Source organism: Evtepia sp. (assembly GCF_056797215.1).
Genome location: NZ_JBQILM010000018.1, coordinates 1 through 41,669, shown reverse-complemented (window position 1 = coordinate 41,669; position 41,669 = coordinate 1). Strand labels below are relative to the sequence as shown.

At 61.7% G+C, this 41,669-nt stretch carries 38 protein-coding genes and 1 tRNA gene; 14 read left to right on the top strand and 25 right to left on the bottom strand.

Going from position 1 to position 41,669, the window contains the following annotated elements:
• A partial coding sequence (locus ACTOZL_RS05585; protein WP_482477170.1) for an ECF transporter S component occupies positions 1 to 368 on the bottom strand: 368 nt, incomplete at its 3' end.
• A 225-nt stretch (positions 369 to 593) separates the two neighbouring features.
• Between ACTOZL_RS05585 and ACTOZL_RS05580 the strand changes: the two genes are divergently transcribed.
• The 3 genes from ACTOZL_RS05580 to ACTOZL_RS05570 all read left to right on the top strand — a co-directional run bounded on the left by ACTOZL_RS05580 (position 594) and on the right by ACTOZL_RS05570 (position 2,709).
• Positions 594 to 2,009, top strand: coding sequence for an aminotransferase class I/II-fold pyridoxal phosphate-dependent enzyme (locus tag ACTOZL_RS05580; RefSeq protein ID WP_482477169.1), 1,416 nt, complete (start codon positions 594 to 596; stop codon positions 2,007 to 2,009).
• 144 nt (positions 2,010 to 2,153) lie between these two features.
• Complete coding sequence (locus ACTOZL_RS05575) at positions 2,154 to 2,432, top strand: type II toxin-antitoxin system RelB/DinJ family antitoxin (RefSeq protein WP_482477168.1); 279 nt, start codon at positions 2,154 to 2,156, stop codon at positions 2,430 to 2,432.
• Between the two features lie 10 nt (positions 2,433 to 2,442).
• On the top strand, positions 2,443 to 2,709 hold the full coding sequence (locus ACTOZL_RS05570; protein WP_482477167.1) for a Txe/YoeB family addiction module toxin: 267 nt from the start codon (positions 2,443 to 2,445) through the stop codon (positions 2,707 to 2,709).
• 121 nt (positions 2,710 to 2,830) lie between these two features.
• Here the strand turns inward: ACTOZL_RS05570 and ACTOZL_RS05565 are convergent, their stop codons facing one another.
• From ACTOZL_RS05565 to ACTOZL_RS05555, 3 genes are all read right to left on the bottom strand, one after another.
• On the bottom strand, positions 2,831 to 3,235 hold the full coding sequence (locus ACTOZL_RS05565) for a type II toxin-antitoxin system VapC family toxin (RefSeq protein ID WP_482477165.1): 405 nt from the start codon (positions 3,233 to 3,235) through the stop codon (positions 2,831 to 2,833).
• Positions 3,232 to 3,474: a type II toxin-antitoxin system Phd/YefM family antitoxin gene (locus ACTOZL_RS05560; protein ID WP_482477164.1), complete on the bottom strand. Its 243-nt coding sequence runs from the start codon at positions 3,472 to 3,474 to the stop codon at positions 3,232 to 3,234. Before ACTOZL_RS05560 ends, ACTOZL_RS05565 begins: the two co-directional genes overlap by 4 nt.
• A 175-nt stretch (positions 3,475 to 3,649) precedes the next feature.
• A complete protein-coding gene (locus tag ACTOZL_RS05555; protein ID WP_482477163.1) occupies positions 3,650 to 3,901 on the bottom strand; it encodes a helix-turn-helix domain-containing protein in 252 nt (83 codons plus the stop codon).
• A gap of 75 nt (positions 3,902 to 3,976) precedes the next feature.
• Here ACTOZL_RS05555 and ACTOZL_RS05550 point away from each other — a divergent pair, with 75 nt between their 5' ends.
• The 5 genes from ACTOZL_RS05550 (at position 3,977) to hpf (ending at position 8,618) form a co-directional block, all read left to right on the top strand.
• A complete protein-coding gene (locus ACTOZL_RS05550; RefSeq protein ID WP_482477162.1) occupies positions 3,977 to 4,228 on the top strand; it encodes an S-layer homology domain-containing protein in 252 nt (83 codons plus the stop codon).
• A gap of 292 nt (positions 4,229 to 4,520) precedes the next feature.
• Positions 4,521 to 5,870 carry an NADP-specific glutamate dehydrogenase gene (gdhA, locus tag ACTOZL_RS05545; protein WP_482477160.1) on the top strand — a complete coding sequence of 450 codons (1,350 nt, stop codon included), beginning with the start codon at positions 4,521 to 4,523 and terminating at the stop codon, positions 5,868 to 5,870.
• A gap of 180 nt (positions 5,871 to 6,050) precedes the next feature.
• Complete coding sequence (srtB, locus tag ACTOZL_RS05540) at positions 6,051 to 6,878, top strand: class B sortase (RefSeq protein ID WP_482477159.1); 828 nt, start codon at positions 6,051 to 6,053, stop codon at positions 6,876 to 6,878.
• Positions 6,814 to 7,788 (top strand): transglutaminase-like domain-containing protein, encoded by a 975-nt coding sequence (locus tag ACTOZL_RS05535; protein WP_482477158.1) that lies wholly within the window; start codon positions 6,814 to 6,816, stop codon positions 7,786 to 7,788. The genes srtB and ACTOZL_RS05535 overlap by 65 nt, the downstream gene beginning before the upstream one ends.
• Positions 7,789 to 8,078: 290 nt before the next feature.
• Positions 8,079 to 8,618, top strand: coding sequence for a ribosome hibernation-promoting factor, HPF/YfiA family (gene hpf, locus ACTOZL_RS05530; protein WP_482477157.1), 540 nt, complete (start codon positions 8,079 to 8,081; stop codon positions 8,616 to 8,618).
• 63 nt (positions 8,619 to 8,681) lie between these two features.
• Here the strand turns inward: hpf and ACTOZL_RS05525 are convergent, their stop codons facing one another.
• The 4 genes from ACTOZL_RS05525 to ACTOZL_RS05510 all read right to left on the bottom strand — a co-directional run bounded on the left by ACTOZL_RS05525 (position 8,682) and on the right by ACTOZL_RS05510 (position 13,339).
• Positions 8,682 to 9,788, bottom strand: coding sequence for a PTS sugar transporter subunit IIC (locus ACTOZL_RS05525; RefSeq protein ID WP_482477156.1), 1,107 nt, complete (start codon positions 9,786 to 9,788; stop codon positions 8,682 to 8,684).
• Positions 9,789 to 9,900: 112 nt separating this feature from the next.
• Complete coding sequence (locus ACTOZL_RS05520) at positions 9,901 to 10,401, bottom strand: transcription repressor NadR (protein ID WP_482477155.1); 501 nt, start codon at positions 10,399 to 10,401, stop codon at positions 9,901 to 9,903.
• A 27-nt stretch (positions 10,402 to 10,428) separates the two neighbouring features.
• The gene (locus tag ACTOZL_RS05515) at positions 10,429 to 11,889 is read right to left on the bottom strand and encodes a nicotinate phosphoribosyltransferase (protein WP_482477154.1); all 1,461 of its coding nucleotides are present in this window, start codon (positions 11,887 to 11,889) and stop codon (positions 10,429 to 10,431) included.
• 253 nt (positions 11,890 to 12,142) lie between these two features.
• Positions 12,143 to 13,339, bottom strand: a complete 1,197-nt coding sequence (locus ACTOZL_RS05510) for an ATP-binding protein (protein WP_482477153.1) — start codon at positions 13,337 to 13,339, stop codon at positions 12,143 to 12,145.
• A 208-nt stretch (positions 13,340 to 13,547) separates the two neighbouring features.
• On the opposite strand from ACTOZL_RS05510, the gene ACTOZL_RS05505 reads away from it, so the two are divergent.
• Together ACTOZL_RS05505 and ACTOZL_RS05500 are read left to right on the top strand one after the other, a co-directional pair.
• Complete coding sequence (locus tag ACTOZL_RS05505; RefSeq protein WP_482477152.1) at positions 13,548 to 14,336, top strand: polysaccharide deacetylase family protein; 789 nt, start codon at positions 13,548 to 13,550, stop codon at positions 14,334 to 14,336.
• 113 nt (positions 14,337 to 14,449) lie between these two features.
• Positions 14,450 to 15,130, top strand: coding sequence for a response regulator (locus ACTOZL_RS05500; protein WP_482477151.1), 681 nt, complete (start codon positions 14,450 to 14,452; stop codon positions 15,128 to 15,130).
• Between the two features lie 64 nt (positions 15,131 to 15,194).
• Here ACTOZL_RS05500 and ACTOZL_RS05495 read toward each other — a convergent pair whose 3' ends face one another.
• The 5 genes from ACTOZL_RS05495 to ACTOZL_RS05475 all read right to left on the bottom strand — a co-directional run bounded on the left by ACTOZL_RS05495 (position 15,195) and on the right by ACTOZL_RS05475 (position 19,587).
• On the bottom strand, positions 15,195 to 16,232 hold the full coding sequence (locus tag ACTOZL_RS05495; protein WP_482477150.1) for an S-layer homology domain-containing protein: 1,038 nt from the start codon (positions 16,230 to 16,232) through the stop codon (positions 15,195 to 15,197).
• 22 nt (positions 16,233 to 16,254) lie between these two features.
• Positions 16,255 to 16,815 carry a manganese efflux pump MntP gene (locus ACTOZL_RS05490; protein ID WP_482477149.1) on the bottom strand — a complete coding sequence of 187 codons (561 nt, stop codon included), beginning with the start codon at positions 16,813 to 16,815 and terminating at the stop codon, positions 16,255 to 16,257.
• Positions 16,816 to 16,939: 124 nt separating this feature from the next.
• Entirely contained in the window at positions 16,940 to 17,983 is a 1,044-nt protein-coding gene (locus ACTOZL_RS05485; RefSeq protein ID WP_482477148.1) for an ABC transporter substrate-binding protein, read from the bottom strand.
• 57 nt (positions 17,984 to 18,040) lie between these two features.
• Positions 18,041 to 18,811, bottom strand: a complete 771-nt coding sequence (locus ACTOZL_RS05480; protein WP_482477147.1) for an ABC transporter permease — start codon at positions 18,809 to 18,811, stop codon at positions 18,041 to 18,043.
• Positions 18,808 to 19,587 carry an ABC transporter ATP-binding protein gene (locus ACTOZL_RS05475; protein WP_482477145.1) on the bottom strand — a complete coding sequence of 260 codons (780 nt, stop codon included), beginning with the start codon at positions 19,585 to 19,587 and terminating at the stop codon, positions 18,808 to 18,810. The genes ACTOZL_RS05480 and ACTOZL_RS05475 overlap by 4 nt, the downstream gene beginning before the upstream one ends.
• 77 nt (positions 19,588 to 19,664) lie before the next feature.
• On the opposite strand from ACTOZL_RS05475, the gene ACTOZL_RS05470 reads away from it, so the two are divergent.
• Entirely contained in the window at positions 19,665 to 19,826 is a 162-nt protein-coding gene (locus tag ACTOZL_RS05470) for a hypothetical protein (protein WP_482477144.1), read from the top strand.
• 80 nt (positions 19,827 to 19,906) lie between these two features.
• On the opposite strand, the gene ACTOZL_RS05465 is transcribed toward ACTOZL_RS05470, so the two are convergent.
• Positions 19,907 to 20,404, bottom strand: a complete 498-nt coding sequence (locus tag ACTOZL_RS05465; protein ID WP_482477142.1) for a hypothetical protein — start codon at positions 20,402 to 20,404, stop codon at positions 19,907 to 19,909.
• A 479-nt stretch (positions 20,405 to 20,883) separates the two neighbouring features.
• On the opposite strand from ACTOZL_RS05465, the gene ACTOZL_RS05460 reads away from it, so the two are divergent.
• Positions 20,884 to 22,248: a flagellar assembly protein A gene (locus tag ACTOZL_RS05460; RefSeq protein ID WP_482477140.1), complete on the top strand. Its 1,365-nt coding sequence runs from the start codon at positions 20,884 to 20,886 to the stop codon at positions 22,246 to 22,248.
• Between the two features lie 106 nt (positions 22,249 to 22,354).
• On the opposite strand, the gene ACTOZL_RS05455 is transcribed toward ACTOZL_RS05460, so the two are convergent.
• Positions 22,355 to 22,428, bottom strand: a tRNA-Gly gene (locus ACTOZL_RS05455).
• Between the two features lie 201 nt (positions 22,429 to 22,629).
• On the opposite strand from ACTOZL_RS05455, the gene ACTOZL_RS05450 reads away from it, so the two are divergent.
• Positions 22,630 to 23,637 carry a hypothetical protein gene (locus ACTOZL_RS05450; protein WP_482477139.1) on the top strand — a complete coding sequence of 336 codons (1,008 nt, stop codon included), beginning with the start codon at positions 22,630 to 22,632 and terminating at the stop codon, positions 23,635 to 23,637.
• Positions 23,638 to 23,731: 94 nt separating this feature from the next.
• On the opposite strand, the gene ACTOZL_RS05445 is transcribed toward ACTOZL_RS05450, so the two are convergent.
• Positions 23,732 to 26,386, bottom strand: a complete 2,655-nt coding sequence (locus ACTOZL_RS05445) for a cation-translocating P-type ATPase (RefSeq protein WP_482477138.1) — start codon at positions 26,384 to 26,386, stop codon at positions 23,732 to 23,734.
• A gap of 180 nt (positions 26,387 to 26,566) precedes the next feature.
• On the opposite strand from ACTOZL_RS05445, the gene ACTOZL_RS05440 reads away from it, so the two are divergent.
• Entirely contained in the window at positions 26,567 to 26,710 is a 144-nt protein-coding gene (locus ACTOZL_RS05440) for a hypothetical protein (protein ID WP_482477137.1), read from the top strand.
• Between the two features lie 104 nt (positions 26,711 to 26,814).
• Here ACTOZL_RS05440 and ACTOZL_RS05435 read toward each other — a convergent pair whose 3' ends face one another.
• The 9 genes from ACTOZL_RS05435 to ACTOZL_RS05395 form a co-directional block, all read right to left on the bottom strand.
• Entirely contained in the window at positions 26,815 to 28,062 is a 1,248-nt protein-coding gene (locus ACTOZL_RS05435) for a M16 family metallopeptidase (protein WP_482477136.1), read from the bottom strand.
• Between the two features lie 2 nt (positions 28,063 to 28,064).
• Positions 28,065 to 30,449, bottom strand: a complete 2,385-nt coding sequence (gene argB / locus ACTOZL_RS05430; RefSeq protein WP_482477173.1) for an acetylglutamate kinase — start codon at positions 30,447 to 30,449, stop codon at positions 28,065 to 28,067.
• Positions 30,450 to 30,467: 18 nt separating this feature from the next.
• Positions 30,468 to 31,175, bottom strand: coding sequence for a cysteate racemase (cuyB, locus tag ACTOZL_RS05425; protein ID WP_482477135.1), 708 nt, complete (start codon positions 31,173 to 31,175; stop codon positions 30,468 to 30,470).
• Positions 31,176 to 31,185: 10 nt separating this feature from the next.
• Complete coding sequence (locus tag ACTOZL_RS05420) at positions 31,186 to 32,391, bottom strand: carboxylate--amine ligase (protein WP_482477134.1); 1,206 nt, start codon at positions 32,389 to 32,391, stop codon at positions 31,186 to 31,188.
• Between the two features lie 144 nt (positions 32,392 to 32,535).
• Positions 32,536 to 34,740: a RelA/SpoT family protein gene (locus ACTOZL_RS05415; RefSeq protein ID WP_482477171.1), complete on the bottom strand. Its 2,205-nt coding sequence runs from the start codon at positions 34,738 to 34,740 to the stop codon at positions 32,536 to 32,538.
• Positions 34,741 to 34,866: 126 nt separating this feature from the next.
• A complete protein-coding gene (recJ, locus tag ACTOZL_RS05410) occupies positions 34,867 to 36,993 on the bottom strand; it encodes a single-stranded-DNA-specific exonuclease RecJ (protein ID WP_482477133.1) in 2,127 nt (708 codons plus the stop codon).
• A gap of 148 nt (positions 36,994 to 37,141) precedes the next feature.
• A complete protein-coding gene (locus tag ACTOZL_RS05405) occupies positions 37,142 to 39,046 on the bottom strand; it encodes an LTA synthase family protein (RefSeq protein ID WP_482477132.1) in 1,905 nt (634 codons plus the stop codon).
• Between the two features lie 33 nt (positions 39,047 to 39,079).
• Positions 39,080 to 40,516, bottom strand: a complete 1,437-nt coding sequence (locus tag ACTOZL_RS05400) for a glycine--tRNA ligase (protein ID WP_482477131.1) — start codon at positions 40,514 to 40,516, stop codon at positions 39,080 to 39,082.
• A 193-nt stretch (positions 40,517 to 40,709) separates the two neighbouring features.
• Positions 40,710 to 41,669 (bottom strand): apurinic/apyrimidinic endonuclease family protein (locus ACTOZL_RS05395; protein WP_482477130.1); only part of this gene is annotated, 960 nt, incomplete at its 5' end.

Below are 41,669 nucleotides of genomic sequence, written 5' to 3'. Positions count from 1 at the left end.
GCCACCACCATAGCCAGGATGTACAGGGGGAAGCTCTTTTTCTTCTCGGTGATCCAGCCCATCAGAAAGCCCATGAGGCCCACCACCACCAGGGTGAAGGGGGCCCAGGGGGTCCAGCCGGACACCACGTCGAAGATGGCCATCCCCACGCCCCCGGCGATCATCCCTGTGCGCTTGCCAAAGAGGATGGCCGCCACAAAGAGGGGCACATTGCCCAGATGGATCAGCCCGCCGTTGGCGGCGATGGGCAGGCGGATGTTCACCACGGCGGTAAAGACGTACACCAGCACGATACACATAGCGGTGAGGGTCAGCTCCCTCACGTTGCCCAGGCTGTTGGGCCGGACGGCATTTGTTTTCGCAGACATATCTCAAACACACTCCTATTCGTTCTTTCCTGACCGCACAGGGTTCCACACCCCCCGCGCTTTCACTGCCGTCAGCTTACCACAGGACTGGCCTCATCGAAAGCGCCAAAACAAAAAGATTTTTGCAGGCCAGATATGGTTTGCCCCCAGGCCAGTTTCCCAACCCCGCTTGTCATCTGGCCTGCATTCTGGTATGCTAAGGACAAAAAACGGGAGGAATGGACGATGAACAAAACAGACGGGCGCTCCCTCTTAGCGCGTTTAGAGGCCCATCGAGACCAGGGCTATCTCTCCCTGCACATGCCGGGGCACAAGGAAAATGCCACCCTGGCCCCCTACTTAAAGGCCCTGGGTGCGGAGCTGGACATCACGGAGCTGCCAGACTTTGACGACCTCCACGCCCCGGAGGGCATTTTGAAGGAGAGCATGGCCCGGGCCGCGGCACTGTTCGGGGCCCGGCGGAGCTTTTATCAGGTGAACGGTTCCACAGGGGCCCTATTGGCCGCCATCCGGGGGGCCACCCGGCGTGGGGACAAAATTTTAATGGCCCGGCATTGCCACAAGGCCGTTTATCATGCGGTGGAGCTCTGCGGCCTGGAACCGGTGTACCTGCTCCCCCCGGTGGCGGAGGGCCTCAGCGGCCCCATTTCCCCGGAAATGGTCCGGGCAGCCCTGGCGGCAGAGCCGGATGTACGGCTGGTGGTGTATCCCAGCCCCACCTATGATGGGATTCTCAGCGATACGGCGGGTATCTGTGCCGCAGCCCACGAGAAGGGGGTCCCGGTGTTGGTGGACGAGGCCCACGGGGCCCACTTAGGCCTGTGGGAGGGCTTCCCCCAAAACGCCATGCAGCAGGGGGCGGACTTGGCGGTGGCCAGCCTCCACAAGCTCCTGCCCAGCCTCACCCAGACGGCCATCCTCCACGTAGGCGGTGGCCTGGTGCCCCTGCCGGAGGTGGAGCGCCAGACGGGCATTTTCCAAAGCAGCAGCCCGTCCTACCTGCTGCTGGCCTCTATGGATGCCTGCGTGGGTTTCTTGGAGACGGAAGGCCCCGCCGCCTTTGCCGCCTGGGGCCGCCGCCTGAAGGAGGTGCGGGAAGGGCTCCAAGGCCTCCAACACCTGCGCCTAGTGACGGGCCCCTACCCCATGGACCCCGCCAAGCTGGTGATTTCCACCCGCCACAGTGCCCTGAACGGGGTGGAGCTGAAGGAGCAGCTCCGGGAGACATACAAAATTGAGCTGGAAATGGCCCTGGACCACTACGCCGTGGCCATGACTGGCCTGGGCTCCGACGACGCCATGCCAGGCCGCCTCTCCCAGGCCCTCCTTGCCCTGGACGCCGCCGCTGGCCCCGCCCCAGAGGCCCCCCCAGAGGCGAAACCCCTGCCCCCTCTCCCCCCTCAGCGCATGAAGCTGGAGGACGCCGCCCGGCAGGGGGGCGGCTTCACCTTCCTCTACGACGGCATGGGGAAGATTTCCGGGGAGTATATCTGGGCCTATCCCCCCGGCATCCCCCTGATTACCCCGGGGGAGGAGATCACCGTGGAGGTGGTGGAAACAGTGGAACAGCTGTACCGCGCCGGGGTAAAGCTCATCGGCACCCGGGGCAAGCCGCCGTTTACCACGGTGGTGGTGGAGTGAGGGGGCCGTTTCGCGCCCATAGCAGGATGTGGGCGCAAATGGTATGGCCTGCGCACCACCGAAGCATAGCGCAACGTATCGTAATGATATCTCTTTACAGTGCTCCAAAAATGTGATATATTGTCCATAAAGGAGGTGTCAGTCATGGCACAGGCAGGCAACAGCGTAAACGTAAACTTTCGGCTGGATGCACAGCTAAAGAAAAATGTGGAGGACATCTGCTCCCAAATGGGCATGAATCTGACCACCGCCCTGACCATCTTTTGTAAGAAGATGGAGCAGGAACGGCGGATTCCATTTGAAATCACCGCCGATCCGGACCCGTTCTATTCCGAGAGCAACCTCCGCCACCTGGAAAAGAAAATGGAGGACTACAGGGCCGGCCGGCTGAAACTCGCCGAACACGACTTACTGGAAGAATGAGGGCCTTGGGATGCAAATACGCCGTATCCAATGGGACTTTGACGCATGGGAGGAATACTGCACATGGCAGCAGACGGATAAAGCCGTCTTGCGGCGGATCAATCTGCTGATTCGGGATGTACTGCGCGATCCGTTCCGCGGCACTGGCAAGCCGGAGCCTCTGAAAGGGAATCTAAGCGGATTTTGGAGCCGCCGGATCGATGGGGAACATCGACTTGTTTACGCCGTGGAGGATATATCCATTGTAATCATCTCATGCAGGGGGCATTACCAATAACGCCCCGATCTCTTACCAAAGCAAAAACGCGGTATCCAGCCAACCATCTGGATACCGCGTTGATTGATTTCGTGGGTTGCGCAAAATAACTTCGGCCACCTCAAGGGACAGACTATCCCGCCTACACAGGAATGATACACTTTTCATTGTAAGCGGGAAGCAGAGAATCGTGGGTCAAAAATGACAGGTTTTCCGCTTTGGCCTGGGCTATCAACATTCTGTCAAAGGGGTCGTGGTGAGCTGGGGCATTCTCCGCCCGGGTAAGGGTTTCCAAGGCGTATACATGTTTATCCCGCAGTTCCAGCGGCAGGAACCCCGCCTCCTGGCAATACTGAGAAAGTTCCTTCCCTGTAAAGGTCACGTTGTCCGGATGTCTGGCGTGCTTGACGGCAACTTCCCAGATGGATATGGAACTGTAATAAATCACATGATCCGGGTCCAAAATCAACTCCCTGGCCTTTTCGGACAAACGGGCGTCCTCGTTCAGCGCCCAGATCAAAACGTGCGTATCCAAAAGCAGATTCATAAGTCCGTGCCTCCAAACAGCTCCACGATCTCATCGTTGTGTTGGTCCAGATCTTCGGGGGACTTGAGCTTGCCCTTGGCAATTCCTATCCGCTTAGAAACCGGCGTATCATTGTAAACGGTCATTTTTGCCACAGGCTTTCCATAACGGGCAATGATGATCTGGTCCTCTTTGCCTGTCTCAATCAGTCGGATGAGCTTTGACAGCTCTGTTTTCGCCTCAAGAATATTTACCTGCATGTCTGCACACCTCCTTTGCCTCTAAGCTCAGGGGATCATGTTGGTCTTCTTGGTCTTATTATACGTAACTTTTACGGAAATAGCAACCGGAAAAACAAAACCGCGGTATCCAGCCAACCACCTGGATACCGCGTTTATTGGTTTCGTGTGCTGCGCAAAATGGCCTTGGCTATCGTTATTCCCGAAACGCCAACAGCTTGGACGGATCGATCCCCAATACTGTGGAAATATTAAACAAGAGGTCCAGAGAGATGGGGCGGCAGATCCTTGGTGCTTCAATCGCCCCCAGATGCTGACGGCTGATGCCCACCCGTTCTGCAAGTTGTTCCTGGGTCAGTCCATTGTGCTTGCGGTAATAGGCAATGTTGTAGCCTACCTCAATAAACTTTTGGGTATTGTCAAACTCTGGGTTTTGTCTTGCCGCCATAGTTCTCACCTCCAAGATAGTTTATCCTAGTGGTGGCGGTATTAAAATTGCATAAAATCTAACTATTAATATTTTATGAGAAAACGATTGATATCCCTTTGTCTAACCCTTACAATAGATTTCGACTATGAGCCCGAATATACTGATACGCCAACCACACCCCCCAGCTTCACCGACGTCCCCGCTGACGCCTACTATTCTGACGCCGTCTCCTGGGCCGTCTCCAACGGCATCACCAACGGCAATGGCCCCAACAGCTTCGGCCCCGCCGCCGACTGCTCCCGGGGGCAGATTGTCACCTTCCTGTTCCGCCACATGGCAGAATAACCCAGCTTGATCCCCGCCCCAGGGGGAGGCCACCCCCTCCCCCTGGGGCCATACGATACCCCCATCTGCCACACAACTTAGCCCCCCATCCACCCCCGCCACAAAAACTGTAGGATACCGCAAAATTTGTAGGATTTTTTCCAAAATAATTGTTGCATTCACAGGTAGGGCGTGATATACTTTCAAGTGCAACCAGGGCAGCGGAGCAAGTTGTCCTTGCTTGCACGTCTCCAGTGTTTTTGCCTGCGCGTAACAGGCCAAAATAAATCAATAAAAAAGGAGCAAACCCATCATGAATGCTTATGTCGAACGCGTGATTGAAACTGTCAAGAAGAAGCACGGCAGCGAACCCGAATTCGTACAGACCGTTGAAGAAGTCCTCTCCTCCCTGAGCCCCGTCGTGGACGCTCACCCCGAGTATGAGGCAGTTGACCTGCTGGGCCGCATGGTCGAGCCCGAGCGTATGTTCACCTTCCGCGTGGTCTGGACCGACGACGCCGGCAAGACCCACACCAACATCGGTTACCGCTGCCAGTTCAACGGCGCTCTCGGCCCCTACAAGGGCGGCCTGCGCTTCCAGCCCAACGTGTACCCCGGCATCGTGAAGTTCCTGGGCTTTGAGCAGATCTTCAAGAACTCCCTCACCGGCCTGCCCATCGGCGGCGGCAAGGGCGGCTCTGACTTCGATCCCTCCGGCAAGTCCGACGCTGAGATCATGCGCTTCTGCCAGAGCTTCATGACCGCTCTGTATCGTTACATCGGGCCCGACGTGGACGTCCCCGCTGGCGACATGGGCGTGGGCGGCCGTGAGATCGGCTTTTTGTATGGCCAGTATCGCCGCCTGAAGGGCACCTTCGAGAACGGCGTGCTCACCGGCAAGGGCCTGTCCTATGGTGGCTCCCTGGCCCGTCCCGAGGCTACCGGCTTCGGCGCTGTGTATTATCTGCTGGAAGTCCTCAAGCACGAAGGCGAGGACATCAAGGGCAAGACCATCGTGGCTGCCGGCTTCGGCAACGTCACCTGGGGCATCTGCAAGAAGGCCATGCAGCTGGGCGCTAAGGTCATCACCCTGTCCGGCCCCGACGGCTACATCCACGATCCCGACGGTGTCTGCACCGAGGAGAAGGTGGAGTACCTGCTGGAAATGCGTTCCTCCGGCCGCAACCAGGTTAAGGATTATGCTGACAAGTTCGGCGTCAAGTTCTTCCCCGGCGAGAAGCCCTGGGGCGTGAAGGGCGACATCGTGATGCCCTCCGCTATGCAGAACGACGTCAACATGGAGCAGGCTAAGCGCATCGTGGAGACCGGTGCGAAGTACTACATCGAGGTCGCCAACATGCCCACCACCAACGACGCCCTGCAGTATCTGATGAGCCAGAAGGGCCTCATCGTTGCTCCTTCCAAAGCTGTTAACGCCGGCGGCGTTGGCGTTTCCGCTATGGAAATGTCCCAGAACTCCGAGCGTCTGTCCTGGACCGAGGAAGAGGTTGACTCCCAGCTGCAGCGCATGATGGAGAACATCCACAAGGTGTCCGCCGATGCTGCTGAGAAGTACGGCCTGGGCTACAACCTGGTGGCTGGCGCCAACATCGCTGGCTTCCTGAAGGTTGCCGAGGCTATGCTGGAGCAGGGCATCTTCTAATCCACCCCTATTCTCTGACATTCAATCACGCGAGGCCCGGCCATTTTGGCCGGGCCTTTTCTTTCTTGACGAAGGGCCCGGCGGATGATACAATAGGGCCATATTCAAAAATGGGATCACGGACGGAAAGCCGGGGCTGCGCGGCCCCGGCTTTTCCCCTATCCCTGGGAGGGACGCTCAATGAAACGCCGCGTGATCAAACTGCTCCTGCTGGCGGTGCTGGCGGTCAGCCTGGTGGCCCTGGGGCGGCAGGCTTGGAACAACAGCCGGGCCAAGCAGGACCAGGCCGAGGCCGCCGCCCTGGTACGCATGGACCCCGGCTTCCCCACCACCGCTTCCGGGGACCCCCTGCCCAAGGAGGCCGCCGCCCTGGCCTATATCGACCTGGACGGCCTGCAAGCCGTCAACCCCGATGTGGTCGGCTGGGTGGAGATTCCCGGCACAGAGCTGGCCTATCCCCTCCTGCAAGGGGAGGACAACCAATACTATCTCACCCATAGCTGGAAGCAGGAGGAAAACTCCGGCGGCTCCATTTTCCTGGAATCCACCAGCAGCCCCGACCTCTCCGACTTCCACACCATTGTCTACGGCCACCGCATGTTCAACAACAGCATGTTCGGCACCCTGAAATACTACAAGGACTACAGCTACTGGGAGGCCCACCCCAGCGTCTACCTGGTGGTAGCGGACGGCGTATACCGCTACGACATCTTCGCCGCCTACCAGGCGGGGATCGAGGACACGGTTTATGAGCTGCGCTGGGACGGCCGGGAGGAAAAGCTGATCCAGTACGCCCTGGAACAGACCGTGCTGGACACGGGCCTGGAACCCCAGCCTGGACAGCGCCATCTGGCATTATCCACCTGTACCGGCCGGGGCCACGCCAAGCGCTGGGTGGTCCACGGGGTGCTGGGGGAAGAATATCGGGAAAGGAGTGCTTCCCATGAGAAAACGAATCAGCCTGCTGGTCCTGTCTCTGGCGTTGAGCCTATTGGCGGGCTGCGGTGAGCCCGCGCCGGAGGAGTCCAGTGCGCCGGACACCAATCAAGCCGTGATGGAGGATGCCCAGTGGGCCGACGAGGCCGAAGCCCTGGTGGACTCCCCCGCCGCCGTCTCCCCCCTCCTGCTGCCCGAGGCCAGCGGCACGGCAGTGGAGGCCAACCAGCGGGCGGAGATCGACTACTCCAACCTGAAGGACGGCTATGTCATGGCCCAGTTTACCGGCCAGACCAGCACCCGCCTGAAGGTACAGGTAGCCGGCCCCAGCACCACCTATACCTATGACCTCCCCACCCAGGGCTGGGCCACCTTCCCCCTCTCTGACGGCAACGGGGACTATAGCGTCACCGTGTTCGAGAACACCTCCGGCACCAAATATGCCACCGTCCTCACCGCCAGTTTCCCCGTGGCCTTGGAGGACGAGTTCGCCCCCTTCCTGCGCCCCAACCAGTATGTGAACTATCAAGGGGCGGAAAACACCATTGCCCAGGCGGCGGAGCTCACCCAAGGCCTCAGCGACCCCTTGGAAAAGGTGGGCAAGGTCTACGACTACGTGGTGGAAACCCTGCGCTATGACAAGGAGAAGGCTGCCAGTGTCAAGAGCGGCTATCTCCCGGTGCTGGACGAGGTCCTGGCGGAGAAAAAGGGCATTTGCTTTGACTACGCCGCCCTGATGGCAGGGATGCTCCGCAGCCAAGGGGTCCCCTGCAAGCTGGTGGTGGGGTATGCCGGCTCCGCCTACCACGCCTGGATCAGCGTCTGGACGGAGGAAACCGGCTGGGTAGACGGCGTCATCTTCTTCGACGGCACCACCTGGCAGCGCATGGACCCCACCTTCGCCTCCTCCGGCAACAGCAGCGAAAGTATTATGGAATACATCGGCGACGGGAGCAACTACACGGCGAAGTATTTGTACTGAGACTGCCATGCCGCACCATCCCTAAACGCCGCCGCTTTCGTAAAAAAGAACGCCGCCACAAAGGTGGCGGCGCAAAGCAGGAGAATGGAATGAACGATGTTCCGGCGGCAGGATCACCGCCACCCTTATAGTATTCCAAATATTTCCATCCGTCAAGGGCCCCTTTTTGTCGAATGCCTAATTTCTCACAGTTTCACCAAAAATAGCGTGACTTTTCCCCGTAGTTATGGTATGCTATGAGTACAGAAGGGGGAGCCCTCCTCCTGTACCCACGAAAGGAGCTGTCTTTCATGAAATTCACCTTTACTGACAAGAAAGTGAACATCCCCGACCGCGTTCACGCCTACGCCGAGAAGAAGATCGGCAAACTGGAGCGTTATTTCAAAAACGAGCCTGAGACCTCCGTGGTCTTCAGCGTGGAGAAAGGTCGCAACATCTTAGAAGTCACCATTCGCTCTGGCGCCACCATCATCCGCGTGGCGGAGAGCACCTCCGATATGTTCGTCTCCATCGACGCCGCCGTGGCCTCCATTGAGCGCCAGCTGCGCAAGAACAAATCCCGCCTGGAAAAGCGCCTGCGCAAAGAGGCCTTCATCCCCGACGAGGAGGCCTTTGTCCCCGAGTCTGATGAGGAGGAGGATTCCTCCTATCAGGTGGTCCGCTCCAAGCGTTTCTTCTTCCGTCCCATGACGGTGGACGAGGCCATCCTCCAAATGAACCTGGTGGACCACACTTTCTTCGCCTTCCGCAACGACGATGAGGACGGCGCGTTCTCCGTGGTCTACCGCCGCAACGACGGCGGCTATGGCATCATCGTAGACCAGGACTGATGCTAAACGGAAATAAGTGAACATAAACCGCCCGGCAGGACAAGCCTGCCGGGCGGTTTTTTCTTACGCTTCCAGCTTCAAATCGTTCTCCCCTATCCAGCCCTTCCGCCGGAAGGGGATGCTGATGAGCCAAGTGAGCACGCCAGGGAGGATGAAGCACACCAGGGCCATCCCCAGCCAATCCAGCCCGGTAACGGCCTGCTTGAGCCCTTCCGCCACGTCGTTTACCCAGCCGGTGTACACCCCGATGGGCCCCACCAGGCCACAGGTGCCCATACCGGAGGACACCGGGGTGCCGTTCATCTCCATGCGGAACAGGCAGGTAGCGATGGGCCCGGTGATGGCCGAGGCCAGGGTGGGGGGGATCCAGATTTTGGGGTTGCGGACGATGTTGCCCATTTGCAGCATGGAGGTCCCCAAGCCCTGGGACACCAACCCGCCCCAGCGGTTCTCCCGGAAGGACATCACCGCGAAGCCCACCATCTGGGCGCAGCAGCCTGCCACGGCGGCCCCCCCGGCCAAGCCTGTGAGGCTCAACGCCGCGCAGATGGCGGCGCTGGAAATGGGCAGGGTCAGGGCCACCCCCACGATGACGGACACCAGGATGCCCATGAAGAAGGGCTGTAGCTCCGTGGCCCACATGATAAGCTGCCCCACTGCGGAGGCGGCCTTGCCGATGGGCGGGGCGATGAGGTAAGCCAGGCCGATGCCCACCAGCACGGTGACGATGGGGGTCACCAAAATATCAATTTTTGTCTCCTTGGACACAGCCTTGCCGCACTCCGCCGCCAGCACGGCAATCACCAATACCGCCAAGGGGCCGCCTGCCCCCCCCAGAATGTTGGTGGCGTAGCCCACCGTTACCAGGGAGAAGAGCACCAGGGGCGGGGCCTGTAGGGCATAGCCAATGGCCACCGCCATGGCAGGCCCCACCATAGCCGAGGCCAGGCCCCCTACGGTGTAGGCGGTGGCGGCGTCGCCGCAGCCTACGGTGAGGACGGTGGCACTCAAAAAACCGATATGGAATTGGGTCCCCAAGGTGTTGAGGATGGTCCCCACCAGCAGGGTACAGAACAGGCCCTGGGCCATCGCCCCCAGGGCGTCCACCCCATAGCGCTTGGCGGAGATGACAATATTTTTGCGTTTCAGAAACGCCCGTACATGCTCCATGGCATTTGTTTCCTTTCTCTTCCAAAAACAATAGACTTCACAGGTGTCAAGACACTTGCAAAGCCTATTGTAACAGTTTTTGGGGGAATGTCAATGGGAAAGCGGGAATTTCTCAGGGGTCGTAAAGGATTTCCAGGGCGGTCAACCGCTCCCGCACCCGCTGGAACGCCTCTTCACTGGGGCAGCGCAGGTTGTGGATGTGGACCCCCTTGGTCAAGGAGGACAGGGGGGCGGCACATTGCGCCTTTTCCAGGAATTGCTGCACATCGTAGCGGGAGGACAGTTGGAGCTGTCCGGTGATCTCCCCATAGAGGGGGTGCTCCACCACCACGTCAATTACCGTACAGCCGTTGTCCACCATGGCCAGGAGTTCCGCCTCTAGCCCCGCCCCATCGTGGACGCAGGCCACAGTGCGCAGCAGGCCGCTGTGCTCCCCCAGCTTGTACCCCCTGGGGGTGGCCACGATCTCCAACCCCGCCGCCCGCAGCAGGGCGATGTCCCCCACGATGACCTGACGGCTCACGGAGCACATCTCCGCCAAGGTGGTGGCACTGGTGGGCTGCTGGGAGGTCAGGGTCTGCCGGATCAATTTTCTTCGTTCTTCGGCCTTCATGGGTCGCCTCCCTCTTTGAATCTGGGGTCACTTGTTTGCGGTAAGTAGTTGGTATTTCACGTCCCAGAGCTTTTTGGACAGGTCCACATAGTAGTTGTGGGGGTTGTCAAAGCGCTTCACTTCCTCCCACATGGTGTCCATCTGTTCCTGGCAATAGCGCTGGATATCCTCCAGCTTGGGCAGCTGATACACCAGCTCGCCCTTTAGGAAGATGGGCTGTTGGAGCTCCCGGGCGGTGAAGCCGGTGATGGTCTTTTTCTTCCAGGTGGCGTCGGGGTCGAAAATGGTCAGGCTGCCGTCGGGGTTTTTGTTGCTCTCCACGTCCTCGTCCCAGACGCACAGCCAGTCGCCAATGGCCTTGCCGTGCTCGTTGTCGTAGAGGCGGTACACCCGCTTGAACTGGGGGGTGGTGATTTTGGCGATGTTCTCGCTGAGCTTGATTTTGGGGATCACCTGGCCGCTTTCATCCTCATAGGCCACCAGCTTATACACGCCGCCGAACACCGGCTCACTGCGGGCGGTGATGAGCCGCTCGCCTACGCCGAAGCTGTCGATCTGGGCCCCTTGGAGAAGCAGGTCCTGGATGATGAACTCGTCCAGGGAGTTGGACACGGTGATTTTACAGTCCGGCCACCCGGCCTCGTCCAGCATCTGCCGGGCAGTCTGGGTGAGGTAGGCCATGTCCCCGGAGTCCAGGCGGATGCCGCAGTGGGTGATCCCCCGGGGCCGGAGCACCTCGTTGAAGGCCCGGATGGCGTCGGGGATGCCGCTTTTCAGGGTGTTATAAGTGTCCACCAGCAGCACAGCGTTGTCGGGGTAGATCTCGCAGTAGGTCTTAAAGGCCTCGTACTGGGTCTCGAAGGTCTGGACCCAGGCGTGGGCCATGGTCCCCCCGGCGGGGACGCCATAGAGCTGGTCGGAGATGGTGCAGGCCGTACCCTTGCAGCCGCCGATGAAAGCGGCCCGGGCTCCGTCGATGGCCCCCCCGGAGCCCTGGGCCCGGCGGGAGCCGAACTCCAACACCGTGCGCCCCTTGGCGGCCCGGACGATACGGTTGGCCTTGGTGGCGATGAGACTTTGGTGGTTGATGGTCAGCAGCAGGAAGGTCTCCAAAAGCTGGGCCTCGATGGCAGGGGCCCGGACGGTGAGGATGGGCTCCTGGGGGAACACCGGGGTCCCCTCGGGGACGGCGTAGATGTCCCCGGTGAACTGAAAGTTGCTCAGATAGTCCAAAAACGCCTCGTCGAACAGGTTCCGGCTGCGGAGATAGGCGATGTCCTCCGGCTCAAAATGGAGGTCCTGGATGTATTCCACCACCTGCTCCAGTCCGGCGGCGATGGCGTAGCCCCCGTTGTCGGGGACGTTGCGGAAGAAGAGGTCGAAATGGGTGATGCGGTCCTTGTATCCGGCCTTAAAGTAGCCGTTGCCCATGGTGAGCTCATAGAAATCGCACAGCATGGTCATGTTCAGGGTCTTACTTGTGTTCATGGTCAACACCTTCTGTTTTCATCCCGCCCAGGGGGCAGGTTGTTTGGCGTCCAGGGCCGGGGGGGACCCGCCCGGTGACGGACTGACAAGACAGCCGTAAAGTCCACCCCGCACGCTTTCCTCAACTATACACGAAAGCAGGGAAAAATGCAAGGAATCCCTGCAAAATCCGAAGTTTTTCCTCTGGGCGGCTGGATTCTTAAGAGATTTCTGTCATCCCATCCAAACATCCTCTTCGCCACATCCAGAGGATTCACGCATCCAGAAGCCAATCCAGGGCATATAGTTGGCGGATTCCATTGTGGGAAATGGGCGGGTCCAAGTCCATTGTGAGCAGATATTTGGGATAATGATCCGTTATCCCGTCCAGGGGCCGCAATTCCCGTTCCAGGGTTGCCTCCCCCCGTACCGTCCAGGCCACCTGGTAATAGGCCAACTCCCCCTCTTGGTCCTGGGTTACAAAGTCCACCTCCGCATTCCCCATTTTCCCCACATAGACCGTGTAGCCTCTGCGTATCAACTCCAAGTAGACCACATTTTCCAGGATATGGCCCTGATCCACATTGCGCTGCCCCAAGAGGTAATACCGCAGGCCCAGATCCGCCAGGTAATATTTCTCTTGGAGCTGGAGATACGCCTTACCCTTGATATCATAGCGACTGACCCGGTACATCAACAAGCTCTCCGTAATCCCCTCCAAATAGTTCTCCACAGTGTGGCTAGAAATTTTCCGGCCTGCACTGGTCATACTGTCCGCGATTTTTTTGACGGTGCAGGGATTCCCAATGTTATCAAAGAGGAACTTGAGCACACTTTTCAGCATGGAGGGGTCCTGTATTTTTTTCCGGGCCACAATGTCGTTGAGAACCACTGAATGGTAGATACCATCCAGATAGGCATGGATATTGCGGCGGCTGTTGAGCTGGACTGTATAGGGAAAGGAGCTGTTGTAGACATAGCTGCGGTACAGCTCCTCCTTACTGACGCCTTCGTTGAAGGCACTGGCATACTCCCGAAAGGAGAGGGGCAGCATTTTCAGCTCCACATAGCGCCCAGACAGCAGCGTTGCCAGTTCCCCCGACATGAAATAGGCATTGGAACCTGTGAGGTACACGTCAGCGTTCTTCTTCACGAAAAGGCTGTCCACAGCCTTTTGATAGTCCACCACATGCTGGATCTCATCCAGGAAGATATAGTTCATCCGGTCAGGGCACATCTGTCCTTTGATATAGTCATACAGCGCCCGATAGTCGCAAAGGGGTTCATTCTCAGCCTCTTCAAAGTTGAGGGTAATCATCTGTTCCTCCAAAATTCCCAGGGTACGCAACTGCTCCTGGAATAGATCGAACAGGGTGGACTTTCCACAGCGGCGGATTCCAGAGATCACCTTGATGATCTGCTGATCCTTCCACTCCATCAGGAAGTTCAAATAGTTTGGCCGTTGGATCATCATCCTTCTCCTCCTGGCTTTGTTTTCTAATAGGATACCACAAAAATCAGATAAATAAAAGAGTTTGCAATATATTTCAAACTCTTCTCATTCCCAATCCAAGGGAAAATCCCAAAGCATTTTGCCATACCCCGTCATTTTTGCTTGTCCCCTGGGTATGAACCCCCGCCCTGGGCCATAGGGTTTAGGAGAAAGGACGGGATCAACTATGAAGTTTCTACCTTCCAAGGAAAAGCGGCGGCGGGTGATCGTCCTGCGCCGCCGGCATGTGGCCATCCCCGCGGCGCTGCTGTGCATCTGCGCCCTATGCCTGCTGGCGAACCTGCCGGCCTATGTGTCCGCCTCCACCGCCACCCGGCAGCTGCCCATCTACTGCGTCCAGCGGGACAGCAAGGTCTGTGCCCTCTCCTTCGACGCCGCCTGGGGCAATGAGGACACCCAAACCCTCATCGACATTCTGGACCGCTACCAGGTAAAAGCCACCTTCTTCGTGGTGGGGGACTGGGTGGACAAATACCCGGAGTCGGTGAAAGCCCTGTCGGACGCAGGCCACGAGATCATGTGCCACTCCAACGACCACGCCCACTTCAACACCCTCTCCGCCGACCAGATCGCGGCAGATATCAACGCCTGCTGTGACAAAATAGAAGCCGTCACCGGCACCCGCCCCACCCTCTTCCGCCCCCCCTTTGGGGAGTATGACGACCACGTGGTCACCACCGTGCGGGGCATGGGCATGGAGATCATCCAGTGGGACGTGGACAGCCTGGACTGGAAGGACTACGACGCCCCCACCATCACCCAGCGGGTGACCTCCAAGGTGGGCCCGGGGTCCATTGTCCTCTTCCATAACGCCGCCCTCCACACCCCGGAGGCCCTGCCCTCCATCCTGGAATACCTCCTCCAGGAGGGCTACGACGTGGTCCCCATCAGCCAACTCATCCTTACCGGGGACTATACCCTGGACCACACCGGCCGCCAGTGCCCGGCCCAGTGACGGCCCCTTGTTTTTCCCCTTTCCCGCCATTCCCAGGAGAAGGGTGTTGCGCTCCAAGGAATTTTCGTGTATACTAGCAACAGAAACCTATCCTTGCGGGGTGACGTGACGTTATGTATCAGGTGATCATTGTAGAAGACGACCCCATGGTCTCTGAGATCGAAAAGCAATATGTGGAACACAACAACGACAAATTATCCATAGCCGGTGTTTTCCACAACGGGCAGGACGCGCTGGACTTCATCCGCTCCACCCCAGTGGACCTCATCCTATTGGATTACTATATGCCGGTGATGGACGGGCGCAGCTTCCTGACCACCCTCCGGGCGGAGGGCTTTATGGCCGAGGTGATTATGGTCACCGCCGCCAGCGAAGCCAGCCACGTGGGGGAACTGTATGCCTACGGCGTCTCGGACTATCTCATCAAGCCCTTTGACTACACCCGCTTCCAGACTTCCCTAAAACGCTTCCTCTCCCGGCGGGAGGCCTTCTCCGGCGACAAGGCCTTCAACCAGGAGGAGCTGGACCGGGTGATCTCCCCGGACGTCCAGCGGGGTTTGCGGCTCATGGACAAGGGCATCCATCCGGTGACCTTGGAGCTGATCTGCTCTTTCCTCCGGGAGCACAAGAACGAACGGCTGTCCATTGACGACCTGGCCAAAAACGTGGCCCTCTCCCGGGTGACCCTCCGGCGGTATATGAACTATCTGATCGACAAAAACTACGTCATCGGCGGTGTAGACTACTACACAGGGGGCCGCCCCTCCGCCATGTACACGTATATTGGGGATTGACCAAAGCCCCGGCGCGAACCAATCGCGCCGGGGCTTTTTCGTGGGTCAAAAAAGGCTTCGCCTGTCAAAACCGCCCACTATATCCATTGATGTAATAGGTCAGCATGGCCAGCTCCTCCACCTGCTTCCCATTGGGCAGGGTCCCGGTACACTTCAGCCGCAGGACAATCACCGGGTACTCCACCCCCTTCTCCGTCACGGTCTCTGTGGCCGCGGCCTTGGCCGCCGCCTCGTCGTAACGCAGATAGGCCAGGGCAAAGGCGCCGGGGAGGGAGAACTCCAATTTCTCCGCCTCCGTGCGCTTTTTGCAGTGGTCGGTGACCTCTTTTGTGCTGTTGTACTGCTCCACCGTACAGGGGATGCCGTTTACCGTGGCGCTGTCCACCTCAAATTTGGTGTAGGTCTTGGGGCTGTCAGCGGTGGCGGCGAAGGAGAGCACCAGGCGGTTTTCCTGGCAGGTGCGCACGGTCTCCTCCCAGCGGCAGTCCTCCTTGCCATCCGGCAGGCCCAGCACCTGGCGCAGGGTCTGCCGGATGTTCCCCTTGGGCTTCACCTCCAAGGCATTCAGGGACACCCAGGCCAGGTCCCCCCGGAGAAACTCTGTGGCGCTGGTATACTCCCCCTTGGTGAAACCCAGCTTGTCCGAGAGCTTCCATGCCTCGTCCCAGGTAAAGTCTGTCTCAGAGCTGTACCCCAGGGCCCGGAGCACAAAGGTCAAAAACTCCGTGGCGCTCACAGGGCTGTCGGGGTCGAAGCGCTCCCCGCCCCGGCCGGTGGCCAGGCCCTTGGCAAAGGCGTAGCCCACATAGGGCTCCGCCCACGCCGGCAGGTCGGTGAAGGGGGTCTCCCACTCCCCTTCCAGGGCCGCCGCCTCCGCCCCCAGCAGACGCACCAGCATGGTGACGCTCTGGGCCCGGTTGGGGGCCTTGTCCAAATCGAAGATAGGGAAGCCCTCGCTGTCCACCCCGTTGCCTTGGAGCAGGCCCAGCTGGTAGAGGCTCCAGGCGGCGGTCTCCTTCTCCCCTGCGTTGGCCGCCAGGGCGGGGCAAGCCAGCCCCGCCCACAGGACCAACGCTAAGAATAGTACACATACTTTTTTCATGCTGTTTCTCCTTTGTATCGGGTCAGAGCAGATGCAGACCCTCCAATAAAATCTTGACCCCCAGCAGGATGAGGATCAGCCCCCCAAGGGACTGCGCCTTGGCCCGGTAGCGCAGGCCAAAGAGGCCCCCCAGCTTCACCCCTACAGCGGACAGGACAAAGGTGGTCCCGGCAATGCAGGCCACCGCCGGTAGGATTTCCACCGCCAAAAAGGCAAAGGTGATGCCCACCGCCAAGGCGTCGATGCTGGTGGCCACCGCCAAGGCCAACATCTCCCCAAAGCCCAGGGACGCACTGGCCCCCTCTGATTCCCCTGCCCTGGCCTCCCGGAGCATATTGGCCCCCAGGAACACCAGCAGGCCAAAGGCGATCCAGTGGTCCACCGAGGTGATATACTGGGCAAAGCGGGAGCCCAGGAGCCAGCCCAGCAGGGGCATCAGCCCCTGGAAGCCCCCGAACCAGAGCCCCGGCACACAGGCCCGCCCCAGGGAGACCTTCCCCAAGGCCAGGCCCTTGCACACGGACACCGCGAAGGCGTCCATAGACAGGCCCACCGCCAGAAAAAACAGTGCCAAATATCCCATACGATCCCTCCCGTTCACCGTTCACCTTATGTACCCGGCGGGACCCTTATACCGTTTTTGCTGGGATGGGAAAAATAGGCAACAGCCTTAGGGGGTATGGTGTCCCCCCAAGGCTGCTGGCAGATTAGTTCAGGCTTTCCCAGGCTTTCTCCAAAAAGCTCTCGTCAAAGGCCACCTCTGGGGCCACGCCCTCCTGGATGCTCCCGGCCAGTTTGGTCAGGGTGATGGCCGCCTCATAGCCGCTCTCGGAGTGGTAGCCCTTGTAGTTGGCCAAGCCCCGCTCCTTGTCGTACTGGGCGTCGTAGAGCAATTCCTCCTCCGCGCCCTCGAAGAGGGGCAGCAGCTTTTCCGCAATCTCCTCCGGGGTGGCGGTCTCCATCCACTGCATGGCCCGGGCCATGGCGTTCACCGCCTTCTGCACCAGCTCCGGGTCGCTCTCAATGAGGGCGTCGGAGGTCATAACGGTGAAGAGCTCATAGCTGGCGGAGCCGATGATCTCCTGGATCACCGCGTCCTCGGTGCCATCCACGATCACCACGCCGCCGGCGTCCAGCAGCTTCTTGGCGGACCAGGGGTTGGTGGACACAGCCCCCTGCAATTCCCCCGCCTGGATGGCGGCGGCATAGCCGGCGCTGCCCATGGTGATGACGTTCACGTCCGTCTCCGGCACCAGGCCGGCCTTGTTCATGCAGGCCATGGCGAAGGAGTAGGGGCCGCTGTTGGCGCTCTTGCCCCCAGCCACGGTACCGCCCCGGAGGGATTCCAAGGTGCTGTATTCTTCACTGGCGCCGATGAGCTGATAGGGGTACTTCTGGGTGGTGGACACCAGCACCTTCATCCCCTGGCCCTGCTCGTTGACCACCAAGGCGGTCTCAATGCCCTTCAGGCAGAACTGGGCCTCCCCGGAGAGCACCGGGGTGGAGCCGTCGGCCCCGGACACGGTCTCGAAGCTGACATCCAGCCCCTCTTCCTCAAAGTAGCCCAAGGTCTCCGCCAGGTAAGCGGGGGCCCAGTGGTAGCCCCGGACCTCTTCCGTGATGACCACAGGGGTCAAGGCCCCGGCATCGTCCTGCGTCCCGCTGCCTTCCGCCTCCGGCTTCTCTCCGCAGCCGCCCAGCAGCCCCAGGCACAGGGTCAGGGCCAGCAGCCATGCCAAGTGTTTCTTCATCTCGCACAATCTCCTTTTCCTTGGTAAAAATCTATGGAAAACCCTTCCGGGTTGTCCTCATGCGGCAGGGGCCTGCCAACGCAGCAGCCACCGTTCCAGCAGCCGCACCACGCAGTCCAGCAGGACCACCACCAGGACAATCACCAGCACGCAGCACAGCACCCGTTCCATGTCGTAGCGCTCCCCCGCGTCGGCGATCACCCAGCCCATGCCCCGGCTGGCGCCCAAATACTCCCCCACAATGGCCCCGGACAGGGACAGCCCCAGGCTGGTGCGCAGGCTGGCCAGCAGCCAGGGCAGGCTGGCAGGGAGGATCACCTTGCCCATCACCTGCCTCCTGGTTCCGCCCAGCAGCTTCACCGCCGCAATGAGCTCCGGCTCCACCGCCCGGACCCCGGAGTAGAGGTTGAACACGAACACAAAAAACACCATCAACCCGGCGATGAGCACCTTGGAGCGCAGCCCCAGGCCAAACCAGATGATGATGAGGGGCCCCAGGGCCAGCTTCGGCAGGCCGTTGAGGCCGGTGAGCAGGGGCATCAGTGCCCGGCTCACCCTAGGCGCTACCCCTAAGGCAAAGCCCGCCAGGCTCCCCAGCAGCGCCCCGAAGAGCAGGCCCAGGCCCGCTTCCTCCAAGGTGGCGCTCAGGTGGCGGCCCATGGCGCCGCTGTCCACCATCTCCCAAAACTCCGCCCAGATCAGGCTGGGGCGGCTGAAAAAGAAGGGGTTCACATGCCCCCCCGCCGCGGCCCATTCCCAGAGGCATACCGCCAGGGCCAGCGCCAGCACCGTCCACACGCCGGGGCCAGGAGAAAACCGTCGTCTCATAGGCCCTCCTCCCCCCGGCGCAGCTCCCGTTCCAGGTCCCGCCACACCGTCTCTTCCAGCTCCACAAAGTGGGGAGAGAATTTCACGTCCATCACCCGCCGGGGCCTGGGCAGGTCGATGGGGTACTCCCTCACCACCCGGCCGGGGCGGGCACTCATCAGCACCACCCGGTCCGCCAGGGTAATGGCCTCGGTGAGGTCATGGGTAACATAGAGGATGGTGCAGCCAGTCTCCTCCCACAGCCGGAGGATATCGTCTTGGAGTTTTTGCCGGGTGAGGGCGTCCAGGGGGGCAAAGGGCTCGTCCATCATCAGCACCGCCGGGGACACCGCCAGCACCCGGGCAATGGCCGCCCGCTTCCGCATCCCCCCGGAGAGCTCCCGGGGATAACTCCCCTCAAAGCCCCCCAGGCCCATCTGCTCCATGAGCAGCTGTGCCCGGTCCCGGCGCGCCTGCTTGCCCACGCCCCGCAGCTCCATAGCCAGGGCCACGTTGTCCAGCACCGTGCGCCAAGGCAGCAGGGTGTCCCGCTGGGAGACATAGCCCACCGAGGGGGGCAGGCCCTCCACCGGCTCCCCCGCCAGATGGACCCGCCCCTGGCTGGCTGGGAGCTGCCCTGCCAGCACATTCAGCGCCGTGGTCTTGCCACAGCCAGAGGGCCCCACCAGGGCCACCAGCTCCCCCTGGGCCACAGAGAGGTCCATCCCCTCCAAGGCCCGGAGGCGCTTTCCGTCGGCAGAGGGGAACTCCACCGTCACGTCTTTTAATTCCAGCATTTCTATGATGGGCACCCCTCTCCATGACACAATTCTTGCATACTGTCCTATTATATGAGATTTCTCCATCCTTGTCAATGCCAGGACAAGTCCTCCACCCCCTGCTCTGCACACGTCCCGTTGATTGGCCCTACCACGTCCCCTACGGCATCCTCTACGCCAAGTCCCCCTCCCCGGCAGTCGCGGGCTTTCTGGACATCCTGCGCCAGCTCTCCCCACCCAACGCCGCCGCTACGTGAGGGGCAATGTGGCGTGGAGACAAGAAAATGAGGCACACCAACGGATGTGCCTCACAGGATTCCTCAGGGGATGCCCTCTATTATCGTGCGCTTTTCAATTCTTCTACATCATGTGCCAGGCTCTTGATGGCGGTGCGCAGTACAACCACCTCTGCCTCTAGGTTCTCCACCCGGCTCTTGGGTATCAGGTTATTTAACACGTTCTCATGCCCCTCCGCCAACAGCTTCAACTGGGGCAGGACAATATTCTCCTGGGTGACCGCCACCCGGGTCAAGGTGGTCTGCATGTCGGCAATGGTAGCCTGGGTCTCCTCCTGCTTTGCCTCCATTTTGTCCATCCGGCCTTCCACGCGTTCCATCCGGCCGTCCATTTTGTCCATCCGGCCTTCCATTCGTTCCATCCGGCCGTCCATTTTGTCCATCCGGCCTTCCATTCGTTCCATCCGGCCTTCCATTCGTTCCATCTGGCCTTCCATTCGTTCCATCTGGCCTTCCATTCGGTCCATCCGGCCGTCCATCCGGTCCATCTGGCCCTGCATTTGCTCCAAGATTGCTAAGATCTTTTCTTCATTGTTCATATGTATCTCCTCTCCCGTGAGCCGCCTAAATCTTAACTTTATGATGCTATCATACCATGGATGGCAACCAATGGCAAGAGCAACGCCAAGGTGCAAGCTGGATTCTGCCCGGCAGGCAGGATAATACTTGATAAATCCCCAGGGGCATGCTACAATAAATTATAAAATGATTGGATATCGGGGCAGGCTGGTATGGCTTGCGGAAAGCGGTTTTCAATACGGAGTTTAGGAAAGGGTAGGAGACGAAAATGCCAATCTTTGATCGTTTTGTCCCACGGGAAGCTGCCCGGGGCGAGCAGGAAAGGAACGCGTTTCATCCCATCCCCTACAGGAAAATGTTCTCAGAACTGGATGCAGCCGGTGAAGAGGCAAAAGCGCACTATCCGGACGACAGCAAAACCGTAGATGAGTTTATCCGTGTTCTCAAGGAAACCTGCAGAGACCGGCACAGGAAGGTATTGGATGGCGAGTGGCGGCCTATGAAAGCGGAGGCACGGTTTTTCCTGTCAACGGACCGGATGTGCGCCTATGCCTGCCTGCTCCCCCCAGAGAACGACGGCGATGGGATCAGCTTTGAGACCTTTTGGGAAGACCTGCATTATGAGGGGATCCTCTACGGCGTGTTTCCGGAGGAGGCGCTCCAACGGGACTATGGCTGTGGATATCTCCACATCTTCCCGGTGGCCCGGGGAAAGCTGCCCTGCCCCGGGTCAGACGGCAAGCTCACGGAGCTGTTCCAGCGGCGCATCAATATGCGCCTGGACATACAGGACGGCAGCCAAGTGGACTTCGGCCCCGACAGCCAGGTGCAGCCCATCCGAAAGGGGGCGGTTATCTGCATGATCCGTCCCCCAAAGCCGGGGACGGACGGCATGGATGTCACAGGGCAGGCCCTCCCCAGCCCCCCGGTGGTCAGCGCCCATGTGCCCCAGGGGGTGAACACCAAGATCGAACGGGGCGGCTTGGCCCTCACCGCCGGGGCGGACGGAATCCTATACATCGAAAACGATCTGTTTTGCGTCCAGGCCCAGAAGATCATCGACGGGAGCATGGAGCAATTCCAGGGGACGCTTCAAATCTCGGGCAACCTCTACGTGGAGGGAAACGTAGACGGCGGGGTCTCCATTGAGGCCTCTGGTGACATCATCATCGGCGGGAAGATGGGGCAGGCCCGGGTGGTCTCCACCGGCGGGACTATCCGCGTCCAGGAGGGGATTTTCGGCACCACAGGGCAGACCTTCCTCACCGCAGCCCGCCAGGTGCAGTCCCCTGTGATGGAGTGTGCGCAGATCGTGGCGGAAACCAGCGTAATCGCGGAGATGGTCAACAACTGCGAAATCCGCTGTGGCGGCACCGTGTATGCCATGGGCGGCCGGGGGATGATTGTGGACAGCCAAATTCGGGCCGGGGGCAGCGTCCTGTGCCTGCGCATCGGGAACTTAGCCGGAGGCCGGAGCCAGATCTCCGTGGGCTATCCCCCCCACATCCCGGAGACCTGGGAGCGGGTCCGGGGGGAGCTGGTGGAAATCGGCCCCACCCTCACCGTGCTGTGGGACAATATCACCGCCCTGCGGAAGCTGGGGCACCGGATTTCGGACAAGGAGCAGGCGGTGCTGGAAACCCTCCTAGAGCAGCGCAAGCTGTACATTGAGCGGCAGGCGATGTTGAAAATCGACTTGGCCGAGGTGGACAAAGCCCTGGACAAAAAAAGCAAGGGGATCATCCGCTGTGAGAAATTGCAGCCCTGCCTGGACGTCCAAATCGGCCGCGCCAAGGAAGCGGTCACCACCATAGAGGAACAGTGTAATATCCACCTCTGTGAGCGGAGAATCCTATTAAAGTGAACACACAGCGTAACCCCCCGGGCGGCACCGTCCGGGGGTACGTTATGCCCATCCCCAACAAAAAACAGAGGCTACCACACCCTATGGTGCGATAGCCTCTGTTTTTTGGAGCAGGTAAAGGGAGTCGAACCCTCCTATCAAGCTTGGGAAGCTTGCGTTCTACCGATGAACTATACCTGCATTTTCCGCCAGGGGAGGGGCCAAAAGGGCACCGTCATCTGACTACCTGCGTATTATAGCACGAGCCGCAGGAAATTTCAAGGGGAAATTTTGTCGGATTTCCGTCCCCCTGCCGCGAAAGCAGGCGCACCATTTCCCCCCAGGCTCATAGAATGGAATGGCAAGCAACGCCAGTCTGAAACAACCAGAGGAGGTAACATTATGAGTGAACGGGTCGTACCCGGTCCGGTGCAAGATAGCTGCGGCATCCGGGAAGCCGTGTGCATCCATACGAAAAAGATTTACGACAGTTGCCGTGACAAGGATTGCATCGAAGACCTGCGGGTCTATCCCACCAGAGGCTCCCAAGCGGTCATTGACCGCGCCCTCAGTGTCCGGGGAGGGCGGGCGGAGCTGCTGAGAGCCTACATCGACGTGGAGCCCGCCGCCTACAACCGGGGCTTCTTCAGCGTAGACATCCGCTACTACTACCGCATCACCGCCGAGGCCTTTTTGGGCGGGGCCCGCACCGCCGACATCAGCGGCCTGGCGGTCTTTGACAAGCGGGTGATCCTCTTTGGCAGCGAGGGCAACGCCAAAGTCTTCTCCTCCCGCTACCAGCCCGACGGGCCCGACGCCCAGCTGGGCCGGCGCAGCAATCTCCCCGAAGCGGTGGTGGAGGCGGTGGACCCCATCGTCCTGAGCCTGCGCCTGTGCGAGGGCTGCGACTTTGGCGGCTGTGGCTGCCCCTGCCCCCCCGGCTGCGCACCAGTGTGCCCGCCCCCGCCGCCCCCCTGCGGGCCCTGCGCCCCTGGTACCCCTGGCGGCCCTGGCGGCCCCGGTACATCCGGCACCCCTGGCGCCAGCATGGTCTATGGGGAGAACGAGCTCACGGAGATCCCCACAGGCATTGACGCCCTCTTCGACAGCGAGCTGTGCTTCGACGCCTGCGCCCGGCGGCTGTGCGTCACCCTGGGCCAGTTCTCCATCGTGCGCCTGGAGCGGGACTCCCAGCTCCTCATCCCCATGTACGACTACTGCATGCCCACCCGGGAGTGCAGCGGCGGCGGGGACGACTGCTGCGACGAAGACCCCTGCGAGATCTTCCGGCAGATCCGCTTCCCTGTGGGCGAATTCTTCCCCCCCAGCGCCTTGCCTGGGATGGAGGAGGAGCCCGGCGGCGGGAACTGCTGCGGCGGCGGCAACAACTGCTGTAGCTGCGGCTGCTGACCACGCCCCCCAAGCGCAATGGGTGGGGCCCCCTGGAATACAGGGGGCCCCACTCTTTTTCTGTCCTGATATGGTTTTACCGAATTGGAAGCCCCTATTTCCCCGCCAGGACCCGGGCCTCACTGGCGGGCTTCCCAGCCCGGCGGCTCATCCGGCGGAGGGCTTTTTCCAGCTCACACACCACCAGGGGTGTCACCGCCAGCCCCAGGACGGCAGCCCATTCCTGGCCGTCCAGGGCCACCACGGAGAAGGCCCCCTGCAAGGGCGGCAGCAGCAGCACCGCCACTTGAAGGGCCGCCCCAGCCAGGAAGGCCTTGTTCATGGCGGGGTTGGAGAACAAGCCAATGTGGAACAGGGACGCCTCCTCGCTGCGCACGTCAAAGGCGTGGAAGAGCTGGCTGAAGGTGAGGGTGGCAAAGGCCATGGTGTTGGCCACGGCGTAGGACTCCGCCAGCACCAGCCCCAGCCAGTAGGCCAGCAGGGTCAGCCCCCCCACCAGGCAGCCCTGCCACAGCAGGCGGAAGGAAAAGCCCTTGGAGAACAGTGGCTCCTCCTTCCCCCGGGGGGCCTGGCTCATCACGGCCTCCTCCACCCCCTCCATCCCCAGGGCCAGGGCGGGGAGGGAATCCGTCACCAGGTTCAGCCACAGCAGCTGCACCGGGCTCAGGGGGGCGTGGGGGAAGGCCAGGAGGGTGGCCAGGAAGATGGCCAAAATCTCCCCGATGTTACAGGAGAGCAGGTAGTGGATGGCCTTGCGGATGTTGGCATAAATCCCCCGGCCCTGCTCTACGGCGGCCACCACCGTGGCAAAGTTGTCGTCGGTGAGGATCATGTCCGCCGCGCCCTTGGCCACGTCGGTGCCCCCCTTGCCCATGGCGCAGCCGATGTCGGCGGTTTTCAGGGCGGGGGCGTCGTTGACCCCGTCCCCGGTCATAGCCACCACCCTGCCCCGCTTCTGCCAGGCCCGGACGATGCGCATTTTGTGCTCCGGGGTCACCCGGGCGTACACCGACACCGCCTCAATCTCCTCCTCCAGCATCTCCTGGGGGAGCATGTCCAGGGCGGGTCCATCCAGGGCCCGGTCCCCGGGGCGGAAAATGTTCAAGTCCCGGGCAATGGCTACGGCGGTGTCCTTGTGGTCCCCGGTAATCATCACCGGACGGATGCCCGCCGCCGTACAACGGGACACCGCCTCCCGGACCTCTGGCCGGGGTGGGTCCATCATCCCCACCAGGCCCACAAAGCACAGCTCCCGTTCCAGTTCACCGGCGGTGTAACGGCCGGGGAGCTGGGCCCGCTCCCCCTGGGCCACCGCCAGCACCCGCAGGGCCGCCCCTGCCAGGGCCTGGTTTTCCCGGCGGATGCGCTCCCGCTCCGACCCAGTGAGGGGCCGGGGGCCGTTGGACCCCAGGATGTGGGTGCAGCAGGCCAACACCGCCTCCGGGGCCCCCTTCACGGCAATGAGGCAGCCCCCCTGGGGGGTGGTGTGGCAGGTGGCCATGCGCTTGCGGCTGGAATCGAAGGGAGCCTCCCCCTTCCGGGGATAGCTTTTTTCCAGCTCCCCCCGGAGGAAGCCCTCCTGGGCGGCGATGGCGGCAATGGCGGCCTCTGTAGGGTCCCCGGTGAAGCCGCCGCCGGGGGTGGCCTTGGCATCCCCGCACAGGGCCCCTAGGGTAAGTAAGGTTTTGCGGTCCGCCCCGCCGGGGGTGCGCAGTTCCAGGACGGTCATTTGGTTCTTGGTGAGGGTACCGGTCTTGTCGGAACAGATCACCGAGGCACAGCCCAAGGTCTCCACCGCGGGCAGGCGCTTGATGATGGCCCCCCGCTTGGCCATCCGCCCCACCCCCATGGCCAGGACGATGGTGACAATGGCAGGCAGGCCCTCTGGGATGGCCGCCACCGCCAGGGCCACGGCGGTGAGGAACATGTCCAGCATGTCCCGGTGTTGGAGCATCCCCACGCCGAACATCACGGCGCACACCCCCACGCACACCAGGGACAGTACCTTGGATACCTCCCCCATCTTCTGCTGCAAGGGGGTCTCCCCCTGGTCCTGGTTCAGCAGCAGCCCGGCAATGCGGCCCATCTCCGAGGCCATCCCCGTGGCGGTAATCACCACCCGCCCCCGGCCTCCGGTGATGACGGTGCCGCCGATGACCATGTTCCGCCGCTCCGCCAAGGGGGTCTCCGGGGCCAGGGCGCCCCCGGCCTGCTTGTGGACCGGGAGGGACTCCCCCGTCATGGCGGACTCATCTGCCTGTAGCTCCGCCGCCCACAGCACCCGCCCGTCGGCGGGGACGAAATCCCCCGCCTCCAAAAGCACCACGTCCCCGGGCACCAGCTGGGCACTGTCCAAACGCAGCTCCTGTCCTCCCCGGACCACCAGAGTCTTGGGGGCGGAGAGCTGTTGCAGGGCTTCCAGGGCTTTCCGGGCGTTGTCCTCCTGGGAGACGGAGATCACGGTGTTAAAGGCCACGATCAGCAGGATGATGGCGGCGTCTAGCCAGTCCTCCCCGCCCCCGGCGAAGTAGGACAGCCCCGCCGCCGCCAGCAGCACTAGGATCATGGGGTCCTTGAGCTGGGCTAAGACCCGGAAAAACAGCCCCGCCTGCTTCCCCTGCTCCAAACGGTTTTCCCCGAACTGTCCCAGGCGCTTTTTGGCCTCCGCCGGGGAGAGGCCCCGGTCGCTGTCGCTGTGGAGCTCGTCCAGCACCTGGCGCAGGGATTTTGTGTGAAAGGCTCGTTCCATACGCTCCCTCTTTTCCTATGGGTTGTCCCCTCTATCCTAGCGGAATGGGCACACGTCATTCTGTCGCTTTCTGGATGGTGGGAAAATTTTCCTGGGCAGGGGGACAACCCGCCCTTCCCTCTTGACGGGGGAGCAAAGCCTTGTTATGATATAGTTAACTTAAAAAAGGAGGGGACAACTATGCCGACCGAGAAAGAGATTTTAATGATTCAGAAAGCCACCATGTTCGACCTAAAGCAAATCTTGGAGGCCAACCCCGACAAAACATACACCGTTGACGAGCTAAAAGCCCTGATTGATGCCTATATCGCTGGCTTGCAGTAACAGGACGGGAACACAAAAACGTGCAAGAGCATACATGACACATCATTGAAAAAGAGGATGCAGACCGGCAGGTCCGCATCCTCTTTTTGTTTTATATCACGCACTCAAAGCAGCAGTTCCCGGTAGCTCTCCGCCTCCCGCACCTGCCCCACAGCGGACAGGGACAGCTGGTCCCAGTCAAACACTTCCTCTGCCAGGGCCAGGATATCCTCCCGGGTCACGGCGTCGTAGGCGGCGATGAGCTGTTCGGCGGAGAGGATTTCCCCGTTGAACAGCAGGGAGCGGCCGGAGTGGCTCATCCGGGACTGGGTGGACTCCATGCCCATGACCACGTTGGCCTTGGTCTGCTCCCGGACCCGGGAGAGCTCCTCCTGGGTGGGGCCGTTTTGTTTGAAGTCCCGCACCACCTGGCGGATGGTTTCCAGGGCTTTGGCCTCGGTGTCGCCGTTGAGGGCGGTATAGATGCAAAAGCAGCCGGTCTCCCGGTGGCTGGCCCCGTAGGAGTAGATGGAGTAGCACAGCCCCTGCTGCTCCCGGACGGTCTGGAACAGCCGGGAGGACACCCCGCCCCCCAGGATGGTGGAGAGCAGTTGCAGGGCAAAGCGCTTGGGGGAGCCGTAGCCCAGCCCTGGGAAGGCCATGAGCAGGTGGTTTTGCTCAATGGGCTTTTTGGTGGCCACAAAGGCGGGGCGGTACAAGGCCGTCTCCTCCTCCCTGGCCGCCCCTGGCGGAAGGACGGAAAAGCGCTGGCGCAGCTGGTCCAAGTCCTCCTGGCGGAAGCTCCCCGCCAGGGAGACCACGGTATTTTCCGCCCGATAGCTGCGCTGGTGGAAGTCCCGCAAAAAGTCCCCGGTCATGTTGGCCAAGGTCTCCTTCCGGCCCAGGATGGGCCGGGACAGGGCGCTGGGGGCATACACCGCCTGGAAGAGCTTCTCCCCGCACAGGTCGTCGGGGGTGTCCTCGTACATGTCGATTTCCTCCAAAATGACCCCCCGCTCGGTCTCCACCGCCTCCTGGGCGAAGGCGGAGTGGTAGACCATATCGTAGAGGATGTCCAGGGCCTGGGCCAAGTGGTCGTCCAGCACCCGGGCATAGAAGCAGGTGGACTCCTTGGTGGTGTAGGCGTTGATCTGTCCGCCGATGGCGTCGGTCTCCCGGGCGATGTCCGCAGCGGAGCGGCGCTGGGTGCCCTTGAAGAGCATGTGTTCAATGAAGTGGGCCGCCCCAGATTCCTGGGCCGTCTCCACCCGGGACCCGCCCTTCACCCAGATACCCAGGGAGGCAGAGCGGACGGTGGGGATGGCCTCGGTAATCAGGCGCACGCCCCCCGGCAGGGTTTCAATCGTTACCATAGTCAGCTCCTTCGCTTCTTTTCAATGGTGGTCCCCAGGGCTTTTTCGGAGATGGCGTCCAACAAAATGGCGTGCTCCATCCGCCCGTTGAGGATGGTAACCGCCCCCACCCCGTGTTCCACGGCGTGGATGCAGTTTAAGGTCTTAGGCCGCATGCCCCCGGCGATGAGGCCGCTGTCCATGAGCTCCTTGGCCCGGCTGGGGTCGATCTTGTCGATGCGGGTGGAGGGGTTCTGGCTGTCGGTGAGGATGCCGTCGGTGTCGGTGAGGAAGATGAGCTTGTCCGCCTTCAAGGCCTCGGCAACGGCCCGGGCGGCGTCGTCGGCGTTGCAGTTGAAAGCCTTCCCCGGCTCGGTGGCGCTGCCGGCAATGGGGGACACCACCGGCAAAAAGCCCCCCTCCAACAGGGTCAGCAGCAGGCGGGGGTCCACCTGGGTGATGGTGCCCACCAGGCCCAGGCTGTCGTCCTTGGACCGGGCACTGAGCAGCCCCCCGTCCCGGCCAGACACCCCGCAGGCCCGGCTGCCCACCCGGCTCAACGCCGCCACCACGGATTTGTTCACCCGGGCCGACAGCGCCAGCTCCGCAGTGTCCAGCACCGCCTGGTCGGTGTAGCGGTAGCCCTGCTGGAAGCGGCTCTCCACCCCCAGCTTGTCCAGCAGGGCGGAGATCTCCTTGCCGCCCCCGTGGACCAGGATCACCCGGACCCCCACAGATTGCAGGGCGGCCACATCCTCTAAAATGGTGTCGGTGCTCTCGGCGTCCAGGGCGGAGCCGCCGTATTTGATGACCACGGTACGGCCCTCCCAGCGGCGCAGCCGGGGGAGCACGTCCAGCAGGGAGCGGACCTTACTCATGCCGTCCATACCGTGCTGGACGTCGTACTCGTGGAGGGCCTCCTTGGCGTAGTCTACATCGGAAGGGCAGTCGATATACTCTGTGCCCCGTTTCTGCCGGGTCTCCGCCCCCTTGCCGGTGAGGAGGATCACGGTTTCCTCCCGGCTGCCCATCACGGCCTGGCGGATGGCCTCCCCCCGATCGGGGACGATGCTGTATTCCGCGTGGTGCTGGGCCTCCACATACTGGGCGATATCCTTGCAGATATCCTCCACCGGCTCCTCCCCGGCGTCCTCCTCGGTGAGGATCACCAGGTCAGAGTATTTGCCGGAAATCTCCCCCAGGTCCCGGCGGCGGTCAAAGGCCTTCTTGCCGGGGCAGCCGAACACGGTGACAATCCGCCGCCCGGGGTACTCCGCCTGGACGGACTGGAACAGGGTTTCAAAGGAGAGCTTGTTGTGGGCATAGTCCACCAGCACGCACACCTTGTCGTCGGCGTTGGCATAGACCTCCATCCGGCCGGGGACCCGGGCCTTCATCAGCCCGGCAAAGGCGTACTGCTCCGGGATGGACAGGGCCTCGCACACCGCCAAGGCCGCCAAGGCGTTCTGGACGTTGAACAGCCCCGGCATGGTCAAGCGGAACTCCCGGTTATACCGGGGGGTTTTCACCCGGAAGAGGATATCCCCTCCCTGCTTGCGCACCTGGGTGCCGAACACGGTGGCGGAGGGGTCCTTTTCGGAAAAGGTGATGATCCGGGGGCAGCTGCGCTTGGCGGCTTCCAGCACCCGGTCTGCCCGGTCGCTGTCCAGGTTCACGCAGGCGGCGGCGGACTGGGCAAAAATCCGCAGCTTGGAGGCAAAGTAGTCCTCAAAGTCCGGGTGCTCAATGGGGGAGATGTGGTCGGGGCTGATGTTCAGGAACACCGCCGCGGCGAAGTCCACATTCCGCACCCGGTCATATTTCAGGGCCTGGCTGGACACCTCCATGGTCAGATACCGCAGCTCTTCCCCCACGGCGTTGGCGAAGTGGCGTTCCAGGTCCAAGGGCTCCGGGGTGGTGAGGTGGGACTCAAAGCGCTCCACCCCGTCGTAGGTGTCGATGGAGGAGATGATGCCGCTGGCGGGGGCCTTTTGGGCGGCGAGATACTCGTCGAAGATATATTTCAGGTAGTAGGTGGTGGAGGACTTCCCCTTGGTGCCGGTGATGCCCACCACCCCCAGCTTCCCCGAGGGGTGGTTGTAATAAAAATCCGCCAGCAGGGCCATGGACAGCCGCACATCCCCCACCTGGATGCAGGGCAGCTCCACCTCTGGGTAGGGCTCCTCTGCCAGGTAGGCAAAGGCCCCCTTCTCCTGGGCGGCGCGGAGGTAGTCCACCTTAAAGTGGGCGCCCTTGCAGATGAACAGGGTGCCGGGGACCACCTCTCGTGAGTCGCAGCTCACCAGGGCCACCTCCCGTGTCAGGGGGGCGCTGGCGGCGGCGCGCAGCAGGTTCTTTTTCTGTAATAGCTGGATGTACTCACCCAGGGGATAGAGGGTTAGCTTCATGGTCAAATCCTTTCCTCGTCAGGGGGCCAGCGCTTTCCCACAGCGCAGGATGGCCTGCTGGGCCAAAACCTCCATGGCGTCGATGTAATAGGGGGGCAGCTTGGCCTGCTCCCGGTAGACGGACAGCTCCGTACAGCCCAGGATGGCGCAGCCGCAGCCCGCGTGGTGCAAAAAGCGGTCCAGGGCGGCGAATTTCGCCCCGTCCCCCGGCCTCCCGCGTTTGATATCGTCATAGATCAGGGACATCACGGTGTTTTGCAGCCCTGGGGGCGGTGTGACGGCTGTGCAGCCCACCGCCTCCAAGGCCGTTTGATACAGCCCGGTCTGGATGGTGCCGTCGGTGGCCAAAACCCCCACCCGCTCTGCCCCGGTTTCCTTCACCGCCGCCGCCGTCTCCTGGATCATGTGGAGGATGGGCACCGGGGTCTCCTTTTGGAGCCGGGGGACGAAGTAGTGGGAGGTATTGCAGGGGATGGCAATCAGCGTGCAGCCCGCCGCCGTCAAGAGCTGGATGCCCCGGAGCAGGGCGTCATACACCGGCCCCTCCTGTCCGCTGAGAATCCCGGCGGTGCGGTCGGGGATGGCGGCGTCGCTCCACAGCAGCAGGCGCAGGTGGTCCTGGTCCCGCTGGGCATCGGTGCGGGCAATGATGCGCTGGTAAAAGGTATTGCTGGCCTGGGGGCCCATACCGCCCAGGATGCCTAGGATGTGGTTGCTCTGTGTCATAGCTGTGCCCTCAACACTTCGGCTGATAATACTGCTTGTATTTTACAAAATGCCCCAGCAGGTTTTTGGTCATCCGCAGGCGGCGGGGGAGGGCCTTGTCGGCGTGGTAGAACAGGGGGGTACTCTCCCGCCCTTCCGCCATGCGCTGTTTCATCTCCCCGTGGTATTCCGAGACGATGTAGCGGAAGGCCACCTTCCGGGGTACCACCCGCCACAGGCTGGGGTTCTTGGCCAGGGTGAAGGGCAATTCCTTCCCCTCCACCCGGTCCTCCACCAGGAGCTTGGCGATGTTATACCCCGCCCCGGTGACATAGTAGTTGCTGCGCCCCTGGCGGCAGTTGATTTCAAAGGCCTTGAACTTCCCGTCCCGCTGGTCGTACTTGATGTCGAAGTTGGAGAAGCCGGTGTAGTGGATGTCCTCCAAAAAGCCCTTGAACTTCATGCACAGCGCTTCGTTCTCCTCGGTGAGGATCACCGCGTGGTTGCCGATGCCGTGGGGGGTGTGCTCCTCCAGGAGCACGTGGCCCAGGCACATGAGCTTTACCTTCCCGTTGCGGTCGGAGTAGCAGGTGAGCACCCGCATAAAGCTGTCGTCCCCGGGGACGAAGTCCTGGATAATCATGGTGTCGGGATACCCGGCGGCGTAGACCTTGTCCAGCACCTGTTCCAGGCTCTCCCGGTCGGGGCAGGTGAACACCTTCTCGTTGCCCGGGAAGGGGTGTGCCCAGTAGGCCACCCCGTTGGAGGGCTTACAGATGAAGGGGGGCTGGAAGGGCAGGGTGAAGTCGTGGCCCATGTCCCGGTGGTAGACGAAGGTGCCCGGGTGGTCGATGCCGTACTGGTCGCAGAGGCGGTAAAACTGGGCCTTGTCGGTGAGGCGGTTGATCTCCTCCCCGCTCACCGTGGCCACGATGCAGGGTTCCGGCAGGCTGTCCTTGTTCTCCGCCGCCAGCTTCACATAGCTGTCGCCGCAGCCGATGACCAAAATGGTCTTGCCGGGATGCTCCCCCACCACCGTGGCCACGTTTTGGCGAAAGCTCTCCGCGTCCTCATTGGTGGGGCAGGGGCGGTAGTCGATGATGTCCGAGCCGTAGGCGGGGCCGGAGGGGTAGTAGCCATAGGCAATGGACTTCACCCCATAGGCCTCGTGAAAGGCGCGGGCCACGCTGTATACATTGATATCCCCGCCGAACAGCAGGGGCTGGAAGCTGGCCATGAATGAGCCCTCCTCAGTGTTTCTATATTTTCATACCATTATGCGCCAGTTCCACCCTGGGCGCAACAGAAAGTTTTCGATCTTCGCTCCAAATTTGCATTTCCCCCATTTTCCAAGACAGAAAATGGGGGAGACGGGGCATGTTTATCCGCGGACCCTGCCCACCTGATACACGCCGTTGATCTGGTTGAGCTTGTTCATGATGGTGGTAATCTCGCTCTGGGTGCGCACCTCCACCACCACCCGGATTTTGGCATAACCGTCGGGCAGGGAGGCGGCGGAGAAGTTCAGGGCGTTGATCTTCCCTGACGCCAGCACGGCGGCGGCATCCATGGCCAGGCCAGGCCGGTCCTTGGCGATGAGCTCCACGGCGGTCTTGTAGGTGTTCTGGCTCTCGGCGTCCCAGCCTACGCTGACCCAGCGGTCCTTTTCCGCCGCCCGGTTCATGCCCAGCTGGGCGTTGGGGCAGTCCCGGCGGTGGACGGAGACCCCATAGCCCCGGGTGATGAAGCCCACAATGTCGTCCCCGGGCACCGGGGTGCAGCACTTGGCGAACTTCACCATGCACTCGGTCATGTCCGACACCACCACCCCGGAGACGGCGTGCTTATGCCCGCCGCCGCTCCTGGCCACCCCGGCGGCGTTGCTCACCGCCAGCTCGGCAAATTTCTTCTGCTGCTCCTCCTGCTGGGCGGCCCGCTCGGCGGCCAGGCGTTCCGCCTGCTGGCGGTCCTGGTGGACCAATTCCTCCCGGGTACGGTTGGCGCACTTCTGGGCGGAGGCCCCGCCATAGCCGATGGCGGCGTACATCTCTTCCAGGCTGTTGAAGCGCACCTTTTCCAGGATGTGGGGGAGCATGTGGTCGGAGGTGATGGCGGCGATGGAGAAGCCCAGGTGCTTGAGTTCATTCTCGAACATAGACCGCCCGGCGGCCACGTTTTCCTCCCGCTTCTCCCGCTTGAACCACTGGCGGATTTTGGAGCGGGCCTGGGTGCTCTTGGCCAGGTTCATCCAGTCCCGGCTGGGGCCCTTGGCGTTTTTGGAGGTGATGACCTCCACGATCTCCCCGGACTTGAGCTGGTAGTCAAAGCCCACGATGCGCCCGTTGACCTTGGCCCCGGTCATGGAGTTGCCCACGGCGGAGTGGATGGCATAGGCGAAGTCGATGGGGGTGGCCCCGGCGGGGAGGTTGATGACATCTGCGTTGGGGGTAAAGACGAACACCTCGTCGGCGAAGAGGTCCACCTTCAGGTTGCGGATATACTCCTCGGCGCCGGTGTCCTGCTGGGTCTCGATGAGGCGGCGGATCCAGGCAAAGGTCTCCTCGGTGCCCAGCTCCTTGCCCTTGAGGCCCTGTTTATACTTCCAGTGGGCGGCCACGCCATACTCCGCCATGTGGTGCATCTCCCAGGTGCGGATCTGCACCTCAAAGGGGATGCCCTCGCTGCCAATGACGGTGGTGTGGAGGGACTGGTAGCCGTTGGGCTTGGGGGTGCCGATATAGTCCTTGAACCGCCCTGGCACCACCTTATACATGTCGTGGATACAGCCCAAAACGCTGTAGCAGGAGGCGATATCGTCCACAATCACCCGGAAGGCGTAGAGGTCGAAAATCTCGCTGAGCTTCTTGTTCTGGGCATAGGTTTTCCGGTAGATGGAATAGACGTGCTTCACCCGGCCATAGACGGTGCAGTGGATGCCCTCCTTTGCCAGCCGGGTCTGGATGGAGGCCTGGATGCGCTCCATAAAGGCGGCGTTGGTCTCCGCCTGGCTTTGCAGCTCCTGGTCGATCTCCTGGTAGGCGATGGGGTCCAGGTATTTTAGGGAGAGGTCCTCCATCTCCCACTTCATCCGCTGCATCCCCAGCCGGTGGGCGATGGGGGCATAGATCTCCAAGGTCTCCAAGGATTTCTCCCGCTGCTTGCGCTCAGACTGGAACTCCAAGGTGCGGGTATTGTGGACTCGGTCGCAGATTTTGATGAGCACCACCCGCACGTCCTTGGGCATGGCCATGAGCATTTTCCGCAGGTTTTCCATCTGCTTCTCTTCCGTGGAGGTATACTTCACCCGGGTCAGCTTGGTGACCCCCTCCACCAGGTCTGCCACCGTGGGGGAGAACAGCCGGGCCACGTCCTCGTGGGTGGCGTCGGTGTCCTCAATGGTGTCGTGGAGCAGGGCGGCCATGATAGAGTCCGCGTCCAGCCCCAGCTCCGCCACCAGATGGGCCACCTCCATGGGGTGGGTGATATAGGGGGAGCCATCCTTGCGCAGCTGCCCCTCGTGGTGGCTCCGGGCGTATTCGTAGGCGGCCCGGACACGGGCCCGGTCCTCCGGGGTGGTGGATTTCATCTTCTCTTCCAGTTCTTCAAACCGCAGTTCCAAAGGCTCACGCACAGTCAAGGCCCCTCTCTGTTTGTATTGTGCCCCGGCGGCCTGCCGGGATAGGTTGGTTCTCATTGTGCCGGGAAACCGGCTTTAGGAAAAGACCCGGCTCTCCTGGGGCAGGGCCCCCCGCTCCCGCTCCGGGGTCTCCCCCCAGGCGATGCCTTGGAGCTTGCGGATGATGGGGGCCTGGAACAGGTCCACCTTCCCCTTCCCCCGGCGTTGGCGCAGGCGGATGTGAAGGCTGCCGTCTGTCCGCCCCTCCTGCTTCAAAAGGCCCAATTCCTCCATCACGTCCAGGCAAATCCGGGTGCGCAGGGCGGACTCTGGCAGGTCGGCCTCCTGGGCCACCTGCTGGGCCAGCCGGGTGGGGGTGGCGGTGACCTCCCCGTTGCGGTGGTAGAGGAAGCGCCACACCCCGGCGAACTCCTCCCGCTGGGGGATCATCCGCCGGGCCTGGGCGGGGGCGAGGCCCTCCCCCCGGCAAAAGCGCTCGTAGAGCTGCCCCTCCTGTTCCTGGGCCGCCGTCACCGTGGGGCGCAGGTCCACCAGGTGGAGCTGCACCGACCGGGAGCCGCGATACTCGTTGATCTGGGGGTAAAAGGCCACGTCGGCCCGGTCCCCCACCATCAGCCCCGACTGCTCCCGGGTGACGGAGAAAAAGATCATGTCCATGGTCTTGCCGTCCCGGGTGGCCCGCATCTTCAAGTGCCGGCCGCCCCCCACGTCAGACAGGCAGGTGACGGTTACCCCCATCAGGGCAAACACCGGCCGGGGGTTCCCGGCCCCGCAGGGCTCCAACAGGTCCAGCTGTTCCACGGCTTCCAGGGTGAGCACCCCGGCGCTTTCCAGCTCCCCGTCGATTTGGAGGGTGGGGACCATCTTCTCCCCCCCGGTATCCGCCCGGACCAGCTCTGTCATCCGCGCCCGGAAGGCCGCCACGTTCTCCTCCTTGATGGTGAAGCCCGCGGCCAGGGCGTGGCCGCCGTAGCCCTCCAACAGGTCCGCGCACTGCTCCAAGGCACAGAAGAGGTTCACCCCCCCATAGGAGCGGCAGGAGCCCTTCCCCTTGCCGTCCTCCTGGAGGCAGATCATCAGCACCGGGCAGGCGAAGCGCTCACTGAGCCGGGAGGCCACAATGCCCACCACCCCCTGGTGCCAGCGGTGGTCCGCCAACACCAGGCAGTCGTAGGTCTTGCCCTCGTCCAACTGTTCCAGGCACTGGGTAAAAATCTCCTGCTCCACCGCCTGGCGGTGGCGGTTGAGCTCACACAGCTCCACCGCCAGGGCCATGGCCTGGGCGCTGTCCTCGGTGAGCACCAGCTCCGCCGCCGTGGTGGCACGGCCCATGCGCCCGGCGGCGTTGATCCGGGGGGAGAGGCAGAAGCCGATGGCCGTGGCGTTTAGGGGGCGGTTCAGGGTCCCCGCCTCCTGCATCAGGGCCCGCAGGCCCCGGCGGCGGGTCTTTTTCAGGTGCCGCAGGCCCACCCGCACAATGGTGCGGTTTTCCCCCACCAGCTCCATCACGTCAGCCACGGTGCCCACGGCGGCCAGGTCGGCGTATTCCATAAACAGATTGTGGGCCCGGCTGGCGCCCCCCAGGGCCATCACCAGCTTCAGGGCCACCCCCACCCCCGCCAGGTTCTTGAAGGGGTAGGGGCAGTCCTTCCGGTGGGGGTCCACCACCGCCACGGCGGGGGGCAGGACTTCCTTGCACTCATGGTGGTCGGTGACGATCAGGTCCATGCCCAGCTGGGCGGCGTAGGCGGTTTCCTCCACGGCGGTGATGCCGCAGTCCACGGTAATCACCAGCCGGACCCCCTCCTGGGCCAATTTCTCCACCGCCCCCTGGTTCACCCCATAGCCCTCTTCCAGGCGGTTGGGGATGTAATAGATCACGTCCCCCCCCTGGCTGCGCAGGTAGTGGGTGAGCAGGGTGGTGGCGGTGATGCCGTCCACGTCGTAGTCGCCATACACAGCGATACGCTCCCCATTGCGCAGGGCCCGGGAGATGCGGGCCACGGCCAAGTCCATATCCTTCATCAGAAAGGGGTCCTGGAGCTGGCTCTCGGCGCAGGACAGCAGCGCCCGGGCCTCCTGGGCGGAGGTGACCCCCCGGGCGCACAATGCCGCCGCCACCAGGGCGGGGACACCCTCGCGGCGCAGCTTCTCATAGCTGCCTTCCGGCCTGCCTGTAAGGTTCCAGCGCTGATACTTCATGACTTGCCTTCCTCTGTTTGTGTTGATCTTATCTGTATATATCCCTGCAAGAGCTTATACAGTGATAAATCTTATCACAAAACCGCCCCTATCACAAGAGATAGCGGCGGTTTTTTTCTGGTTTTTTCTTCCTGGGGGCCAGGGGCCCTCATCCCCCGGTCCGGGCGGCGTAGTAGTCCCCCCGGAGCAGGGCGTTGTTCAGGTTGATGAGCCAGGCGATCTCTGCCCGGCGGTGGGCGTTGCCATCGTCGTCGCTGCTGCTGTCCCAATAGGTCTCCCCATCGTACCAGCTGCCGTCCTCGAAGAACACATAGCCTCCCTGGTCCCCCAAGGCGTCGTGGCCCACCAGGAAGGCCCCCTGGGTGTCCAGGCCGAAGAGGTTGGCCAGGGTGGGCAGGATATCCACGCTGCCGGTCACCTTCTCCACGTCCATAGGCTCCTGGCCCTGGGCGTAGATGAAAAACTCTGTGTGGCGGATGAGGTTCATGTTGTCCACGCCCTTCATCTCCATGATGAGGGCATCGTTTTGGAGGTAGTAGTTATAGTGGTCGGTGTAGAACACCACCACGGTGTCCTCCAAATGGCCGCTCTCTTCCAGCTTTTCCATGAGCGCCCCCACAAAGAGGTCTGTCTCCATGGCCCCCGCCACGGCGTTGGGGAAGAAGCCCTCCTGGTTCTTGGCAATCCTCTGGGCCTCCGGATGGGCCAGGTACACGGGGGTGTCGGGGCCGTAGTTGCCGTGGGGGGAGAAGGTGATTACGGTGGAGAAGAAGGGCTCCTCCTTCACCATCTCCTCAAAGCCGTTGATGAGGTAGCGGTCCATAGACGTCTCCTCCATGCCCATGTCCGCGCCGCTGGTGTAGCTCTCATACCCCAGGTTGGGATGGATGGCCCCCCGGCTGTAGATGTCCCCGCCGCTGTTGTGGAAGGAGCGGGCGGTGTACCCGGCACCGCCGAAGAGCTTGGGCAGGGCGTAGGGGAAGCTGTTGCGCTCGTAGACATAGGTGGGGATGCCCCCGGTGGCGGGGAGCAGGGAGGTGTGGACCTGGAACTCGGTGTTAAAGGTCCCGGCGGCGATGTAGGAGGGGGTGTAGTGTTTGTTGAAGCGGATGGACTGCTCCTTCACCCGGGAGAGGTTGGGCATGTAGTCCGGGTCCAGCATCCAGGTATCCAAGGCCTCCAACTGCACCAGGATGAGGTTTTTCCCGGCAAAGCGGCCGGTGAAGTCGTTGTCCTGCTCCGTCTTCTCATAGGCGCTGATGTACTGGTCAATCTGCTGCCGCTCCGCCGGGCTCACCCTCCCCCCGGGGAAGAACAGCAGCCAGAAGTCCCGCACGGAGTATTGATACACCCCGCTGAGCAGGACGCAGTTGGTGGTGTCGGTGAAGTTCTGGTAGGTCAGGGCGGGGAGGGTCTCCTCCTCCGTGCGCCAGATCACCTCGTCTACCGTGGGGTAGTAGTGGTGGCTGGTGTAGCCCACCAGCCCCACCCCCAGCAGGAATGCCGCCACGCCGCCCAGTACCGTCTCCCGGCGCAGCTTGGGGGGCACCACTTGGAGGAGGCGGCCGGAGGTCATCATCAGCAGCACCGTCACCGCGGCCCCCAGGACCACCCGCCAATCCAGGTGGATATAGGAGGCGTCAAAAAACTCGGCAGTCCCGGCGTATTTCAGCACAGAGAAGGAGAAGAAGCGGCCAAACATATTCATAAAGCCGCTGTGGGTGACGCAAATGCTCACAAAGGTCACCAGAGGCACACAGCGCACGAACCACTTGGGCACCGTGGGCAGGGCAAACACCAGGCCGGAGAAGATCAGCGCCCAGCCCAGGGTGAAGAGGCTGGCGGGCAGATAGCCCAGCCCCACCATCCCCGCGTCCCGGTAGGCCCCCCGGACGGCGAAGTCCAGGACCAGGTAGGCCAGGAAGAAGGGGATAATATATAGGTAGGGCAGGGGTCCGGGGACGGACCGGCTGTAGAGCTTGGCTTTGGCGAAACAGCGGCCAAAGGAGAGCCCCTGTTCCTTTCCCTCTGGTTTTGGGGTTTTATGAGACATAACTCGTTCCTTCTCTAACATCAAATCCCAGGCTTAGTACGCCATTTTCTGGCGCAGGTAGTCCTTCAATTCCGCGATGGGGATACGCACCTGATCCATGGTGTCCCGGTCCCGGACGGTGACGCAGTGGTCGGCCTCCTCGGTGTCGCTGCCCACGGTCTGGAAGTCCACGGTGACGCAGAAGGGGGTGCCGATCTCGTCCTGGCGGCGGTAGCGCTTGCCGATGGAGCCGGCGTCGTCATAGTCCACCATGAACTCCTTGGAAAGCTCTGCCTGAAGCGCCTGGGCCTTCTCCCCCAGCTTCTTGCTCAGGGGCAGCACGGCGCACTTGAAGGGGGCCAGGGCGGGGTGCAGGTGGAGCACGGTGCGGATGTCGTCCTTGCCGTTCTTGTCCTGCCCCACCACTTCCTCGTCGTAGGCGTCGATGAGGAAGGCCAGGGTCACCCGGTCCGCCCCCAGGGAGGGCTCGATGACGAAGGGGATGTAGTGCTCCCCGCTCTCCTGGTCGAAATAGGTCTGGTCCTTGCCGGAGGTGGTTTGATGGGCGGTGAGGTCGTAGCTGGTGCGGCTGGCCACGCCCCACAGCTCCCCCCAATCGGTGAAGGGGAAGGCGTATTCAAAGTCGGTGGTGGCGTTGGAGTAGTGGGAGAGCTCGGCGGCCTCGTGGTCCCGCAGGCGCAGGTTCTTCTCCTGCATCCCCAGCTCGTCCAGCCACTTTTTGCAAAAGTCCTTCCAATAGTTGAACCATTCCAGCTCCGTGCCGGGCTTGCAGAAGAATTCCAGCTCCATTTGCTCAAACTCCCGGGTGCGGAAGGTGAAGTTGCCGGGGGTGATCTCGTTGCGGAAGCTCTTGCCGATCTGGCACACGCCAAAGGGCAGCTTCTTCCGGGTGGTGCGCTGGACGTTCTGGAAGTTGACAAAAATACCCTGGGCGGTCTCCGGACGCAGGTACACGGTGTTCTTGGCGTCCTCGGTGACCCCCTGGAAGGTCTTGAACATCAGGTTAAACTGGCGGATATCCGTCCAGTTGTGCTTGCCGCAGGAGGGGCAGCAGATGTTGTGCTGGTCAATGAAGTCCTTCATCTCGCTCTGGGAGAGGGCGTCCACGGACTTGCCCAGGTCAAAGCTGTTGTCCTGGCACCACTCCTCAATGACCTTGTCCGCCCGGAAGCGCTCCTTGCACTCCTTGCAGTCCATCAGGGGGTCAGAAAAGCCCCCCACGTGGCCGGAGGCCACCCAAACCTGGGGGTTCATCAGGATGGCGGCGTCCAGCCCCACGTTGTAGGGGTTCTCCTGGACGAACTTCTTCCACCAGGCCTTTTTCACGTTGTTTTTCAGCTCCACACCCAGGGGGCCGTAGTCCCAGGTGTTGGCCAGGCCGCCGTAGATCTCGCTGCCGGGGAACACAAAGCCCCGGCCCTTGCACAGGGCAACGATCTTCTCCATGGTCTTTTCGCTGTTGGCTAGCATGTATATGATCTCCTCTCTCTCCGGCGCTGGGCCGGTTGTACACGATGGTAAACTATATATTGGGCCGCCGGGGACGGGTGCCTTGCCCTTGGCTTCATAGAGCCATAATAGATTTATTATATATAAATTTCACCCGCTGTCAAGGGCCCATCCTGAAAAACGCCCCTGACCCAAACTGGGTCAGGGGCTGTCTTTATCCAACGCCATCAAGCATACTGCCGGGCTGCTGCTCCGGCACCATCCCCGCCAGCCAGCTCCGGTATTCCGCCAAGTCCTGGTTCCAGCCCTGGTAGGCCGCCTCCCCCCGGCGGTCGGGGAGGTCGTAGTGGTCCAGCAGATAGGCCCCCAGCCAGTGGCTGACCTTCTGCATCCCCCAGTAGTTCACATGGTACATGTTGGCCATGTCCTGGCTATAGTCCAGGCCCAGGTCCTGGTACATCATGTTCACAAAGGGCACCCCCCAGTCCTGGGCGTAGCCCCCCACGGCGTTGACCATCTGCTGGCGGCCCAACTCGTCCTCCTCCGGGGTGGTGAAGGGCACGGCGGTGAGAAGGAGCTCCACCCCCTCCTCCCGGCACAGGTCCACAATCCGTTTCAAATACTCCACCGCCACCTCTGGCGGCTGGATGGTCTCCTGCTCCGGCACCACCGTCCAACCCGCATAGGGCTGGTAGGTGGAGAACAACAGCTCCGTGCCCTTGTGGCGCACCACCGGCTCCTGGACCTCCTCCTGGAAGAGCTCCTTCCAGCGGGTGTGGTAGGTTATCAGGTCGATGAGGTATTCCGGCTGCCGCTCCCGCTCCACCAGGTCGAAAATGGCCTGGTACTTGGGCAGGCCGAAGCGCATACAGTCCAGGTTGTAGTGGAGGGCGGCCTCTGTCTCATACAGGCAGTCCTGGACGATTTTGTAGATGTCCAGCACAATCACCTTGGGGGTCTGGAACCGCAGGGCCTCCTTCACCGCATAGTAGGTCATGGGCAGCACCTGGCTGTTCTGGGCAAAGTTGTTGGACACCAAGCCGTACTCCTCCCACAGCTCCAAGGGGGACACGGCGTTGAGCATGTGGGAGGAGCCCATAAAGAGCACGTCAATGGAGTGTTTCGGCTCGTCATACAGCCCGATGGCCGCCGCGGTATACTGGTTGCCCCGCAT

Excerpts from the sequence above, each read along its gene's own strand:
- ACTOZL_RS05580 (WP_482477169.1), top strand. The coding sequence starts at position 594 with ATGAACAAAACAGACGGGCGCTCCCTCTTAGCGCGTTTAGAGGCCCAT.
- ACTOZL_RS05575 (WP_482477168.1), top strand. The coding sequence starts at position 2,154 with ATGGCACAGGCAGGCAACAGCGTAAACGTAAACTTTCGGCTGGATGCA.
- ACTOZL_RS05570 (WP_482477167.1), top strand. The coding sequence starts at position 2,443 with ATGCAAATACGCCGTATCCAATGGGACTTTGACGCATGGGAGGAATAC.
- ACTOZL_RS05565 (WP_482477165.1), bottom strand. The coding sequence starts at position 3,235 with ATGAATCTGCTTTTGGATACGCACGTTTTGATCTGGGCGCTGAACGAG.
- ACTOZL_RS05560 (WP_482477164.1), bottom strand. The coding sequence starts at position 3,474 with ATGCAGGTAAATATTCTTGAGGCGAAAACAGAGCTGTCAAAGCTCATC.
- ACTOZL_RS05555 (WP_482477163.1), bottom strand. The coding sequence starts at position 3,901 with ATGGCGGCAAGACAAAACCCAGAGTTTGACAATACCCAAAAGTTTATT.
- ACTOZL_RS05550 (WP_482477162.1), top strand. The coding sequence starts at position 3,977 with ATGAGAAAACGATTGATATCCCTTTGTCTAACCCTTACAATAGATTTC.
- gdhA (WP_482477160.1), top strand. The coding sequence starts at position 4,521 with ATGAATGCTTATGTCGAACGCGTGATTGAAACTGTCAAGAAGAAGCAC.
- srtB (WP_482477159.1), top strand. The coding sequence starts at position 6,051 with ATGAAACGCCGCGTGATCAAACTGCTCCTGCTGGCGGTGCTGGCGGTC.
- ACTOZL_RS05535 (WP_482477158.1), top strand. The coding sequence starts at position 6,814 with ATGAGAAAACGAATCAGCCTGCTGGTCCTGTCTCTGGCGTTGAGCCTA.
- hpf (WP_482477157.1), top strand. The coding sequence starts at position 8,079 with ATGAAATTCACCTTTACTGACAAGAAAGTGAACATCCCCGACCGCGTT.
- ACTOZL_RS05525 (WP_482477156.1), bottom strand. The coding sequence starts at position 9,788 with ATGGAGCATGTACGGGCGTTTCTGAAACGCAAAAATATTGTCATCTCC.
- ACTOZL_RS05520 (WP_482477155.1), bottom strand. The coding sequence starts at position 10,401 with ATGAAGGCCGAAGAACGAAGAAAATTGATCCGGCAGACCCTGACCTCC.
- ACTOZL_RS05515 (WP_482477154.1), bottom strand. The coding sequence starts at position 11,889 with ATGAACACAAGTAAGACCCTGAACATGACCATGCTGTGCGATTTCTAT.
- ACTOZL_RS05510 (WP_482477153.1), bottom strand. The coding sequence starts at position 13,339 with ATGATCCAACGGCCAAACTATTTGAACTTCCTGATGGAGTGGAAGGAT.
- ACTOZL_RS05505 (WP_482477152.1), top strand. The coding sequence starts at position 13,548 with ATGAAGTTTCTACCTTCCAAGGAAAAGCGGCGGCGGGTGATCGTCCTG.
- ACTOZL_RS05500 (WP_482477151.1), top strand. The coding sequence starts at position 14,450 with ATGTATCAGGTGATCATTGTAGAAGACGACCCCATGGTCTCTGAGATC.
- ACTOZL_RS05495 (WP_482477150.1), bottom strand. The coding sequence starts at position 16,232 with ATGAAAAAAGTATGTGTACTATTCTTAGCGTTGGTCCTGTGGGCGGGG.
- ACTOZL_RS05490 (WP_482477149.1), bottom strand. The coding sequence starts at position 16,815 with ATGGGATATTTGGCACTGTTTTTTCTGGCGGTGGGCCTGTCTATGGAC.
- ACTOZL_RS05485 (WP_482477148.1), bottom strand. The coding sequence starts at position 17,983 with ATGAAGAAACACTTGGCATGGCTGCTGGCCCTGACCCTGTGCCTGGGG.
- ACTOZL_RS05480 (WP_482477147.1), bottom strand. The coding sequence starts at position 18,811 with ATGAGACGACGGTTTTCTCCTGGCCCCGGCGTGTGGACGGTGCTGGCG.
- ACTOZL_RS05475 (WP_482477145.1), bottom strand. The coding sequence starts at position 19,587 with ATGCTGGAATTAAAAGACGTGACGGTGGAGTTCCCCTCTGCCGACGGA.
- ACTOZL_RS05470 (WP_482477144.1), top strand. The coding sequence starts at position 19,665 with ATGCCAGGACAAGTCCTCCACCCCCTGCTCTGCACACGTCCCGTTGAT.
- ACTOZL_RS05465 (WP_482477142.1), bottom strand. The coding sequence starts at position 20,404 with ATGAACAATGAAGAAAAGATCTTAGCAATCTTGGAGCAAATGCAGGGC.
- ACTOZL_RS05460 (WP_482477140.1), top strand. The coding sequence starts at position 20,884 with ATGAAAGCGGAGGCACGGTTTTTCCTGTCAACGGACCGGATGTGCGCC.
- ACTOZL_RS05450 (WP_482477139.1), top strand. The coding sequence starts at position 22,630 with ATGAGTGAACGGGTCGTACCCGGTCCGGTGCAAGATAGCTGCGGCATC.
- ACTOZL_RS05445 (WP_482477138.1), bottom strand. The coding sequence starts at position 26,386 with ATGGAACGAGCCTTTCACACAAAATCCCTGCGCCAGGTGCTGGACGAG.
- ACTOZL_RS05440 (WP_482477137.1), top strand. The coding sequence starts at position 26,567 with ATGCCGACCGAGAAAGAGATTTTAATGATTCAGAAAGCCACCATGTTC.
- ACTOZL_RS05435 (WP_482477136.1), bottom strand. The coding sequence starts at position 28,062 with ATGGTAACGATTGAAACCCTGCCGGGGGGCGTGCGCCTGATTACCGAG.
- argB (WP_482477173.1), bottom strand. The coding sequence starts at position 30,449 with ATGAAGCTAACCCTCTATCCCCTGGGTGAGTACATCCAGCTATTACAG.
- cuyB (WP_482477135.1), bottom strand. The coding sequence starts at position 31,175 with ATGACACAGAGCAACCACATCCTAGGCATCCTGGGCGGTATGGGCCCC.
- ACTOZL_RS05420 (WP_482477134.1), bottom strand. The coding sequence starts at position 32,391 with ATGGCCAGCTTCCAGCCCCTGCTGTTCGGCGGGGATATCAATGTATAC.
- ACTOZL_RS05415 (WP_482477171.1), bottom strand. The coding sequence starts at position 34,740 with ATGAAATCCACCACCCCGGAGGACCGGGCCCGTGTCCGGGCCGCCTAC.
- recJ (WP_482477133.1), bottom strand. The coding sequence starts at position 36,993 with ATGAAGTATCAGCGCTGGAACCTTACAGGCAGGCCGGAAGGCAGCTAT.
- ACTOZL_RS05405 (WP_482477132.1), bottom strand. The coding sequence starts at position 39,046 with ATGTCTCATAAAACCCCAAAACCAGAGGGAAAGGAACAGGGGCTCTCC.
- ACTOZL_RS05400 (WP_482477131.1), bottom strand. The coding sequence starts at position 40,516 with ATGCTAGCCAACAGCGAAAAGACCATGGAGAAGATCGTTGCCCTGTGC.